Source organism: Pseudothermotoga sp. (genome assembly GCA_025060105.1).
GTDB lineage: Bacteria > Thermotogota > Thermotogae > Thermotogales > DSM-5069 > Pseudothermotoga_A.
Genome location: JANXCS010000005.1, coordinates 1 through 57,671 on the forward strand (window position 1 = coordinate 1; position 57,671 = coordinate 57,671).

A 57,671-nucleotide genomic window follows, 5' to 3' on the forward strand; every position below is an offset into this window, starting at 1 on the left:
AGTTGAGTTCGATAGCTGAGAGTTTGGTGGAACAGGTGAGAAAGTTCAAGTTTTGATGTGTGAATCGAATGTGAAAAAGGGCGCAAGCGCGCCCTTTTTGTGTTTAAATTTTGCTATTTTCTCTTCACCCATACACACCTCAAACCACGATCAAAAAAGAATTCCTTGATCACATCGTAACCAAGCTCAGAAAGCTCTCTTTTCATTCGAGCACTTGAGCGCAGGATCCTGAAGGCTGGATAATACCAAACGGGATCGTTTCCATCTGAAAGGTTGGGAAAATGATGAAAAATCAAGGCTTCTTCGGCGTTGGAAAGAATTTTGTTAAGTTCAACACTCGTTTCAACACCCTCAACAACGATTCGCTTACCAGATCCGACTGTGAGCTCTATTCCAAGATCTTCGAAGATGTGATGGAAGCTTTCCAAAATGTCTGTTTTTTCAACATTGTCCCAGTGCGTTTCGAGTAATACCTCACGAAGTTGGGCTTCTTTAACCTTCACGTGCGATTCTATACCAAATTCTTTCTCAAGATCTTTGTAAGCTTTTATGGATTCATCCACGGGAAAAGGTATGGCGTAGAGTAAACCGTCTTTAGATCTCTTCCATACTCTCACTGGATGTATAACACCGAGCGTGGAGAATTTCTCAGACACGTTTCCAACCCAGACGATAGGATCTTCCTTGCCGAACCAGTTCAACGTTGTGTTCGGATAAAGTCCACTGTAAGTGAATCTTCCAAAAGCTATGTCTGCAAGCTTTTCATTTTCCTCAACGGCCTTTATGTGGTGAGTGATCGCTTTTTCTTTGTCGAACTTGCTGTAAAATTTTGCGAGCCGATAGTGATACATCGGAAACTTCGAAGGATCTTTGATTTTATTCAAAAGTTCAACGGCTTTTTCTGGTTTTTCAGTATGCACTGCAGATACGTAGAGTGCCACATCGTTACTTGAGATCAAATAAAGCTTGGACAATTCGTTACCAACGTACTTTTTGAAATCTATCATGAACTCCTTTTGGCTGGCGTAGAATTTGTAAAGTTCCTCATAAACACCCTCGATGGTTGGATCGAGTCTAGTTTTGAGATCCTCCACGATGGGTTTTATAAACTGAGAAAGCTCTGGGACGAGCTGTAAGGCGTCTCTATAAGCTCTGACCGCTTCGAGAAACTTTGATTCTTTCAACAGATGATCTGCAAACAACGCCTTCGCAATTCCTTTTATTAAAACGTCGTCATCTTCCACAAATTTTTCCACGAAACGTTTTCTTTCACCCTCTGGAAGGACTGTGTAGACGAACAGCAAACCTCCCACACCGTTTTCCTTGACGAGTTTTTCGAGTTGAGATTGACAAATGAACTCGAGTAAAAGGTCTTCTCCAGTTTGTACACGTTTGAGCAGGTAGTAGGAAAACGGTGTGATCTGTTTCAGAACTATTTCTTCAACCTTCACTGGAATGTTTTTCTCTACGATTTTTTCGTAAAGAGGTTGTGCATTGAGCTGTAGATTCTTTCTCCTTGCGAATTCTATGAGTTTTTTCAGCCCGGTGAAGCTTTTCTCGACATCCTTGCTACTCGCCTTGATGAGCAGATATTGGACTAAGTCTTCTCGAACGTCTTCGTCTCTGTCGAACCTTTCCAAGGCGAGTTGATTAAAACGGTCGTATTCTTCCAACTCGATCGAAGCGATCATAGCTAGAATATCTGCGGTGGGTACATCCTTAAAGCTCATGATAGTCCAGCCGAACTTTTCTATGTTTGCAGAAGCTTGTTCAACAGCCTTCTTGAATTCTTCGTAGTGTTTCAAAAGCGATTTCCAGTCACGCTTTTTGAAATCGACATGTATCAAAGCAAGATACGGATCTGGATATTCTGGAACGGCTTGAACCGCAGTTTTTGCGAGTTGTTGGGCAAGTTCATACAAACCTGCGTTCAAAAGATCTATGGAGAACAAATAGAGGAACTCTAAACCTATGGCGGGTATCGAGGTGAGTCTTTTCAGAACTTGCAGCGCTTCCCATCCCACAGCTGCAGCTTCATGGAGTCTACCGCCTGTTTTTTCCGTCTTGTAAAGTTGTATAAGGTAGTACAATTTTTCTTGATCATTTCTGCATTCTTGGAGATGTTTTCTTATCAAAGTTCCAGTACGTTCATATTTCTGCTTTCTCAACTTTCTGGTCCAAATGTAACCGTAATGGTAGATTAAAAAGTTCGCGTTCACCACCTTCGGTTTGTAGATGGCTTGGTTGTGCACGATATTTTTGTAATAGACTGTTCCGTTTCGGAAGATGCGTGGTGTAGAGGCAGTTTCAGTTCTCTTGAAATCCCAATCCAGATAACTCAAGGTCGGTAGATAAACTGTATTCACATCCTTTGGTAGGCTTTGGAGAAAGGATCTTATGTTCTTCCTGAATTCTTCGGAAACTTCTTCGTCCGCGTCGAAAATGAACACCCATTCACAACTGGGATACTTCAGGGAATTATTCCTCGCTTCAGAAAAATCGTTCTTCCAAGGATGAAAGTAGAGTTTATCTGTATACTCACGCACTATCTGTGGTGTTCTATCCTTAGAACCTGTGTCGACGACGATGATTTCATCGACAACATCCTTGATACTGTCTAAAGCTCGTCTTATGTTGTATTCTTCGTCTTTCACGATCATCGCCACCGAAAGCAAACATCTCCTCTGCAACGAGCACACCTCCAATGAATTGTTCTAGAGGTTGAAAAATTGTTCCTCAACGCTCCGGCAGAACGAACAAAACCTCGTCTTTGGGCCTCACGACACCACCTTTCAACACTCTGAGGAATATCCCTTCACTGGGCATAACACATTTCCCCACCGACTTTGCTATAGCACAACGATCATGACATTCCTTGCCCACTTGTGTCACTTCCAAGATGGCTTCGTTTATGTAAACCTTCGTTCCGATTGGGAGTTTATAAACTTCCACACCATCGACGGTGATATTCTCGGCGAAATCTCCAAAAGAAACTTTTATACCCCAACTTCTAGCTTTGTCGATACTACTTTTAGAGAGCATCGAAACCTGTCTGTGCCAATCTCCAGCGTGTGCATCACCGTGAACACCGTGATTTTCCACTAGGATGATGTATTCTTGCGGTGTTTTCTTTACACCTTTCACTTTCGATAGATTCACAGAGAGAACGACTCCGACCAGTTCACCTTTTCCATTCACCAGACTTTCCACCCGCTTTGTAAAGAAGACAGATCTCTTCTATAACCATCTCCCGATCGATCGACTTGCACATATCATAGACAGTGAGCGCAGCAACAGAGGCAGCAAGCAGTGCTTCCATCTCAACACCCGTTTTTCCAACATTTTTGACCGTGGTTTTTATCATCAAAATTCCATTCTCTTCATTTGCCTCGAACTGAACATCCACATGCGAAAGGTTTATATTGTGACAAAGCGGAATGAGCTCAGAAGCTTTCTTGGCAGCCATTATACCAGCGATCTTCGCAACGGTGAATACATCGCCTTTCTTGATGAAACCTCCTACAACAGCCTTGAGTGTTTCAGGTTTCATCTTCACCCTTGCTTGAGCGATCGCCGTTCTTTCTGTGTCCATCTTTTGAGAGATATCGACCATTTTCGCGTTGCCTTGTTCATCTAAATGTGAAAAACTTTCCATTTTCTAACCTCCAAGTTCTCTCATGTTGCTTTGAACGAAACTTTCGTTCATATTGTGCCTCAAAGGTTTGCTTTCCACAGTGGAGCGGAGAATCATCAACAGTTCTTCTTTTGAACCAGTTCGATTCAAAAGTTCTCTCAAATCTATGCAGAAGCTCGAACCCAAACATGGATACAATTTACCTTCACTGCTCACTCTGATCTTGTTGCACGAACTACAGAAATTCTTGCTGAGAGCAGCGATGATGCCAACGTAATTACCGTTCTTCGTAACATAGTAACTCGCAGGTCCAAAACCAAGCTTCACGTTCACAGGCTTCAATTCGAAAGATTCCAAACGCTTCATGATCTCACTCAAAGGAACACTCTCATTATTTTGACCGATGGGCATCAGCTCAATGAACCTGATGGGAATCTTCAATTTACTTGCAAATCGAACCAAATTTGGAATTTCTTCCACGTTGTATCGATTCACAACGCAATTGAGTTTAATGTTCAGTTTTTCTTTCAAAGCAGCTTTGAGGCCGTCCAGAACGTCACTCAATTTCGCTTTCGTGATTTTGTAAAAGATTTCTTCATCTAGACTGTGAAGCGAGAGATTTATGTTGCGCACATGGAATTTACTGAGAATCTTGACGAATTCCTTCAAGCGAGATCCATTGGTAGTGATGGAAATATGAAAATTCTTTGAGAACAGCTCGAGTATCTGTGGCAAGTCTTGTCTGATTAAAGGCTCTCCACCTGTGATTCGAACGTGTTCTATACCCAACAAGGAGAAGAGCTCAGAAAAGCTTTTCAATTCGTTCAAAGTTAATTCGTGAATAATCGTTCTGTTTGAAGAACAGAAAAAGCAATCGAAGTTGCACTTACTATTGACAGATAAACGTAGGTAATTTATGTTTCTCCCATGTTTGTCGTACATACCAAGAAAGATTATACAATCGAGTTGGACAACAATTTGCAAGATTCTACGTCCACGATGCCAAGGTCAGAGAATTTGAATCTGGGACTCAGGGTGAGGGTGAGAAAAGAAAAGAACAAGAAAGGTTTTCTGTGTCGTACGCCGTTTTCTCTTAGCTTTTCTTCTATACCTTTCAAAATTGATGATACCTCCTCTACAGCTCGATCACTGATGATCCCACCAATTTTTAAAGGCAATCTCATCAAAGTTTGTCCATCATAAAAAACAACACCACCATTCATTTTGAGCATTTCATTGGCAGCAAATTCCATGCATTTAGCACATTTACCGACAACTAAAATATTGTGAGCGTCATGCGCAAAACTCGAGGCGATGGCACCACGTTTCAGGCCAAAACCTTTCAGAAGACCCACGTGTCCCTTCGGTTTAGAAAATTTTCTGTGAAACACAGCGACGTTGACAAAGTCACCATCAACAAAGCCGTTTTGAACAGTGAGTGTTTCTTCGCTCAGCTCAGTGAAATTGTTCTCATCGTTCGCGACAATAACTCTCAGTTTTCGAACACCATCTGAAACGTTTGTCAGTTTGAAATCATCCACATCGAAGTGATCGATGAAGATCGAATTGGGCAAGGAGGTGGAATGCTTTGGAAACTCCAGCTTTTCAATATCAACACCGTTCACATAAACTACACTTGGCTTAAGATTGGTTAGATCTTCACACGTGAAGAAACATGCTCTCTTTCCTGGGGCTATGACTCCAAAATCTTTTAAACCAAGATACATCGCTGGTCTGATCGTGGCTGAGGCTATCGCATCGATGGCGGGCCAGCCGAGCTCGATAGCTTTTGAAACCAAAAGATTCAAATGGCCCTCGACGAGCTTCGAAGCTGGAACATCATCGGTGACGATCAAAATCCTCGAACGATCGTTTAGATTCCTGACGAAGTCAACGTTTTTTTCGTTGAGCGATTTTTCCTGAAGCATCACGCACATGCCTTTACGTAGCTGTTCGGACAGTTTTTTCGGATTCGTGAGTGTGTGATCTGAGCTCACACCGTAGGAAATGTACTTAGAGAGTTCTTCACCAGTGAGCGTTGGGCAATGACCTTCGATCAGTAAATCAAATCTCTTTGCAGTTTCAACGATCTTCAAAAGCTCCTCATCTTCATTCAAAAGTGCACGATAATCCATCAACTCACCGAGTGCTAAAACATCAGGCATTTTCGCGAAAAATTCAACATCTTCATGGGTGATCGAAGCGTTGGGCGTTTCAAGATTGAAACGAGTTGGTGGCACACAACTCGGAATGGCTCCGTAGAATTTCAAAGGTTGTAAAGAGCCTTCTTCGAACATGAAACGAACGCCATCAATTCCAAAAACGTTGGCCATCTCGTGTGGATCTTGAAGCACAGCAACTGTACCATGCTTCAGAGCAATCCTGGCGAACTCGTTACATCTTATCAAACTGCTTTCCACATGCATATGGGCATCTATGAAACCTGGTAGACAGTAAAGTCCTTTCAGATCGATCACTTCAACAGGTTCATTGATGGTTACATCACCTTCTTCGACGAACTCGAACTTGCCGTTTTTCACCGAGAACCAACCATGAAAAACTCTTTGAGTGGTGACATCCACTATCGAACAATTAAAGAATATCTTTCTTTCCACTCCTATCCTCCTCGATCAATATCTCTACAGCCTTGATGGTCACATCGATGGCTCTTTTCTCCGCCACACGGAACAATTTTTCTTTTTCCTCCAAACTTGGCTGAGGTTTGAGCCATATGTTCGAATCCGTTGCCAAGATCGCACCAGTTCGAACGTGTTTCACACTGCCTAGGATGAACGTTATGGCACACTCTTGTTCTGCAGCCACAACACCACATTCCCTCAAGAACTCGTTCAGATTCTGATCTTGAACATAATAAGCATCCCGTGTATAGACAACGCCATGGTAGAAATCGTATCCTAAGTATTTTGCCGCTCTCATCAAAGCCAAAGTCACCCTCAGATCGGCAACGGCAGGGAATGGCGCCGGAGCGTAAGCATGGGATGTACCTTCACCACGATAAGCTGCCGTCGCGATCACGAGTGAGCCTATGGGCATATCGGGCTGTCTGGAACCTGCCGAACCTACACGGATCAAAGTCTTCGCCCCAACCTTTATGAGCTCCTCTATCGCTATCGAAGCCGAAGGACCTCCGATGCCCGTTGAACACACACTCACTTTCACTCCATTCAACGTTCCCGTATAGACATGGTAAGCGCGATTCCTAGCGATCAAGACAACATTTTCCAATCTCTCGGCGATCTTCTCGGCCCGAGCTTCATCTCCCGGTATGAAAACGTATTCTCCCACGTCACCGAACTTACAGCGTATATGCTTTTGAATCTCCATATCTATTCCTCCCTCAACACTAGAAGATCTTCCGGTGGAACGTGCACAAAAATCTTCGAGCTATCCGGAATATTCGACGAAACATCCGATTCGACAGAAAATTGACGTTCCTCCAATTTCAAAATGAGTAGGACGGTTTCACCTTGGTACAACTTGGAAAGTAGTTGGACTTCGAAGGAATTTGGAGATTCCTTTTGAACGATTTTCATTCTTCTTGGTTTTGCGAAAAGCACGACTCTATCTCCAGGCTTGATTTCACTGGTGATGCGTGCCATGAACGATTTGTCGCCACAGATAACTTCCGCGAAGTTTTCGCGAATCGTTCTCACATGACCTGTCGCCAACATTTGAAAACCCATGAAGCTGGCAACAAATTTGGTTTTTGGATTGAGATAGACATCTTGGGGAGTACCGACTTGTTCGATCTTTCCATCTCTCATCACCACTATTCGATCTGACAAAGCCACCGCTTCGGATTGATCGTGAGTAACGTAGATCGTTGTGATCGCAAGTTTTTGTTGAAGTTGTCTCAGCTCACTGCGCATTTCAGCTCTGAGGTTCGCATCGAGGTTCGAAAGCGGCTCATCCATGAGAAGCAGATCTGGTTCAATCACTATAGCTCTGGCTATGGCCACGCGTTGTTGCTGACCTCCTGACAACTCTGAGGGAAGTCTATCTTCAAAACCTGAAAGTCCAACCAGTTCAAGAGCATCCCTGACCTTTCTTTCTATCTCTGCTTTTGGCAATCTCCTCATTCTCAAGCCGAAAGCAACATTTTCAAAAGCGTTCATGTGAGGAAAAAGCGCATAATTTTGAAAGACTATACCGATGTTCCTTCTGTGTGGAGGCACGTTCGTGTAGTCTTTTCCATCCACTATGACCTTGCCCTCGATGGGTTTGAGAAAACCTGCAACTACTCTGAGCGTTGTAGTCTTGCCGCAACCGCTCGGACCGAGGAGAGAAACGAATTCACCTTTCTGCACGGAAAGGTTTAAATTTTTCAGCACTGGCTGATTTTTCTGATAAGCCACCGTCAAATTGATCAATTCCAAGAAAGCCACGGTTCATCCCTCACACGAATTTGGAGATTCCAAGGAGTTTTTGAGCGATCAACACTATCACCAAAGTTAAGCCTATGAGGAGAGTAGAGAGTGCAGCGATGCTGGGATTGTAATAGTATTCCATGTACGTCATCATGACGATGGGTAGAGTGTTCACACCAGGTCCACTGAGAAACAACGACACTGGAACCTCGTTGAAAGAAATGATGAACGTCATTATGAATGCGGATATCATTCCAACCTTGATGTTCGGCAAGACCACAAGAAAGAAGCTTTTGATGGGATTCGCGCCAAGACTTTGAGCGGCTTCTTCGACCGAGATTGGCAGGTTCACCAAGCTGGCGAGAGTTGATCTGATAGCGTATGGAAGAACGATCGCCGTATGGCCTATCAACAGTGTTGTCTCGATCGAAAATATACGCAGCAGCACGAAAAATCTGAGTAACGCCAGCCCAGCCACCATGCCTGGCACTATCGAAGGAGAAGTGCTGATCAGTTCGATCAACCTCTTTCCCTTGAAGTCGTATCTGGAAGTAGCATACGCAGTCGGGACTCCAAGCAGGAGTGATAGAAAAGAAGCTAAAAGTGCGATGCGTAAGCTCAACAACAAGCTCTTTTGGAACATGGACATACCGATGACTTTTTTAAACCATGATAGGGTGAAACCGGTGGGTGGGAATCTGAGCGTCGAGCTGGGTTCGAAAGAAGCGAAAAAGATTATCAAAAAAGGACCAAGCATGATGGAAAGCGCAACAACGAGGGAGAACACCAACCACTTGCTCTGCGTCATTTTTTCACCCCGATCGTGCTGATAGCTCGCGAAAGAGTGTTAACAGCAACCGTGCTGAGAAACATGATCACAGCTATCACGGTTGCCATGGTCCAATCCAGTGTGATTGAAGCTTTCTGATAGAGCAACGTGCTCAACATGAGCACACGACTGCCTCCAAGGACCGCTGGTGTCACATAAGCAGTGATGCAACCTGTGAAAACCAACGTGCAACCGGTCACGATACCCTCACTCGTTAAGGGTAAATAGATTCTCGTGAACAGATTGAAAGCGCTGGCCCCGAGACTTCTCGCAGCTAACGGCACATCCTTAGGTAAATTTTCCAACGCGCTCGTCAAGGATATGACCATGAGAGGCAAAAAAAGCTGCAACAGACCAATGAAAACAGCCCCGCGCGTGTAGAGTAAGCGCACGGGGCTGTCCGTAAATTTCAGAGTGAGCAACAGATTGTTTATCAAACCTTCTCTTCCCAACACGGCGTGCCATGAAAAAGTTCTGGCCACGGGATTAGTCATCAATGGGAATACCAACAGCGTCATGAGTAAACTTCTGAGCGAATCGTTCTTAACACTCACCACAGCCATGGCTGCAGGATAACCTATAAGTAACGCCACGAAAGTTACCGAAAATCCCATCAAAAGACTTCTCACATAAACTGTGCGCGACAATCTCTGTCTAAAGAATTCCAAGTACCTGTGTACGACCCATCCTTTGGTGGGTTGATACACACTCTCAGCGAACATCGCCAGTAATGGTAATAAGAAGAATATCACGAGAAAAGCTAAACACGGTAACAGGAGGAGATACCTTTTCATATCACTGTGCGATCAGTTCATTCCACTTGCTGATCCATTTGTCGTAATTTTCCACGATGAACTTGATGTCGTAAAAGACTAAAGATTTGATGTGTTCTTCACCGTAGGTGAGTTTTTCAGCTATTTCAGGTGGCACTTTCACCTTGACGTTCACAGGTGAATCGACCAGATCCATCGCCTCAGCGAGTTGTACTTCATAGCTGATCAAAAAATCGATGTATTTGTATGCACCATCCAGATTCTTTGCACCTTTCACTATGCACAACACGTTCGTAAAACCGAGCATACCTTCTTCGGGCACCACCCAAGCGAGCGGCAATCCGGTCTCCAAGAATTGACCCCAAGAAAAGCGCGTGACTGGGGCCATCCAAACTTCACCCATCTTGAAGAGGTTGATCAACTCGGAGGAAGTTTTGTAGAAAGTCACCACATTCTTCTTCAGCTCTGCCACTTTCTGGAAGGCAGCTTTCAACTCAGGATCATAAGCGTTCCCAGCAAAGATCTTGTTGAAATGCATCATCATGACGGGACCTTGGGTGGTGGTGATATCTGGCAAACTTATGCGTCCAGCCACATCTTTCGACCAGAAATCTTTCCAAGAAGTGATGGCTCTTTTGATTTTGTCCGTTCTATAGACTATGCCCATGCTGTAAACGGTGTAGCCTATGGCGTAGTTACCACCTATTGGATCCTTCGCGAAGTCGTAGATGTCCTTGTAATTGCTCAACTTAGAAACGTCAATTGGTTGTAACAAACCATTCTTAACAGCGAGCATGGCAAAATAATCCGCAAAATGTACCACATCTATCACGGGATTGTCCTTCTGAGTGATGAGTTTGCTGAGTCTCACAGAGTTGTTGCCTAGTTCTCTTTCGATCTGGATACCGTACTTTTCGAGGAAAGGTTTCGTGATGTTCTTGTCTAAAAGATCCAAGTTGAATCCCCACGTGGACACGTTGAGCTTTTGGACACCGAGTACGAACACTACCATCAATGCAATCAAAAGCACAAAAAACTTTCTCATGAACATCCCTCCCACAGTTTGTTTGGAATTATTTTACCTCCAATGTGTGAAGAGTTTTTGACTGAACATGATCGCAAATGTTGTTCAACTTTACTGACAGGAAATGATCTTAGAATAAAGCATAAAAGTATGAAAAAATGAGAAAAATGGTAAAAGAACAAGCAAAAAGATTTTTCTCAACGACTAGTTCGTCTTTTTAGAGAATATGCGAATCTGTTTGTGTTGATCTTTCTTTGACCGACAGATAAAATAATATTTTGAAACTTAAAACCCATCGCAAGGAGTGATTTTTTGTGAACCAGCATTTCTTCAACATATCATCTTCAAAGCCACACTTTGTCAGCGAACCGCCAATGAATGGGATGAAATACCTTGGTTTCGAAAGGATCGTCCTTGGGTGTGGGAATTCTCACACTGCCAACAGCGGGGATTTTGAGATCTTCCTCGTCGTTCTTTCTGGAAAATGCGATGTAAAGGTCAACGACAAGGATTTTTCCTCGATTGGAGAGAGAAAAAGTGTATTTTTGGGTAAACCATATACGGTGTACATCCCACCGAGATCGGATTACTCGATCAAAGCCATCGGTTTCACTTGCGAATTGGTGCTCGCCAAGGCCTTCGTCGGTGTCAAGAGTGATATACCAGCCTATTTGATCACACCGAACGAAGTCGCAGCTGGCAAATGGGGTATTTCGAACTATTCGAGGACTTATCATCAAATAGCTGTGGATGATAAACATCCCGCGGTTAAGCTCATGGTGGGTGAAACCTTCACGCCCTCTGGAAATTGGTCTACTTACCCTCCGCATCGACACGAAAGACACAATCCTCCAGAGGAGGTTTTCCTTGAAGAGATCTATTACTATCGAGTAGATCATCCAAAAGGATGGGGTATAGCGAGGCACTACAGTGATGATGGAACTATAAACTTCGCAGAGATCATCAAAGACGACACACTGCATCTTATACCCAAAGGCTATCACACAGCGGTTGCCGCACCGGGCTTCACGGTCTACTATCTGTGGTTCTTGGCTGGAGAAGAAAGAGTGCAGATACCTTACGTAGATCCAGACATGAGATTCATCGATCAAGCTACTAAGATGATCAAAAACATCGAAGATAACCTCTCGTTATGAGGTGAAGTTGATGAAAGTTTTGGAAAGCTTTTCTTTGAAGGACAAAGTCGCCATAGTGACCGGTGCTTCCAGAGGTTTAGGACAAGCGATGGCGATCGCTCTAGCCGAAGCTGGAGCGGACGTTTTGGGTGTGAGTAGAACCATCGAGCAACAGCGAGAAACAAGGCAGATCATAGAATCTCTTGGAAGAAGATACGTAGCGGTTGCACTCGATCTTCGCCAGCTTGATAAACTATCAACGATATTCGACATCGCTTTGAAAGAGTTTGGGACGATGGATATTCTCGTGAACAACGCTGGAATCATCAAGCGCGCCCCAGTGACGGAATACAGTGTTGAAGATTGGGATGAAGTGATGGATGTGAATTTGAAATCGGTGTTCTTGCTTTCTCAAATGTTCTCAAAATATTTGATAGAGCACGGCAAAAAAGGAAAGATCATCAATGTTGCCTCCATGCTTTCGTTTCAGGGGGGTATTTACACCACTGCATACACCGTCTCAAAACATGGCATACTTGGTTTGACGAGGGTATTTGCCAACGAACTCGCGAAGTACAACATCAACGTGAATGCGATCGCGCCAGGTTACATGGTCACTGACAACACGGAAGCTTTGAGAAAAGACGAAAAAAGATACACAGAGATTCTCTCAAGGATTCCGATGGGTAGATGGGGACTACCGGAGGATCTGAAAGGTGTGGTGGTGTTTTTGGCGAGCGAAGCTTCAAACTACGTTACTGGTGCGGTGATACCAGTGGATGGAGGTTGGTTGTCCAGATGAGAACGTTCGGACATGCAAACGATGTAACTGCCAAAAAGGTCAAAGAAGGTATAGAGATGCGAGTCTTAGTTTGGTCTGGAAAACTCATGATGACGCATGTGAGTTTCAAAAAAGGAAGTGTTGGAGATTTGCACAGTCATCCCCATGAGCAAATCAGTTACATAGTGGAAGGGGAGTTCCTCTACACCGTTGGGGAGAAAAAATATCACATGGAAGCTGGTGGAGCCATTTATGTGCCTAGCAACGTGAAACACCAAGTCGAGGCCTTGACAGATGGTGTTCTGCTGGATGTCTTTACACCGATAAGAGAAGATTATTTACCACAATGAGTGGGTGAGGAGGTGTTTGTATGAGGAGGTTGCTGGTTGTACTGTTGGCTTCTCTGCTCGTCTTTGTCGGCATAGCTGCACCGATCGTGCTCAAAGCGGCAGACGTTCATCCACATGGTTATCCAACGGTAGAAGGCATCAAAATGATGGGTAAAGTCATCGAACTCATGACGAACGGTAAGTACAAAGTCGAAGTGTACGCGAGTGGACAACTTGGAGACGAAAAAGAAGTGATCGAGCAAACGATCATGAATGCGATTCAAATCGCACGCGTTTCAGTAGCACCGGTTCAAACGTTCTACAACCCAATTGGAGTTTTCACGATGCCTTATCTGTTCAGGGACGAAGATCATTACTGGAAAGTCCTGGAAGGACCGATAGGTGAGGAAATCTTGAAAGGTCTCGAAAAGATAGGCCTAGTTGGTCTATGCTACTACGATGCCGGTGCAAGAAGCTTTTACACCAAAAAACCTGTGCAGAAACCAGAAGATTTGAAGGGTATGAAAATAAGAGTGCAAGCAAACGAAGTCATGATAGCCATGGTGAACGCACTCGGTGCCACAGGCGTTCCGATGGCTTATGCCGAAGTGTACACGGCTTTGCAAACGGGTGTCGTAGATGGTGCCGAAAACAACCCACCATCTTACTACACGGCGAGACATTTCGAAGTCGCACCCTATTATTGTCTGGATAGTCACACGAGAACTCCCGAAATCGTGCTGATACCTAAAGCGCTGTGGGACAAATTGACACCTGAAGAAAAGATAATCTTCAAAACAGCGGCTTGGGCTTCGGCACAATATCAGAAGTATCTGTGGAAGAAGATGGAAGAAGAAGCACTCGCAGCCGTTGAAAAAGGTGGAGCGAAGATATTTAGACCGGACATCACAGCTTTCCAGAAACTCATGCAACCTGTCTACGACAAATTCCCACAGTATAAAGATCTGATCCAAAGGATCCAAGCAGTCAAATGATCTTCAGCTGGGCGCACTCCTGCGCCCAGTCTTTTCAGAGGTGGAACACCATGAGAAGAGCGCTGGAAAGGTTGCTACATTTGGTTGAAAATGTCATCGTATATTTTTCCATCATCGGCTTGATGTTCATGGTTGTCATAGTTTTCTATCAAGTAATAGGAAGGTATCTTTTCAATAGACCACCAAGATGGACCGAGGAAATCGCTTTGATAATGATGATTTGGATCGCCATGCTTGGGGCAGGTGTGGGCTTGAAAAACGATATACACATGCGTGTTGAAGTGTTCATGAACGTTTTTCCAAAGTCAATTCAAAGACTCGTTGAGATCGCCATCATGATCCTCATAGGATATTTTGGAATCCAAATGACTCGATACACTCTGATCATGATTCAAAGACTTCCAAACAGGATGCCTGCGACGGGAATATCCGTGAGGTGGATGTATCTACCAGTGGCCGTATGTGGAGTCTTATTGGTGGTGTGCGTTGCCCTGAAGATTTTAGAACAACTTGCTCTGCTGAAGGGTGAGAGAAAACAATGAAAAAGATTCTCTCGTACGTCTTTGGTGCGATCATGATCGTTCTTCTAGGAATACTACTCGCTTTCATGTTGAGATTACCGATGACACAGAATGTTCCTCGCGAAGAGGGGGGAAGGATTGTTTTATTCAGCTCTTTTGTGCTCTTCATGATGTTCAGAATGCCCATAGCCTTTTGCTTAGGTATTCCCGCTCTACTAACGGCGATATATTTGAGACTCCCTGCCATGGTAGTTTTTCAGAGGATGAGCGCAGGTATAAACGCTTTTTCTCTGATAGCTATCCCGTTCTTCATACTCGCTGGTCAAATCATGGCCGAAGGTGGCATTGCACAAAAAATCGTGGAGTTTTCAAACATACTGATCGGTCGCGTACGCGGTGGCCTTGCGATGGTGAACATACTCGCGAGTATGTTCTTTGGAGGAGTGAGTGGTTCCTCCGTTGCTGATACATCTTCCATCGGTGCTTTCTTGATCCCCATGATGGTCCGTCAAGGGTACGATAGGGACTTCTCGATCGCTGTGACGATAACTTCTTCCACACTCGGGATCATCATCCCCCCGAGCCACAACATGATCATCTATTCGCTCGCGGCAGGTGGTGTTTCGGTCGGCGCACTGTTCATGGCCGGTTACATTCCTGGAATCATGGTCGGATTGGCTCAGATGCTCGTCGCTTACATAATTTCAGTGAAGAGAAATTATCCTATCGCTGGTAAAGTTGGCCTCAAAGAAGCGCTCATCATAACACGAGATTCCATCCTCGGCCTTCTGGTTGGTATCATCATCATAGCGGGCATCATCTTCGGAGTGTTCACAGCCACAGAAGCTTCCGTGGTGGCAGCGGTTTATGCATTGTTCATCACCGCGTTCGTCTACAAAACCATGGATCTCAAGAAGCTGCTCAGAACCTTTCAAAGCACAGCTGTGGTCATCGCAATGGTTCTGTTCATCATAGCGAGTTCTTCCGCTTTCGGTTATCTCTTAGCTTATCTAAAGGTGCCAGCGCTCGTGGCTGGTGCTCTGACGAGCATTACGACGAACAAGTATGTTCTTTTACTGCTCATCAACCTGATGCTTCTGTTCTTAGGCATGATCATGGATATGGCCCCGCTCATTTTGATAACCACTCCCATCCTTCTGCCGTTGGTGCGTTCGCTGGGAATTTCACCGGTACAGTTCGGTATCGTCATGATGATCAACCTTGGTATAGGCTTGTGTACACCTCCCGTTGGGACAACGCTGTTCGTTGGATGCGCTATAGGAAAGAGCACGATGGAGAGAGTGGCGAAAGCATCCATACCCTTCTATTTGGCCATGATAGCCATCCTGTTGCTCGTCACTTACGTTCCTTGGTTCACCATGTTCCTGGGAGGTAGGTTCGCCCGGTGAGTTTTCATAACGAGCTGGCTGAGAAAGTAGCACGAGAGTTCAATGAAAAATTTTTAGCCAACGTTTCTGAGCCAAAAATACCTTCCAGAGAATTTCTGATCGTCGATTTTGGTGCTGTTGCGAACGGTAAAAGCGACTGCACTGAGATTTTCAACAAAACCATCAAAGAAATTTCAAAACGAGGCGGAGGAAGGATCATTATTCCCGAAGGTGTTTACCTAACTGGTCCGATACACCTCGAGAGCAACGTTGAACTACACCTTCAAAACGCTACGATCAAGTTCTACACTGACCCAAAAAAGTACTTACCAGTGGTACTGACAAGATTCGAGGGTATGGAACTGTACAACTACTCTCCCCTCATTTACGCGAATGGCAAAACCAACATAGCGATCACGGGACGGGGCGTTCTGGATGGCCAAGCGAGCGAAGAGAATTGGTGGATCTGGAAGGGTAAAGAAGAGTTCGGCTGGAAGGTTGGTATGCCAAATCAATTGAAAGATGTGGCGAAACTTACAGAGATGGTGAAAAACGGTGTGCCGATCGAAGAAAGAATTTTCGGTGAAGGCCATTTCTTGAGGCCAAACTTCATTCAGTTCTACAACTGCAAGAACGTACTTTTGGAAGGTTTCGAGTTGATCAACTCACCTATGTGGTGCATTCACCCCGTGCTGTGTGAAAACGTGATAGTGAGGAATGTTAAGGTGCGCAGCAGAGGACCAAACAACGATGGGATAAATCCAGAGTCGTGCAAGTATGTCCTCATAGAAAAATGTTTCTTCGACACGGGTGACGATTCGATCGCCGTGAAGTCTGGTCGAAATGAAGATGGGAGACGCATAGCCGCTCCGTGCGAGTACGTTTTAGTACGTGACAACGTTGTGCTGAGCGAGAAAAGTCATGGTGGATTCGTCATTGGCAGTGAAATGTCTGGCGGTGTACGAAAACTCATGGCGTTGAACAATTCTTTCATCAACTTGGAAAGAGTGTTGAGAATAAAAACTAATTCAAGAAGGGGTGGTTTCGTCGAAGATGTGTATTTCTTTGACAATGTGGCAGTGAACGTATCGGAAGAATTCATTGTGATCCACCTTGATTATGACAACGAGGTCGGCGATTTTCCACCCACTGTGCGAAACATCTTTGTGAGAAACTTCAAGGGCATTCGTGGCAAGTACGGAATAAGAATCAAAGGTTTGGAGGAATCGAAGGTACTCAATGTGCATTTGCAAGATTGTTCTTTTGAGGATGTCCAATCAGCAATGGAGCTCAGCAATTGCCAGCTTTTCTTTGAAAATGTTAGGATTGGGAGAAACTTTCTTTCGAAAGCAACGTTGGAAGGAAATGTGAGGATGTTTCAATAACTCCCCGAACACTTCTGCTTGGATTCCCTAGAAAGCCCACTTGAATGGTACAATCCTTTTAAGGAAGCAAGGTGAAATTTTGCTCAAAACGCTTTTGAAGATCGCTTTCAGAAATTTTTCGATGCGTTTTAAAACCACCCTCGTTCTCATACTCGGTATCTGTGTACCTTCGATGTTGCTCGTCGGAGGACTATCCCTCAACGATTCGATCAGCCGTTTCATGCAGAAGAGTTTTTCCACAAATTTCGGTGCGGCGGATGCCTACGTGGAAAATAGGCGAAATAACATATTTTTCAAACTCCCACTCGATCGAGAGATCTTGGACGAACTGAAAAACGAAGAAGAAATCTCAGCCATTCTCCCGGTAGGGGAGACGCTCGGAAGAATCGAGTTCAACGGTCAATTGAAAGACTGCCTCGTTATAATGGTAGATCCAAAGTCGTTGAGTGAGTTCGTTGGAAAATTCGTTGATCTGTCAAAAGGTACTATCGTTTCAAAAGACCTCGCACAAGCTATGAACATCTCTGAAGGCCAACTCATCGATTTGAACGTTGGGAGTGGGGGAAAACAACTGAGGGTACACCAAATAGGCAAAGAAGGCTTTTTGAACTTTCGAGGAGAAAATCTGCACTACGCTGGAACGATTTTCATCGACAAAGATCAATTTCAAGGGATGTTTCCCTTTCCCACGAGAGTTTATCTAAGTCTCAACCTTCCAATCGAGCAACAAGAATCCTTCGTTGAGACGTTGAAAAGCAAATTCAAAGTGAACGCGGTTGCTATGAAAACGCGTTTGTTGAATTCCCCAGCCAGCAAAGCACTGGGATACCTTACGATCGCATTCAGTAGCTTTTCCATAGTTGCTTCATTGGTCTTGGTATACATATTCGCGCAGAGTTTCATCGAAGAACGCAATCCAACTATAGTGACGATGAGAATCCTTGGTATGAAAACAAAGCACATATCTTCAACCCTCATGGTTGAAGGGACTGTGTACATGTTTGTGGCTGGATGTCTTGGAAGCCTTGTGGGCATCTTTTTAGGTAAGTACTTGCTGAACAGGTTACAAAGTTTTACAACCATCTTCATCGACAGTTTTGCCTCGATCTTTTCACAGCTAGAATTTCATGTGTCTCCATCGACGATTTTGATTGGTGTTTTTGCCGGACTTGTCCTTCCTCTATTCATGTTTTCATTGAGGGTAATGAGTTTGACTCGAAAACCTCCGATTCAAACGTTCACAAAGAGAAGTCAAGGTACTCTCCGCATTTCCAGTTCGATCAAGGTTTTAAGTTTCCTTTTGGGTTTATCCGTTATAGTCTTACTCACGTTTGTACCCACAACTCAACCCATAACGGCTTGGAAGTTGTTGCTAAGAGGTGTAGGATTCTTTCTGGCGAGTTGGTTGGTTTGTTTACCCGTGCTCAGTTTTATAAGGAAGGTTTTGTCTCGATTTTTCCATAAGAAATCTGTTTCAATTTTTCTTGCACTTTCTTATGTAGAAAGAAACTTGAGAAGCACTTCTGTGGTGGCTGTAATGTTTGGTTTGATCGTCTTTGTCATGATCATCGTCATCACCATTCCATACAACGTCGAACGATTCATCGAAGATAAGTTCAAAACAGGCTTGTTTGGTTATAACTTCATGGTGATTTACAATCCTTTGAAACTTGTTTTCTTAAAAGAAGAAATCGACATCACAAAAGATCTAAACGAACCCACTAGGGTGTACATCGCTCAATTCGAAGATGATCTCATCGCGTTCGTGGATGAAAATTTTTTGAAGACAGCCACTGTGCCCATAGAGACAAACAAGAAATGGAGAGAACGATTGCTACATCCAAACACGATCGTTTTGGGGTACACCAATGAAGAGAAGAAAAATCTGGCAAAAACGATCAGCGGTACCATCAAATCACCCTTCAGGATCGGTGGAAGTGAGAAGATGAGTTTCGAAGTGATCGATACTTTCGACATGAGAAAATTGATGGTCCCAGTCAAATACATCGCATCGATCAACAGTTTACCCAAAAATGCAAGATCGATCCCGATCGTTCTTGGGAAAGTAGAACCACGAGCCGTCTCAAAAGTCAAGGAATTTTACTCTAAAAGATTCGATTTTCCTGTGCACATAACAGAAGAATTGAACAGACTCTTCTCTGGAGTTGATTTGCTCGTTCGAGTGGGTGTAACACTGCTCTACTTTGGATTGATGAGCGGTTTCAGCGGAATTGCGTTCTATACCTTGAGGAACATAATGGTGCGAAGACGTCTCACGGGAGCATTGAGAGCCATAGGTATGACATCCAAAAGTGTTGCAAATGCTTTCATTTTGGAAAGTTTGACGATAGCTTCTGTGGGTGTAGTAGTTGGCTTGCTTGCTGGTTTCCTCGAATCTAAGGATGTCACCAAGACAATCCTTGGGATGTTTGGATCTGAACATTTTGTTTTTCCTATTTGGCGACTCTTCAGTGTGGTATCGGCGATTTATGTCGTTGTGATCTTGGTGATCTTCCTAGCTGTGAAGTTCTTTCGAGCGAACTTAGCCGAATCGCTCAGAACACCAGAGTGAGGAGGAACGTTGTGATCGAGGTTAAAGATCTTTACAAAGTCTACGGTAAAGGGGAAAACCAAGTAGAAGCGCTCAGAGGTATTAATCTTTCGATAGAGCGTGGAGAATTTTTGGCGATCTTGGGACCGTCTGGATCTGGAAAGACGACACTTTTGAATTGTCTGTCTGGTATAGACTCACCCACGAAAGGTGAAATCTTTTTCAACGGGATCGCTTTTCATTCGCTCGGTGAGGAAGAAAAGACCAAGCTCAGAGCGAAGCATATGGGTTTTGTCTTTCAATTTTTCAATTTGATTCCCGTTCTCACGGTGCTCGAAAACGTGGAACTTCCACTCAAAATACTCGGTGTAAATCACAAACAAGGAAGAGAACGTGCCATCGAAATGCTCAAAAAAGTCGATCTGCTCGAAAAGATAAACAGATTCCCATCACAACTTTCAGGTGGTGAACAGCAGAGAGTGGCGATAGCAAGGGCTTTGGTACACAAACCAAGCATCGTTTGGGCAGATGAACCCACGGGCAATCTCGATTCCGAAACTGGGTTGATGGTGATAGAGTTGTTAGATAAGGTGCGTGCCGAGCACGGAACGACTTTGGTCGTGGTCACCCACGATGAACGCATAGCAAGAAGAGCAGATCGTGTTCTCATCATGAGGGATGGAAAGTTTGTAAAAGAGGAACCGAACCAAAAGAGAATCACAACTTGACTTGAAAAATATTCTTTTGAAGCTGTATCAACAGTTCTACGGTTGTGTGTCTCATGGAATCGAGATGTTCTGCAAATTGAAATAAGCTCGATCGATGACACTCACAGCATCGCTGTGAAGATCGTGAACGTTTACAAAACTTCTACCCCAAGATCGATCAAAATTTAAACCTTGCAGTTTGCAACACGAGCAAAGCTCGCTTCGATCTGAGAGTTTCGAATGATATTGAGCGTAGTTCAAATCGCAATGTTAGGGATTGAACCTCTTTTCTTCGAGAGGAACTGTTCCTTTCAAGCGAATATCCCTCGAGGAAGATCCTATCCTTATTTCGTACTCACCACCCTCGATGATCCATTCTCCGCCATCGAAACTTGCAAGGTCTTTTACAGGTATGCTCAGTGATATTCTCTCAGTTTGTCCGGGAACTAAAAGCTTTGTTTTGTGGAACTCTTTGAGTTCTTGTAATGGTTTGTCTAATCTTCCTTTCGGAGCTTTGATGTAAATTTGTGCAATCTCTTTGCCTGCAAAGTTTCCAACGTTTGTCACCGCGAAAGAAATTTTCAATGCATTTTTTTCCAGAAAGACTTTCAGCTCGCTGTATTCAAATTTAGTATAAGAAAGGCCAAAGCCAAATTCGTAAACTGGTCTCACACCGAACGTGTCGTAGTATCTATAACCAACGTATATATCTTCTTCATAAACAACCCTCTTTGGATCCTGTCTTGGTTCACCTGGAAAGTTCCACGAAGGCACATCATCGTAATCCATTGGGAATGTTGTTGGAAGCTTTCCGGAAGGATTGATCTTGCCAGACAAAACGTCCGCGATTATCCTACCTGTTTCCTGACCCGCTTGCCAAACAAGAACGATCGCATCTACGAGATTTTCCCAACTCGCAATTTCAACGGGGCTACCTATGTTCAAAAGAACGACCACTTTCTTTCCAGATTCATGGAAAATCCTCGACACAGTTTCAACAAGCTTTCGCTCATCGTTGGAAAGATAGAAGTCGCCTTCCACAGGTTTTCGATCGTATCCTTCACCAGAGATCCTGCTGATCACAATGATCGCCGCATCGTTCTTCGAAGCTAATTTTTCTATTTGTTCTTCTTTCAAGAAATCCTCAGGAAGCTTTGGCCTTATGGGTGTGCCCCAAGGATCCCTTCTGACTTTGTAATCCTCTTTGCAACGCATTTGTTCGATGTAATCCTCGTAGATTTTTGCGAGTTTTTCATCAACACAAAACTTTCCTTCTCTCAAGCCTTCAAGGATCGAGACAGTGTAACGTGGATGCGTATCACCGCTACCTGTGCCTCCTTTTATAGTCTCGATTTGTCCAGTTCCAAATAGAGCGATCCTCTCAGCTTCATCCAAAGGAAGGACACCTTTGTTCTTCAACAGAACTACACCCTCGCTACCCGCCTCGTAAGCAATCTTTGCGTGTGCGCTCAAATCTGGACTGTTTGAGTATTGATAATTCTTAAATGAAGGACTGTTCATCAGAGTTTTCAAGATGTTCTTCACGCATTGATCGAGTTTTTCTTCGCTCAATCTTCCTTCTTTTATAGCTTGTAAGATCTCCTCTATTTCGTCTCTCCTTTCCCTGTTCACTTGGTAGGTTTTTCCAGGCATGATGAGATCGTTTCCTGATTTGAGTTGTTCTACAGGATTGTCACCAGCGTACCAATCGGTCATCACGAAACCATCGAAACCCCATTCCCCTTTGAGTACTTTTTTAAGAAGCCATTCGTGTTGGGAACAATATTTTCCGTTGAGCTTGTTGTAGGCACTCATCACGGTCCAAGGCTTCGACTTTTTCACAGCGATTTCAAAAGCTTTGAGATATATCTCTCTCAAAGCTCTCTCTGACACGATCGTATCTACGGACATTCTGTTCGTTTCTTGCTCGTTCGCTACGAAATGCTTCAGACAAGCTCCAACACCTTGGGACTGAACTCCTTTGACGAACGCCGCAGCCATCTCACCAGAAAGTACGGGATCTTCTGAATAATACTCAAAATTTCTCCCACACAAAGGGTTTCTGTGTATGTTCATCGCGGGAGCGAGGAGGATGTCTACGCCGTACTCTCGCACTTCTTCACCCATAGCCTTACCGACGCTTTCAACGATTTCTCTGTTCCAAGTAGAAGCGAGCATCGAGGCGATGGGAAATGCGGTGGCATGATAGGTTCGTTCGTCCCCTTCCCTCGTCGGGCTTATTCTGAGCCCGGCTGGTCCGTCTGCCAAACGCGCCGAAGGGATATTCAATCTGACTATTGAATGCGTCTCACCAGCGACTCCCGTCACTTTAGAGGCAGGATTACCAAATAAACCAGGAATTCCGACTCCAACAACGATTCTCACTTTCTCCTCCAGCGTTAATCGAGGAAGAATCTCACTCAGGTTCATCGTCACGCCCCCTTCTTCGCTTTTCTCGAAAGATCAAAATGATCAAGAAAAGAGCGGTGAGAATCAAAAGCACTACATTCAAATAGAACTCGAACGGTCTAATTCCACGTTGAAGATAATAAATCAGTACAAACAACTCGAGCACCAACGCCCACGCAAACAAACCAAGCAAAGCACGTGTGCTCATCACACGTCTTCCAATTTCCTGTAAAGTTTGGGTATGCTGGCAACCAGCGTCTTGGCATAATTGTGAGTCGGTTCGAGCACGACTTTATCTGTGTGACCATGCTCGACGATGCAACCATCCTTCATGACAAAGATTCTGTCCGAAACGTAGTAAGCGAGTCCAAGATCATGGGTTATAAAAATTATCGATGTGCCCCGTTCTTCTCTCAGTTCCATGAGGAGTTTTATTATCCCCCCTCTGCAGGAAGCATCTATCATCGAAGTCGGTTCATCAGCCACGATGAGTAGGGGTCTTAAAATCCAGCATCTGGCTATCATGATCCTCTGCTTTTGACCACCAGAAATCTGATGTGGATATTTCCCCAGAACGTCTTTCGGATCAATGCCCACCTTGATGAGTGAATCTTTTATGATCGCCATCGCTTCCTTTCTGTTCGAAGGCTTTCTTTCAAGAAGACCGATCGCTTGCCACAGAGTTCTCTCGACAGGATAGAAGGGATTGTAACTCGCAAATGGATCTTGAAAAACTGCATGTACTTTTCTTCGGAAATCTTTCAACTGTTCTTTGTTACTTAAATCTCTCCAAACGTCTTTTCCCTCAAAGAGGATTTCTCCCGATGTTGGTGGGAGCAACCTCAGGATCATCTTGGCGGTGGTCGTTTTGCCAGAACCACTTTCCCCCACGAGCGAGATGATCTCTTTTTCGTTGATTTCGAAAGACACATTCTTCACGGCTTCTATGCGCTTCTTGGAGAAAAAACCTACATTGAACACCTTCGAAAGGTTTCTGACAACGAGTCTATTCATGTTCTCTCCTCCGCGTACAAAAAGCAAGCAACTTTTCTTCCAGGTTCGATCTCTTTCAAGATAGGCTCTTCTTTCTCGCAAATTTTCATCACATGAACACACCTTGGATGGAACCTACAGCCAGAGGGTGGATCTATCAGATTGGGTGGCGTCCCTGGAACAACCACGATACCCCTTTTCTTCACTTCTGGTTCTGGTGTCAAAACAGAATTGAGTAAACCTTGGCTGTATGGATGCAACGGTCTTTCGAGGATCTTCTCGATTGGAGAGATTTCGACAATTTTTCCTGCGTACATGATGATCATCCTGTCTGCAATCTGTCTGACGGTGGCTATGTCGTGCGTTATGAAGAGGATACTTTTTATCACATTGTGTCGTTTCAACTTCATCAAAACTTTGAGAAACACCTTCTGATTCACCACATCGAGTGCTGAAGTTGGTTCATCGGCGATGAGGAGCTTCGGATTCAAGATAGTCGCTATGGCTATCACAGCCCTCTGCTTCATACCCCCGCTCAACTCGAACGGATATCTCTTCAACCACACCGGGTCCAAGCCGACTTCTTGAAATCTCTCCCTAGCTTTCGAAAGTAACTGTTTCTCTGGTATTCGATGAGACTCAGCAAGATGTTTTATGTAACTTTCTATCTTTATCGTAGGCATCAGTGCGTTCATGGCTGACTGAGGTATAATAGAGATTTCTTTACCCCAGAATCTCTTCTTGACTTCATCCCGAGTCAAAGAAGAAATCTCGTTTGGTACTCCATTCACTTTCAAAACGATCCTCCCACCGATCAAAATGAGTGGCTTCAGCACGTTCATGAACAGTACGTTCGAAAGAGTCGTTTTTCCACAACCAGATTCACCCACAACACCGACCACTTCGTCTTCGAAGATTTCCAAAGTCACCCCGTCCACGGCTTTGACGAAAATTCTTCCAAGTTTGTAATAGGCCTTCACATCTTCTGCTTCTAAAAGTATCTGCTTCACCTTCATTCCTCCCTGAGTCTGGGGTTGAAAACTTCGTCCATCGCCGTACTCACGATCATCAAAGATGCAGTGATCGCAACGATCGCAACTCCGGGTGGGACAAACCACCACCAGAGCCCTCTTCTCACAGCTTCCATCAGTACCGCCCACTGAAGCATGATCCCAAGGGAAGTTCCTTTCGTCGGTCCAAGACCTATCAAACTCAACGCCGCTTCACCGAGTATCCCACCGTTTATGAAGAGCACAAAGGACATGAACGCGTAAGTCGCTATCGTGGGGATCAGATCTTCAACTATCAATCTCAAGTCGGAATAACCAGCCAAGATTGAAAGATAGACGTATTCTCTAGACATAACGCTCATGAGCTGAGCCCTTATAGCCCTCGCGAACCAAGGCCATTGGAACAAACCCAGTATGATGGCGATCATTTCAACGCTTCTGACTCTGAAATAACTCGCTATTAAGATGGCTATCAAGATGGATGGCGTTGTCAAAACTATGTTCGTCACCGCCATGAGAAGATCGTCCGTCACACCTCTCTTAACTGCTGACAAGGTACCAACGATGGTTCCAATGGACAGAGAAATTATGGCGGCAAGAAAACCAATGTACAGGGAAGAACGTATGCCATTCAAAAGTTGTGCGAGGATGTCTCTCCCATAGGTGTCCGTACCCAATGGATGTGAAATTGAAGGTGGTTTCTCGTAGTCCCAGCTCATTTCCATAGGATCCACCTTGTACACTGATGGGCCGAAGATGCCTAGGAGCAAGAAAAACAAGAATACGGAAAATCCCACCGTGAATTTTTTGCTCTTGAAAAGAGGCTTGATCATCGTTGCGAACACGTTTCATTCCTCCTGCCCAATTCTTATCCTTGGATCCACAAGGGCATAAATGAAGTCGACTAAGAAGTTGGCCAAATAGATGGATGCTATCAACATCACGAAGATACCTTGTATCAAAGGATAATCGAGTGTCGTTAAAGCCCTGAAAAGGAGATAACCTGTTCCTGGATAGTTGAACACGATCTCCGTGATCAGAGAACCTCCAAGGATACCCCCGAGTTGCAACGCGAGTCCTGTTATCTGTGGAAGCATTGAATTTCTGAAAACGTATTTGAAAACTCTTCTATCTTTCATGCCCAAATACTCTGAAAACATGGCATAATCACTTCCAAGTTCGTAAGTGACCATCAGTCTCATTCCAATGGCCCAACCTCCCATGGCCGATACCACTATCGAAGAAAAGGGGAGTATGTAGTGTTTCAGAACGTTCAATACAAAAGACCAGCTGAGTGTCGGGATGAGCCCTTGAGAGTAAGCACCGTGTGTCGGTAGGATCCTCAACCTCACCGCAAAAAAGAAGATGAAAATCATGCCGAGCCAGTAATAAGGAATCTGTGAGACCACGAGCGAAGAGGTGAGCACTGCCTTATCGATCCAAGTGTTCCTCCTGTAAGCTGCCAAAGCCCCAAGACCGTTTCCTAAAATCCAGGCAACGATCGTTGCCGGGAGCAACAACATCAAGGTCCATGGAATCACTGGAATTATCAGATCCACCACTTTTCTTGGATAAAAGGTTATGGATGTTCCCAAATCCCCTCTGAAAGCCTTACTCACGAATTCAATGTACTGACGATACCAAGGTTTACCGAGTCCGAACTCTTCCATCAAAGTTTTTTCAGCTGCTCTTATCGCTTCAGGTTTCGCCTGAGCGATCTGTGAGAGATTGGCAAGAATTTGAGCAAGTGGATTACCCGGGATGGCACGTGGAAGAATGAAAACGATCGTGGTTGCCACGATGTAAGTAATGAGCAGAAAAACAAAACGTCTAATGAGATACCTGACCATCGACTTGGAGACCATCGGCACCTTCTCCTCACAGCCCAGAAATGGAAGAACCCCGGCCCCTGGGGGAGGCCGGGGAATTTTCTTACTTGCCAGCCGCTTGTAAATCAGCAAAAACTTTGGTAGTAGGTATCAGATAACCACCCTTTTCCGTCGTTTCAAACCAAGAAGGAATAGGTTGTGGTTTGCTCTTCGGAGATATTCCAAACAGTGTTGGCAGAGTGTTGGCATGCCATGGAGATGGTCTGAACCAGTATGGATTCTCTTCGGATGGCCATTTGATCCAGAATCTTTCGGAGTATTCATACCAGTGAGCGGTGTAGAACGCAGGAACACTCGGCATATCCCTGTAGATTATTTCCTGAATCCTGTAGTAAGCTTTCTTTCTGACCGCAGGATCGAGCGTTGAAACTGCCGAATCGAGTAATTTCACGATCTCGTCATTGTCATACCTTTCCCAATCTCCAGCCCAAGTCACTTCACCCACAGGTGCGGAAAGCCTCTTGTCGAGAACAAATCTGTAGATGTTCAGCGGATGATCGAAACCGGGACCGACACTCCAAGAGATTATGAGATCGAACGTTCCCTTGGTCATTCTGTCCGCCCAAACTGAAAAGTCTGGAAATTCTGTCGCAACATCTATCCCTATCTCTCTGAGGTTTTTAGCTATCATTTCACACATCATCATCCAATCAGTCCAACCATATGGAACAGAGATCGTGTAGGGTCCCAGCCTCGTACCATCGGGTGATACTCTTATGCCGTCTCTACCTTTCTTGAAACCCGCGTCATCGAGTATTTTGTTGGCTAGACTGAGGTTTGTCGGAACCCTTCCATCAGCAGTCCCGAACGTTTTTTTCGCAAGCTCGTAATCGATGTACTGCTTGTTCGGTTCGAACAGATCGATGACCATCGATGGATGAGCTTGGCTTCCGTATCCAAAGTAAGCTTTCTTCAACATCTCACTGTATGGAACAGCGTAAGCTATGGCTTTTCTCACCACTGAATTGTTCAAACCAGGTTTGGTGTTGTTGATGTAGACAAAACCGACACCATCTGGCAAATAATAAGGTTCTTTCTTATACCATGTCCCGATCGGAAGTTTTTTCTTCTCCCACAGTTCCCACACGCTGGGTATGAACAAACCAGCCCAGTCGACGTCTCCTTGCTCAACCGCGAGGCTCGCTGCGGGGTTATCTTTGTAAATCACGTGCGCGATGTATTTGGGTCTCGGGAGACCAAATATGTCTTTGCCCCACCAATTGTCGATCCTTTCGTAAATCACTATGTTTGGATCATAGTAGAACAGCTTGTAAGGCCCAGAGACCACCTGCTCTTTGGGATTATCGTTGACCCAGTCTCTTATGTTCACACCTTGAGCTTCAAGTTTTTCGTACACATGCTTCGGCATAGGATCTGTACCTAGAGAGTAAGAGAGGAACTGGAAGTAGTTCAGATTATCTTGCCTCGCTTTGAACTCAACGGTCTTTGTGTCCACCGCTTTCACATACTCGATGTAGTCACTCCAACCGGTCCCAGGGCCTATTCCGAGCTTCTTCGTGAGTTCAAAAGTGTAAACATAATCGTGAGCCGTGATGGGAACACCATCACTCCATTTTGCTTGATCTCTGATCTTGATCCGTATGGTCTTATCGCTCACAAAGCGATAGCTTTCTGCGATCATCGGAAGCCATGCATCTCTTCCAAGATCGTAGATGAACGCTGGCACGAACAGAAATTGGTCAGTTCCCCAAGTGGACTGTGCTGCATACAGATTCCAAGTCGTGGCCGGCCCCCAAAGTGCACCAGCCACGTACACCGTTTCTTCCCTGGGTAGAGACACCTGGGTGAAAGTCAATGCAGTGAGTAAAACTGTTAACAGTAAAACAAAGAACTTCTTCACGAAGCATCCCCCCTTTGTGAGAGTTTTCACCAAACATGTTGGTGTTTATTCACCGTAACAATATAGTTGAACAGAACGTGTTGTTGATACTTTCCAGCAACAAAGTTTACTCTACATCCACGAAAAACAACAAGATTGTTTTTTCAGAAAAATCATCGGATTTGATCCGAATAGCACGTAAAACATGCTCATATCTCTTGAAATTGAAATTAATCTTTCATTTTCTTAGTTTAAAACATGCTTTCGTTTCGAGGCACGGAACAGTTCATGGATTCAAGAAAAGTAATGTCATCACGTAGGAGTAAAATCAGTTAGGAAAGACTGTACACTAGTGAACCATGCTGCTACAGAATCTTCGCGAAGTTTCATAGACACATTTGAATCGAATTACTCAGCAACGTTCAACCAAACGACCATTGGTCCCTGCTCTCTGTTCGCCCAAAGATGGTATGGGACAAGGACGATCTCGCCAGATTTGAGTACCTTTCTTTTAGAATAAGGTTCATAAAGAGAAGATACCTTTTTCCCCTCGGCACCTTTAACTTTTATGAAAAGTGTTCTGCCCAAGATTGAATCGAAAGCAGTGTACACATCGCAGACACCAACTGGATCAACTGCAAACGTCCAGACGTCTATGGATGGATTATCAACTTTCTCCCCGCAGAACAGAATGGGGCCCCTCATAACAGCAACTTTACCAACGTTCTCACGCACGTATGGATGACTCTTCATGAACCTAACGTTGAACGGTATGAACAGTGAAACGACGTTGGCACCGCTCCAAAGTCGAGTTACTCTTGCGTATCCTTTGTTCAAGCTGACATTCTCTGGAGTCCCGTTCACTTCAATAAAAGCTTCGTGAGCCCAAGCAGGTATCCTCAGCATCAAATCAAAATGAACAGGTTCTTCACACTCTAGAGTTATCTCAACATGACCATCGAATGGATAATCCGTCTGCTGAGAAATCTTTACGCGCTTTCCTTTCAAAAAGAACTCACAAGCACTCTGTTCGTAAATGTGCAACCAAACAGAATCGTTAGATACAGTGTAGATATACCCAGGAAGGCTAGGTAAGAAACGAGCGAGGTTCGTCGGACAGCATGCACAATTGAACCAATCTTTCCTTCTATGCCTCCCAAGATCTTCCAATGGATTCACATAAAAATAATGCACACCGTCGGTAGATATACCCGAAAGCAAACCGTTGTAAAGAACCTGCTCCATGGCATCGGCAAACTTGGCTTCACCGGTTGCTAGGAGCATTCTCCAATTCCACATGAAACTGGCGATCGATGCACAAGTCTCAGCATAAGCCCTCCTGTTGGGTAACTCGTATTCTTCTCCAAATGCTTCTCCTTCATAACGTGAACCGACACCACCTGTGATGTACACTTTCTTCGTCATCATGTTTTCCCACAGATTCGTCAAAGTTCTAAGGAAATCTTTGTTCGATGTCTCAAGATAAAAATCTGTAGCACCACAGCAAAGATAAAGCATTCTGACGGCATGTCCTGTAACTTCTGTCAACTCCAAAAATGGCCTGTGGTCTATGGTGTATTCTTTGCCACCTGCGAAACCGTGCCCCCTCTCCGCGATGAAATAATTCGCCAAATTGAGAAATTCAAGATCTCCTGTTTCTCTGAATAACTCTATGAGAGCCATTTCTATCTCTGGATGACCGCAAGTTCCACGCTTTTTTCCAAATCCAAAAACATTCTCTATGTGGTTTGCCAACTTCAACGCGGTATCGAAGAGCTTCCTCTTTCCCGTCACTCTGTGATGTGCTATGGCCGCTTGTATCAAATGGCCTGCACAGTAGAGTTCATGCATATTTGCTAGATCGGTCCATCTATCTTTAGCCCGCTCGAAGGTGAAATAAGTGTTCAAATATCCGTTTTCATCCTGAGCTGCTATGATTTCGTCAATCACATTGTTCAACAACTTTTCAAGTTTCTCTCTGAGGGCTGGCTCTGCATACAAAAGGGCGTAAGAACAACCTTCCACCCACTTGTAAACATCCGAATCGTTGAAGAAATAACCTTGGAAATCTTTCTTCATTTTTCCACTAGCTCTTCTGAAATTGTCTATCCGACCGGTGCTTTCCAAAAGATCATACTGAGCAGGTATAGTGACCTCCAACGCTCTTTTCAAATATCTAGCCAAATAACCTTCAATACGAACCTGCTCAAGGGAAAGTGGTCTGAAAACAGCGGCAGGACTCTTTTCACATCTCGTGATGTATGTATATGTTTTATTCATGATCAACCCCCCAATTTCACATAGGGAAACTCTGTGATTCTCAGTGCCGTACATCCATATGGAACTAGTTCCACTTCGTTAATCCCATTTTCCTTAATATGACTTTCATCAACCTTTGGAGGCTCGGCTGCCGAGCCATTCACTAAAGTCCACTCAGGAACCTTGAATGCTTTGAGCCGGATTTTTATCGGAGTATCCTTGGAATAGAACGGAACACTATTTTCAGGTATGGTCGTTTTGATCAATTTGATATCTTTTGAAAGGATCAAAGCGTAATTCCAATCACTTCTTGGGTATACTTCGTAATCTGCAAACGGCTCTTTACCCTGTATCTTTTTCCATTCTTCCTTTATTTTCAAACTGAAGATCAATGGTCCCCGCTGCAGGTAAACTGTATGGTCCGACCAGGAGACTGGTTCAATTTCAAAGTCAAATTTTAATCTCACTTTACTCTTACCTTTTGGTATCTGAAGCACGACAAGAGGCTGATTTAAAACCTCCTTCCTTTCACCGTTCAATACTATCAACGTTGATTTGGACCAAGATGGTATTCTCACTGCAACACGAATATCTTTGGATGAAGAAATCGATAAGGTGATCTCATCATCGAATGGATAATCTGTTTCCTCAAAGATTTGACAACTATGTCCATCCGGCCAGTTATAGTTCAGCACACATGGAGCGTAAACTACCGCAACAAAACAATCGCTTTGATCAAGCATGAAAAGATTTTTAACCAACTTTGGCCAACCTTGATGCATGTTGGCTGTGCAACAACCAAAGTTTGGTTCTAAACCAAAGATGTTCGAATCATCGTTGTTATTGTACCAATTTCTTTTTTGTACGGTGCACAACACTTGGTTAACTTGTTGATCGTACTGATGTGCATAGAATTCAGGCCTTATAGTGGCAGGTAGTGCATTGTAGGCGACCTTTTCCAGATAGTCTGCAAACCTTGGTTCGCCGAAAACTCTGAACAGATTTTCCAGGCTGAACATGAATTCAACAACAGCACAGAGCTCCGTCCCCTGAGTAGTCTTCCTTCCGTTCAAGTGCTCATCTCCACTGAACATACCGTTTGGCTGACCGTGGTATTTCATAAGATTTTCGATGGCTTTTAACGCAACTTCGCGGTAGCGTTCATCATGTTTAATTTGGTATTTCATCGCTGGTTCTTTCAAAGCCATTGCGACATTCACAACGTGTGTCGTATGGTATATGAAAAACAATCTTTCAACCTCCTGCTTCGCAAGGCCAAACTCTTCAGGATGAGAAAGAACCTTTGGCCAACCACTATAAGATTTGACTTTGGCCATGAGATCTTTCGGAAGGTACTTTTCTGTTCGCTCAACGTAAGGAAAATCGTTGAATATCTCCGACCAGTTGATCGTTTGATTGAGTATTAACTTAGCCAGGTCGATCAAGAAAGGTTCTTTGACCCTGTTGTACAACCAAAAAATGGAAATCAAGTTTTCAAAACCTCTAGCCCAAGCCCAGTGCTCCAACGGTTTAGCTTGCAGCGCTGAAGATTGATATTTAAAGTAATTCGACATGAACTTTATGACTCTAGGATCTTTAGTTGCTTCATGATAACTTATTAAAGCCTTCAACATGACCATTCTCGGCCACCAGTCAGGGTTGGTCCTCGGTCCGAAGAATCCTTCCGGATCTTGTCCGGATAATACCGAATTCATCCATTTTTCAGCTTTCTTGATTAACCAGTCTTCGCCGAGAATGTAGGCGAGAGGAACAAGTCCATCACAATAGTAAGGACCCCTTTCCCAGTCTTCACCATCGCCTCCCAACCAAGCACTGTTTGAAGCTACGCTGGGCCAGATCTCCTCTAAATGACCTGTGAGCCCATGCATCTGTAACTCTAGTTGCTTTTTGAGCCATCCAAGAGGCTTTATGACACCCAAATCGAGCTCTTGGAACCTTGATTTAAGAGTCACACTCAAAGCTCTCACCCCTCAAGATCTACCGCATCGTTATCGAAAACAAATTGTGCCCGTTTCGTTCAACCTTGTTTATCTTGAAGACCACCTTTTCATCATCTATCTTGAGAACACTGGGTAATTCTTTCAGCAGTTCCCCGACGCTGGAGGCCTCTACAAGGATTTCATAGACTTTACCCAGTTTATTCATTGATACTAATCTGAGCTTTCCTGAAGGATTGAAGGGCACAGGGTCTCGTTCGATTGCATAGAGTTCAAAAGGTAATCGATATGTCACAACTGCACTCATCTCACTGCAAAGAATTTCAGGTACATCGATCCTCGTGGCGAATAAACCTTCGAGCGTACTGAAATTCACCTTCGAGCCGTTGACGACAACTTCGATTTGATAGGCCTGCTTGGGAATCCAAAATGAGAGACAACTCCTGATTGGCTTGCTACAATCCAGTCGGTACAGCTCATTCCAGAAACCTTTCGAAACCTCGTGTCGTTCAAACGATAAATTCATTAGGACTTCTCCGACTTTGAGATTTCTTGCAACGAACTTGCTAATATTCCATGGAAACTGTGGAGATAAGCTGACCGAAGAATTTGGGGCATCCGCAACGAAACCAAGCATCCCTTCGACTAAAGGTTGTATCGCCATACTTTCTGACCATGCTTGGTGTGGACATATTCCAGAAGGCTTGTATATTTCTCCATGGTAAACTTCACTTATGTAACCTTTGGCGAAGTATTTCGCATTGGAAAGATTGGAAAGCAAATGACTAAAACCACTCAAACTGCCTCCAACTTTGAACTCTGCAAGACTCACCCAACCTGTGAATAGCGGCCAAACTGTTCCTTCGTGGTAACCGTTTGGATTATATATTCCAGAGCTCTTTCCTATGATTCTCACGCCCCAGTCTGTCGAAAAATCGTTCGTTGCGTATGGTATCACTTGATGCTTCGACCTTTCAAAATCCATTGACCCTAAATATACTGCAACGGCTGTCATCACAGTGAGGTAATTCAATTTCTCTCCGTTATCCCGTATTCCCAGTATGTAGAATCCCGTCTCTTGATCGTAGAACTTGCTCAAAGCTGATTCAACTTTTAAGAACGCTTGCTCAGCTTTCTCCAATGTTCTATAATCTTGGACAGTCTTTGACATCTCGATCATCCCTTTAGTGGCGGCTAACCAGATAGCATTTAAATAAAGTTCTGCACGAGATCCGTACAACTTGCCTCCCTCTATCCAACCGTGCCCTTCGATCTTGTTCTCGATCAAGCCGTCTTGATCTCGATCAGTCGAGAGACAGAATTCGAAAGCCTTCACAACATTGCTCCATATACTTTTCAGAAACTCCACATCGTTAGTGTGTTTCCAGTATCTATGAACGGTCAACAGAAAAAGCGGTGTCGAATCTGCTGCATCATAATGAACAACGCCACTGCTGGTCAATTCGTGGAATATCTTTCCATCCACCCTTTGGTACTTCATTAGCAGCTCCAGATTTCTCTTCACCGTCACCCAATCTCCAATATCGAGCAACGCCAAACTTACCCATTCGCTGTCCCGCCCAAAATACCACGCATAACCTGGCCTAGCTGAGAACCAACCTGGTTTACTGTTTGCATAGCCAGCCATCAAACCTTCACCTAGAGAAGGGACTGCTGTGAAAAATTTTATAGTACCTAACTTGGCACATTCGAACATTTTGTCCAAGATTGCATGGTCCGACTCTATCTGCAAAGTTTTTTCTAGATACTCTTTCACGAAAAGATTGTAATTCCTTAATTCCTGTGTAAAATCTACTACGTCTGGTATTTCCTCAGATTCTATGAAACCTGCCAAGCATATAGATAAACTTCTGTGAGCGCTCACCAGCAACTCTATTTTCAGGCTCTCCCTTGTCGTATCCCAAAGGATTTTTATGGGGGAATTCACCTTGAGAAAACCGGAAAACATACCATCACTTGTTTGAAACAACAAAAGACCGTTTTCTTCATAATAGTTGAACGATCTACCACAGTTGAAGGCTTCATCAAAAGGCCACATGATGCGTGTATCTGACTCAAGTTCGATTTTCACATCGTGTTGGCGGTCATCTTCGAATTCCATTTGGAACATGGCGAGTGGTTTGTCAAGACTGACGAACGATACCAAGCGCAAAGAATCAGCTTCGTGAATAACTCTGTCTGCATAGATCTTATGGTACACATTCAGCTCGCTGAAATTACGACCATCTATGGAGAAGTTAAGCCTTTTCAGAAACCTGAACGGATGAACCCAAATCTCATCGAAGATTCCATTTTCTCTAAGGTTTACAAGAATTCTCCTACCACAAAGATTGGTGTAATCTGTTCCTACACCTTCGTGTATCAATAAACTCGGATTGACGAACTCTTCTTTCAAAGGTTCAATAATCAAATTCAACGATTTCAATGAATGATTCAACATCGTTCTATTCTCACAAATCGGCCAAAAATGGGCTTTTGAACCAACTGTTGTCAGGTATTTGAGCACATTATTTACAAACAGTTTTGCTTCAGCCAAACAGTACTTCATATGAGGACTTTTGAAGTTGAGATAACCTCCCACGCACAAGATTCTCTTTCTATCATTGAATTCATATTCCCATACGACGGGATTATCCCTCATGACAGAAATGTATCTCTTCTCGACAGCAATGATTCTTGCTAGAGAACCATCATAATAGAAAACTGTTTCATGATCACTCGAGGTCAAAAGATAACTGTAAAAACCACCATTGAGATTTTCAAAGAGCGGATGATTCTTATAAGCTTGAAAGCCTCTTTTGTCCCAAGGATCTTCAGATCTCACGATTTGACAACTTCTTGTAACATCTCGATGCTCGAGTAATTCAGTCACAGTTCGCACAGCCTGACCATAAAAGATCATTGGAACTCGGCCCAGCATGTTTTGAATCAATCTAGGGTCAGCTATGTTGTGAAACCATAACACATCAGCTGATTCGGGATCATTCACGAACTCCACTTCATCCATCACTACGTCGTGATTCTCACTTTTCATGAGGAAAATTTTCACTATCGATCCACCTCTTCTTCTGATACTTAGACCAAACATATCTGAAATCATCAAGGTTTTGTTCAATACGAATCGGTAGCTCATATTTCAAAGTGACTATCTCGAATGGTTTAAGGATCAACTCTTTTTCCAACTCTTCTATTTCTTCGCCGAGCAAGTTAGTTTTCTTCACCTTAGTGTATGGAAAATTCGGTAAGATCTCGATCTTTTGATTCTCTTCTTTTGGATTCCAAAGTCTTACAATTATGGAGTTATCCTGAACGTAGAGAGCACTCATCTGTATGTTCCCAAATATCTTGAAAGGTTGAAAACAATTAGTACCTTGTTGCTCACCAACGATGGCTGCGGCGATCATAGGTCTGTTGAACTCCTGTGCCAATTTCAAAGGATCCTTTTGATCGTCGAAGCTGAAACCATACCTTGTCTTGACTTTCCTTGCAAAGTTTTCCTCATCCCAAGGATCATAAAGATAAAGCACACAGTAGACTTTCGAACCATCACGTATGAACCCGTGATTACCTACGTGGAGGAATAAAAGGTTCGTATGATCACTGAGAAGTTGCACAAATCTGAGGCTTGCAAAATGATTCTTTATTTTCTCAAAGAACTTTTCTGAGGTCATCCAACTACCTTTTGGATAGTAACGATAGTGTTCGATAGATGGTAAGGCTTCTTCTACACCGAAGGGATAATCGTATCGAACATTTCGCAGTTCTTCCCCTGTGTGAAGTTCAACCATGAGAGCCCCAACATAACCAGGCTTTGGTTTCTCGAGAAGCTGAATTTCTGCCTCGACTTCTATCCAACTGTTCAACTCCCCAAACTTGATTCTTTGGTCACACAAGTAAGGCCCTATTCTTGTCCTTAAGCAAATTTCGACCAGGTCTGGAAGAAGTCTTCTAAAAATTGCGGGATCGATAATTTGAGGTTCATAACCTGCGCAACACAGCTTGTTTAACTCATAAATGTTGCTTTCCAATTTCGTTCTTATGACTGCCGTTGGGAGAATCTCGTACCTCGTGCCACGCCAAAACACTTCAATGTTTTCTTCACGAATCTGAACGTGTATTTCTGGTTGGTTCGACTTGTTAACAGCGCAAATGCTCAGTGCTGGAATTTCATTTATAGCTGCGATTTCGTTGGTTTCCTGTAGTTTCGCATATCCTTTTCTCTCCCAGGGTAATGGATTAAAAACACAGATTTCATACTTGCTGTTCATTATTTCTGAGAACGTTTTCATGTACCTCTTGAGCACTGATTCAATGAATTCAAGTGCTGTTCTCAAATAAATCTTTCCCACATCACCGCAAAAACCTTCGCACTCGTCTATATCATGAGCCTGAGAGATCATCAAAAGCCTTTGTGCCTCTTCGAATTCCCAACTCGGGTAGTCTAACCACTGCGGTGACAGACCATTCAAGTACGCTATCGTTGCCAAGGCTTGGGCATCTAATAAGCTGTGCTCAACTTTTCTCCTTTCTATTTGTAAAGTGTTTCCGTTTTTTCCAATCGATAAACCATGATACAGATCCGCCAACTTGAATGAAACCGTTTTCTCTGGTCTTCGAAAAGTTATCACGTCACTCGGTTTTACAGGTTCAAATTCGAAAAAATCTTGCAATTTATTCAATTCACTTTCGATCAGCTCTGCTCTACACATCCACTTCGGTGAATTCAATAATTCTAACCATTGAATCAATATCGGCTGTGAGTCACTCTCTAAAGAATCTTTTATTGACTTCTCCAGATCCTCTGGCCACTGGTGTACACACAGATCTGTGAAAGTGATGGCAGCTATTTTTGAGCCGTCCCTTCCTTGCCACAGAACAGTTGGTTGTTGAAACTTTGGAACGTAAGGAGTGTGCCAGGTTTCCTGAAAGAAGAAGCAGTACACTTCGTAGCCTGCTTGAAGCATTATCTGAGGAAGTTGTGGAAAAAAATAGAACTCTTCTTCCCAAAAAAGTTTTGGTCGGACTCCAAAAAGCCTTTCACAAGTCCTGACTCCAAAAACGATTTGCTGAATGTTGCTTTCCTCGCCTATAAAAATCGGATAAGGTTGAGTGTAAGTACCTGCGGCTATTTCAATCTTCCCTTCCTCGATGGCTTTTTTGAGTCGTTGAAACGTTTCTGGGTGTTTCCAAGCTAAATATTCGTAACCGATAGCATCAAAATTGATCGCACCTTTCAAATTATTTTTCTCAACTAATCTGAGCATTTCTATTACAGAATTCTCAAGTGTTCCCAACCCCCACATCCATTCCATATCGATCCAGTGCATGTGGTTCCCAAAGGTATAAAGAATTCTCTTTTTCATTTGAATTCCCTCACTTCGAAACAAATTTCATTATCAGCTCTTCGATATCGTCAATTGTTACTTGAAAAAGATTTTCTTCGACTTTTTGTACGGGTAAATCTGGCTCAACGATCAAAGAGTATATGGGAGGGCAAAACACGTAAATAGTACAGTTAGACACATTGGAAAATTTGATGGTTGCAGAGTGCTTATCACTCAGGAATTCAGCCTGGACTGGTCTCCAAGAACAGGATCCAAATCTCAAGTTCGTATACTCAAAAGAGTAGTCAACACCGCTCAATCTATAATCGATCTTTTTGTTCTCTTCGAGAATGAACTCGAACGCCAATTTGTTTTCACTCTTTGAGTGTTTCTCGTCGGTCAGGATGGAACCAAAGAGGGGTTCTTTTAATTGGAAGATAATCCTGACCGGTTTTTTAGATAGATTTTTGAATAGATATGAACAAACATCGCCTCGTCTTTGGAACTCTATGCTTACTCTGGCTTCTCCGACTCTCACGTTGTCAATGACATACCTTTTCCAATGAATTGGTATCCTTGGGCTGAACTTCAAGACGAGTTGTGTTGCATCTGTTTCTAATCCGAAGAGTCCTTCCAAGATAGCCCACAAAATCGGTCCTACAGAGAAAAGTTGGTGTGGAACTGCCGTCACTACAGGAACAAAAATATCCCCTGAAAAAAGCTCAGATAAATGTGTCGAACCTTCTTCTACAAGGGCCCTGACAGCACTTTTGATGATCTGCCATCCGACGAGATCGTACCCCGTTCGGTAGCAAGACTGTGCAACAAAACCATTTATGAAGTACCAAATACTCCCCAGATTGTAATTTATTGGATCGTAATGTTCACAAACCTCTATCGATCTTGCACCCCATCTCGTCATGACAGTGCTACTGGATATTCTCTCGATGAAAGCTTCCGACCTCTTCGGATCGAGAACAGAAAGAGAGATAGCAAACGATGGCCACGGTGTCAAATGACCAAAGAGTTTTCCATCGCTGTTTATTGACAGATAATAAGCTTTTGATTCTTCTCGCCAGAATGTTCTTTCAATTGAATCTCTAACTCTTTGAATCTTTTTTTCAAGTTTTTCACAAATCTCTGCTTCCTCTATTCTGGCGAAAACATCTCTCAAACGCTCAATCGCAGCCAAATAAACGGCGTTTGTGTACAACTCATATTTTGGTTTTCTAAACTCGCTTATCTCCAACGCACCAAGACCTGCCTTGAGGTTCACAACCAAACCTGTTTCATCACACATCGTATCGTAGAAGTCGCACGCTTTCATTATCTTGTCCTTCATGGATCTGAGAAAATCTGTATCACCAGATCGGGTCACGTAATGCGCACAAGCTAGAAGGAACCAAGCAGTGGTATCAGCATGGAGAAAAGCAAAGCCCTTGTAATTGTTGAACCAATCTATAAGACCATGAGATTGAGAAATCTCATGAGGAATTCGTCCTTCTGGATTTTGATAGGAAGCATAGAATTCAAGGTTTCTTCTGACAGTTTCTATATCACCGTAATCACACATGGCTAACGAGTTTATGGATGCATCTGCCGCGAAGAACCAAGCAAAACCAGGCCTTGTGGATTTACCAGAAGGTCCTATCCCAGCGACCAACGCTTCCCCTAAGTTTGGATTCTTGATCAAGCCTTTCAGCAGAGACAGTTTACCCCAGCTGAAAAATTCATTCAGATCTTGATCTGGTGTTTCTAATCTCACCGTTTTCTCCAGGTAAGATCGATAATACTTTCTCGCTTTTTCTATCTCTTTGTGAACGCTTTTTTCTGAGACGAGTAGGTCCTGAAGAGTTTTTTTGCTCATGTTCCCACCTATTACGCTTACAGGGAACTCCTTTTTTCCTGCTTCGATCCGAACCTTGAAACTATACATTGTTTCAGCGAAGGCATGATCACCCTCTTTTGAAAACTTCTCAGCTCCAGGCGCGCGAATCATGGCTGAAAACGAATCGGTTGGCTCTGATATTACAAATCCTCCAAGCTGATCTGACCAGTGACAATATTGACCACCTATCGCACCTGGCCACATGAGGTTCAATTCCGGTTTGAAATGAAAAATCAACTCCAGATCGACTGAAGAAGTGATACTGTATAAAACGAAACAGCCTGGAAAATCTATGGGGGAGAAAATGGTTTCATCCACACAGAACAAAGGGTGCGCATAGTGGATGGTTACAGACTCGGGTTTGAAGAAAATATCAATGGCAAATCCTTCTAAAGAAACAGTTTCAAGCACTTTTGGCAACCAAACGCTTGTCCTGAAATTACTGAGCAACTTCACCGGCCAGCTCCAAAATTCCAAACCTTGGCCGAACCACCCCATGACACATGATCTCTTTCCAACGCTCTCTAAGTAAAGTCTTGACTTAACTCTTAGAAATCTTGTCACAATCCTTCACTCCTTGTTTTTGGACGTAGTCCTTCACGTCTTCAATATCGAGATCTATGATTTTCTCATAAACTTCCAAAGCCTTTGTTAGGTCTCTCCTTACGATGCTGTCGCACAACTCCTTGTGATAGGGAAGACCACGATCACCAAAATCTTGTAAACCAAGGGGTGAGTGCCAGAGTATGCCAAGTAACGAAAAGAGATTTTCGAAAACCATCTGAAGAATCCTGTTGTTGGCTATTTCGAATATCTTCCTGTGAAACTTTTCGTCCATTTCACTGAGTTTTTCATGACTCTCGATTGATCTTTCCAAATCCGCGAAGGCTGTTTTTAGTTCTTCGAGCTGTTCCTTGCTAGCATTTTGAATGGCAAGTTTTATAGCTCCACTTTCTAAGCACCTTCGAACTTCCAATAGTTCCAAAATGTCTTTAGGGTTATCAGAACATACTTTGAGAGGTATGTTGAAAGAAATACTGAGACCATTTTTCCTCAACACATAAGTTCCACTACCGTGAATAGTTTTCGTAACACCTTCCAATTCTAAGACCCTGAGAGCTTCTCTCACGATGGTTCGACTAACTTGAAACATACTCGCTAATTGATATTCCGCAGGCAATTTTTCCATATCTTGTTCTAATATCAACTTTTTGATGGCTTCTGCAACGAGGAGAGATTTTCTTTCCTTCACGGTGTTGTTGATCTTTACCACCTCTCTTTCATTCTTTCATACCAGTCAATGCTATACCTTCGACAAAGTATTTTTGCGCTATGAGAAACATGACAATTATTGGTAGCATCACAACAACTGCTGCTGCCATTTGGTATGGCCAGTTCACTTCGAACATGGTCTTGAAATACGCGATTCCAACCTCAACTGTGCGCATCTTCTCTGTCCTAGTCACTAACAAAGGCCACATGAAAGCTTTCCATGTGCTCATGAAGGCAAATATTCCGAGTGTGGCAAGTGCTGGTTTAGAGAGAGGAAGAACAATCCTCCAAAATATCATGAGCTCACTAGCCCCATCTATCCTTGCAGCATCCTCTAAGTTCTTAGGTAAAGTGAGGAAGAACTGTCTCAAAAGAAATGTGCCCCAAACACTGAAAAAAGAAGGCACCGTTAAAGCCCAGTAGGTGTCGATCCAGTTCAGTGATTTCACGATCAGAAATGATGGAATTAGAGTTACAATTCCTGGTATCATCATCGTTGAAAGAAAAATCCAGAAGACAATATCTCGCCCTGGAAAACTTAACCGCGCAAAAGCGTATGCTGCCATAGAACAAAACAACAATTGTATGGGTACCACTATCATAACCATAATAGCAGAATTTAGAAAGTATCTACCAAAGGGAACCAACGTCAGAGCGTTTTTGTAGTTTGACCATTTCGGTTGGTCTGGTATAAACTTCGGTGGGAAATGGAAGACTTCCATTTTATCCATTAGAGATGTTGAAACCATCCATAGAAAAGGTATCAACATCGTTAGAGCTACAAACAATAATACAGCATAAGTTATAACACTACTGATCATTTTTTTTATCTTACGATTTTTATCATTCATAATCTCACTCCTCGTAGAAAGTTTTTCCCATCAATCTGAATTGAATAAACGAAGCTATGAAGATTAGCAAGAACAGAAACCAAGATTGTGCGCTGGCATATCCCATCCTAAAACCCTTCCAAGCCGTGTTGTATATATGATAGACAAATACGTTCGTGCTTCCCGCAGGCCCTCCCTCAGTCATGACATAAACCGGAGTGAAAATCTGGAATGAGCCTATAACAGACGTTATGAGAAGAAAAACAGTCGTCGGTTTAAGCATGGGTAAGGTTATATAAACGAATTTATGCCAACTGTTTGCTCCATCAAGATCTGCCACCTCGTACAAATAACTTGGTATACCTTTCAAACCAGCCAGATATATGACCATTTGATAGCCAAGATTCATCCAAATTGTCATGATCATAATGGACATCATCGCGGTTTTCGGGTCCGATAGCCACCTTTGAGGAGGGATTCTGAAGATACCAAGAAGGTAGTTCAGTAATCCAAATTCTGGGTTGTAAATCCATTGCCAGACAATTGATATAGCCACGAAGGAAGATATAGAAGGAAGAAAATAAAGCAATCTGAGCAAGTTTATACCCTTTATCCTCTTGTTCATCAAAAGTGCTACTCCCAATGAGAGGGCCATACCTATCGGCACATTCAGCGTATAGATTGCTGTGTTTTTCAGTGAGCGCATGATATCCTTATCTTTCAAAACGTTCATGAAATTTTCAAAACCAACGAACGGTTTCAATGGATCTACCATGGACCATTCATGAAAACTGAGATACAGTGAAAATGCTATGGGAATCAAGAGCCACATCATGAACATAGAAATTCCAGGTAGCAGGAATGAATAACCTTTCATTGTGTTTCTAAGCACCAATTTATTATCAATGTTTTTTACAAGAAAATCCAAGATGAAGAGCATGAAAGCAAGACAACTCAGAACAACGAAGAAAACAAGAACCAGATTCTTTCCTTGAGTATTGACTCTTAGAGGCAAATATGTTAACTTTGTTTCTCCAAATTTAAACGTGAAGGTCTTCAAACCACGTACGGAATGAAAAATTTCATCTGGAGCCATCTTCGAAAGTCTGTCCATGTCCTTTTTCAAATTGGCCATGATCGTAGTTGAAGAAGCTATCAACTTCTCAGAGCCATCGAAAATAGCCAAGTTGAAAATTTTGGTGAGATCTTCCAAATCTCCCGTCTTTTGAGTGCATTGTTTCATGTAGGTACGTAACGACATAGTAAAATCCCTGACGGCTCTTTCCGAAAATTTATCCAAATTTCCTTTCAAGAAGAAGGTGAGAAGCAAGAAAACAGTCAAAACTATTAAGGAACAAATTCTAGATGAGAACAATGTTTTTTTCGCTAATAAGATAACGAAAGAACAAAGAATCACCAAACCTACCCCAATAGCTAACAAAAAATATATGACCTGTGCAATCTCGGCTTTGACGTTTACCATTTCTGTACCAACAACGATAACACCTTCAGCATGCCAATTCAAATAGTCAAGAAAAGGTGTTGCAGCTATTATATAGTGCTTTTTTCCAGATCTCACTGAGGCAGAGACGGGGTTCCAAGCCGATTGGGCAGCCTTCAGTGTTTTTTCAGGAAAAGGTAAGTTTATGTTAGTGCCGATATTCACCATTTCTTTCGTAATATTAGAAAGGTAAGCGAAGCTGTGATTCACGTGGTTTAATTGATCGGACACATTTTCTTCGTAAACAAAAAAGGAATCAAAGTTCATGTCTTTAGCTTTTACAACGCGCGCGATTAACTTAGAGTTCTCCACAATAATCATTGGAACAGGATCACCTGTCATCAAATTGAACATGAGATCTTCTGTAAAACTGATGGTTTTACCGCCTGAACTCAATGGCTTGCCAGCTTCATTAACCACATACATGAACGAATCTTTCTCATCCATAACAGTATCGACGATCTCACCGTGAAAGAACTTTTCAGCGTTTTTTGAGACTTTTTCTCTTATAGCTTGCAGTGTGGACCGTATAACTTTGGAGATTTCCTCAAGATTTTCAGCTTTCACAACTTGAACGGTTTTGAAGAAGAAATATCCTAAAATAAATGAACAAACAACAATCAAAGTACACAAAAATAGAAGAAAGATGATTTTCACATTCATTGCTTTTTCTCCTCCCAAAAAATACTTCATATTTCAGGAAAAGGTGGTGGCATAAGCCACCACCTTGTTGATATCCGCTAGCGCCCGAAAACCTTTGCTTCGATTTCTTTCACAGCCCAATCTAATGCTTCTTTGACTGGTGTATTCAAGGATAAAATTTTATCTATAGCTTGCGCAAAGATGTCTTCAGCTTTGTACCAATCAACTACCCTGCAACCGATCGGCAATCTCGCAGTTGGTACTATTTCGACAAATTTTTTCTCAACTCCCCATTTGTCTTGAGCCACGAGCAATTCGTTGGTTGGGATGTGTCCTGACAATTCGATTCTAGCCTCAAGTACTTCGCGTTTCTGACCTTCTGCTCCAGACAACCAAGCGACAAATTGCAAAGCTTCCCTCGGATGTTTTGTCGTCGACATTACACTCCAAGCGGTAGCATATATAACAGTTTGACTCGATTTTGCATAAGGTCCCTTTGGTAATCTGACGACACCAATTTCCAGAGTTCCTTCTTCTATGTACTTTCTCATTCCAAAGAGCGACCAATGTCCACTGACATAGAAACCTATTCTGTTAGTGTAAAGCATGTTACCAAGACCACCGAAAGCAGAAATCACGTCTGGTTCAGGCGCCACTTTGTATTTTTTTATCAGATCAACGAAAAACTGCACAGCTTCAATTGTTTGCGGACTGTTGAGGTAACCCGATACCGTCTTGTAATCCGGTGAGATGATCTCTCCACCATAAGACCAAATCATCGGACACAACTGGTAGAAAAGTCTGCCAACATGTGCTCCATATTGATCGATTTTACCATCGCCATCGAAATCCTTTGTCATTGCTTGTGCCATCTTGAGAAAGTCGTTCCATGTCCAGTCATCGCTTGGTTCAGGCAACCCTGCCTGCTTCAAGAGCTTCTTGTTGTAATACACAACCATTGGGGTAAAACCTTTCGGGAGACCAAAGAGCTTTCCATCTGGTGAGGTGAATATCTCGAGCACATTGGGATAATACTCTTCAATGTTGACTCCTAAAATCCTCAAATACGGTCTGATGTTGAGTGGGACACCACGTTCAGTGAATGTAGGCATGTAAGGCGCATCGAGAAGGAAAACATCTGGAGGATTGCCAGCGGCGATGGATGCAAGTAGAGCTTGCGTGTAATTCTCTGGGTAAACCTCTGGAACGATTTTTATATTCGGATACTTCGCTTGGAAAGCCGCCATTTTTGCATTCGCATGTTTGATGTCCTCCTCGCCGCCACCCCAACCAGTCCATCTGAGTTCAATGACTTGCGCGATCATGAGAGCTGCGACCAAAATCATAGCCACCATGAAGAACTTACGCATAGAAACACCTCCCCATATTTTGAAGCATACTTGTCTAATAAGTAGACAAGTATGCAACTTACAATATTTATTGTACTCAGCAAAACCCCTCTCTTTCACAAGTAATGTAACATTCCTGTAAAATTTTCCGAGAAATTCGAATCATCTTGGCCACCTTTTTTCAAGCTCTAAAAGAGCAGGGAAAGTTGTGTGAGGTTCAATCTGGTACCAATAAGCCACAGAAGTGATATCATCTGTCAAAGGTTGAAAAGTTCCATCAGGCCACCATCCGAGAGTCTGAACTGTAACTCTCAGGGTTTTTCTGAAAAAGATTGGATCAAATATGTGCCATCTGTACATGACATGCTTTGGAATTTGTCCTTCCTGCTTTAACCAAAGAGGATATCCCAAAAAAGGCGTTGAATAGGTTTTTCCAAAACCCCAAGCTCCTCCGAAGTAATCCTCGATGCCTGTGTAGCATATGCTCGGATTTTCCTCACCATCTATGAAGAACTTAACTTCACCTTCTCCCCACCAACCGTTTGAAAGTTGTTCCCATGCTATAACGGTTCCAATGTACTTTCCTCTACCTTCGACACCATCTAAAATCACGTGTTGTGGATTATCTCTAGTGGTCATACTTCTACGCCACTGCGAGTGAAAGTAGGTCACGTCATTCCCAAGTTTCTTTTTAACAAAAGATATTTGGTAGAAGAAATATGGTATGTCATTCTCGCTCTGATTTTCGATTGTCATCCTCGCTCTTTTTTTGAAAGGCATGGGCCAGTACGAATTGAATCCACCAGAAGGATTCACAGAGATGGGTAAAGAGTTGACCTCAAATCTCAATCCGAAGCAATTAACAAAGAAATCTCCCAGCGGTACTTCTACAGATGGTACATTTTCATCATCCCAGTACATCCTCAAAATACAACTTCTGTAAGCTTTTTGATCTACTGTCATCCAAATGTAAGTTATGACACCAGGACCTTCAATGTCAGCCAGCAAAGTTTCCTGTTTAACCCTTAGGGAGATACATGGCCTGACTTTCCATCCTCTTCCAAGCCTTCTCGCAGGATTCTCAGGACCAGGAATCTCAAGGGCACCTCTGTTCCTGCCTCCGGTGGGATTCTCAGCTGATACGGAAAATGTCTCCGCATCGGCAAGCTTGTAAAACTCTTCAAGCACTGAACATCACCTCTCATAACCCGAAGATAGTTTTATGCCCTGAAGGAGCCACTTTTGGGCAAGAAAGTAGATCACTATGAGAGGTATAGAAGAAAGAGTAGCTGCAGCGAGTTGAATCGGATAATCAATTGTGTATTGAGTGGTGAACATAGCTATGCCAATTTCTATCATTCTCATCTCCTTGCTCCTTGTAACTATGAGGGGCCAGAGAAAAGATTTCCATGTTCCAAGGAACGTGAAAGTTGCTACTGTGGCAAGAACAGGTTTACACAGAGGGAGCACAATCCTCCAAAATATAGTGAACTCTGAAGCTCCATCTATCCTTGCAGCATCTTCCAAACTGTTTGGGAGTGTGAGCATGTACTGTCTCATCAAAAACATTCCCCATATGTTACCAAGCGAGGGAACTATTAAAGCTAAGTACGTGTCTATCCACCCGAGGTTGCGAAGGATTATGAACCCAGGTATTAAAGTTACAACTCCTGGTAGCATCATGAAGGCTATGAATATTCTGAAGATGAGATCCCTACCGGGAAAATAAAGCCTTGAGAGTGCATATCCTCCCATGGATACCACTACGAGTTGCCCCAGAACGACGGAAACGGCAACAAATACTGTATTGAAAATGTATCTGCCCCATGGTTGAGACTTCCACATCTCTATATAATTTTGAAATCTAGGATTGGAAGGAAACAGTTTCGGTGGAAAACTATATATCTCAAACTGCGCCATGAGAGATGAAGAAACCATGACTATGTATGGCAACAACGTTGAGATGGCTAGAATCATTAGGATGAACATAATGAAAAGTTTCAGCAGGATTCTTACAGATTTCCTTTTTTCCCTCATATCACACCACCACGCACACAACAAAATTAGAAATATTGCTTCCAGCTCTCTTTCCCAAAGAGTTTGAACTCAACATAAGTTAGTACAAGTAGAACTAAAAAAAGCATCCAAGATTGTGCTGCAGCATATCCCATCTTTAGTTCTATCCAAGCAGATTCCCATATGTGATAGAAGACAACATCTGTGCTCCTCAGAGGTCCACCTTGAGTCAAGACGTAAATCGGTGTGAATACTTGGAATGAACCAATCACACTGGTTACGAGCACGAAAACAGTCGTTGGTTTTAAAAGTGGAATAGTTATGAAGCGAAACTTTTGGAAAGCATTGGCTCCATCTATGCTGGCTGCTTCATAGAAAGCTTGAGGTATGCTTTGAAGCCCTGCAAGAAAAATTATCATCTGACTTCCCAAAGATTGCCAGATAGTCATTAACATTATGGCTATTAAAGCCGTGTTTGGGGAAGTTAGCCAAGGAATCTTCGGAATACCGAAGAATCCCAACACATAGTTCAATATACCGAATTCCTTATTCAGTATCCACCTCCAAACTATTGTGGTCGAAACACCCGCAGTTACAGCTGGTAGATAGTATACAGTGCGCAGAAGTGCCATACTTTTGGTTTGTCGGTTAACCGCGATGGCGAGAAAAAGTGAAAGTAGCATACTGATAGGAACTTGGAGTGAGAATATTACTGTGTTTTTCATGGCATTCCAAAAGAGCTTATCTTGAAATAACTCTTTGAAGTTTTCAAACCCAACGAAAGGTTTCGCTGGATCTATCACGTTCCATCTGTGAAACGCCAAGTAAAATGAAAAAGCCACAGGACCAGCTGCCCACCATAGGAGATGAATGAGCGCGGGAGCCAAGAAAATGTATCCGACCAACGTGGCTTTGAGGAATCGAGGATGATCGGTATTCTTTATCGAGAAACCGAGTATCAAAACCAAAATGAAAGATACCATGATCATGACTATCCCCATGAATTTGATGTTCACCACATTGTTCACAAGCGGTGTTTTCTCTTTCAATAGAAACAAAACCTCACTCTCTTGTTTCAAACCCAGGTAAGTGTAACGGACCTTGTTTACATCCAACTCACCTATTTCAACTGTATCGATATTCCTCAGCTTCATCCAGTTTGCTAGCGTGCTGAGCACATTCTTTTTCAGCGTGGATGAAACGATATTTCTATTCTCAATCAACAGGATTTGAACGTTTAACATTTTCTTCATCTCATCAAATTGAGTTGTTTCTAGCCAAATTTTTCCAAACCTCTTTAGAACCTTGGACATTGCTTCTGTACATTCTATGTACTCAGTTTCCAAAACCTTGGGCATTTGAAAGACGAAAACGAACAAGATCGAAAACAACAAAGGTAAGGAATAAAAAAATAAAACACTCATAACTTTTAACTTTTTCCTCACAGTACTCAAAATCCCAAATATCAGGATTACGAAAGAAGCTGAAAATAGAAAAATATCGATGATCAGAAATTTCAGAAAAGCTTTTTGCACCTCTCGAAACTCAATAGAATTGATGAGAAACCCTTTGATTCCCCATTCTTCAAAATCAAAAAATGGTACAGCGATCACTAATTCTCCATCTTTTGTTATCTCCGTCTCAGGCCTTTGACCTCCTGCAGCCTTTTTCAAAAGATCAGCACTCACTTGGAAACCTTCTCCAAAAACTTTTCCATCCTTCGATATGAAAAACACCTTTCTATGAATCAGATGGCCAATCTTGGCAAAATAATCCGCAGGGAGTGTTTTGCCCACAAGGACAATTAGGTCATCACCATTGATGGTTTTGACCACCATTGCGGTTCTGATCTGTACAGCATCATCCAGAAAATAGAGGTCCGAGAGAAAAGCATAACTCTCTTCATAAAGCAATGCTTGGATCAAAGCGTCGTTGTAGAAATCTTCACTCGGTACGTTACCAAACTCTGAAACTGAGTTTCCATCAATATCCATCCATATGGCAAATGAACAATCTTCACACATTTTGCGACCCAAACTTTCAAGATTGGAAATGGAAATGTCCTCGTTCTTTAAAAAATCAGAGATTCTTTTTCCAAAACTATGCAGATCACTCTTTAGATAAAAAAGGCTAATCCTAGCAAGATCACTCTCTACATCTCTTTTGTAATGAACAAATTTCGATCTGAAGTAAAAAGCTGAAAAGACGAAAATCATCACAATGAAGGATGTCGTGACCAAAATTAAGTAAGCTTTTACTCTTTCGCTCAACTTTTAACCCTCCAACCATTTAAAAAGGAGGGGAAAACTCCCCTCCTTCATTGCCATTCGCCTTTCTTTATAGCTTTGTCTATCTCCTCTGCAGCCCAGTCGAAGGCTTCCTTGACTGACACTCCTTTGATCAAGATACGATCAACTGCTTCAGCCCATGTTCTTTCAAACAAGGGCCTGTAGTACTTAGTTTGGGATCCAACAGGAACTCTAGCGAAACTCAACATCTTTATGAAAACTGCATCCACCTTGTTTAAAGTTGCCTGTTCTTCTGCGATCCTCTTGTTGGCAGATATGGCAAGCCCACCTTTTAAACATCTTTCTCTCTGGGCGTACTCACTAGACAACCAAGCTGCCAACTCTACAGCTAACCTCTTGTCTGCCACATTTGCTGGAACAGCCCAACCAGATGCGTAAGTAACTGTCACGTTCTTGAATCCTGGCGCATGCGGTATCGGCGCGATTCCCACATCGATGGGTGCTCCCTGCTCTATCTGTCTTTTCACGCTCAACCAGAACCATCTTCCCGTGATCACCATACCTATTCGACCTGTAAAGAAGAGAGAAGACGCTCCACCGAGAGCAGCTGCTTCTTCTGGCGAGGGTGCGTATTTTTTCTTGAAAAGATCTACGAAGAAACTGTAGGTTTTAACGTTGGTTTCGCTGTTGAGATATCCTGTAGTATAGGTGAAATCCGGCGAGAACACTTCACCACCACCAGCCCAGAGGAGTGGCACGGCGACCCCAACCCAGCTTGGGAAAGAGAATGCCCAAACATCGACCTTTCCGTCTCCGTCTGTGTCCTTAGTCAATTTCGCAGCAGTTTCCTCAAACTCTTTCCAAGTCCAACCACTTTCTGGAGGATAAGGCACTCCAAACCTATCAAAGAGCTTCTTGTTGTAGAACACACCCACAGGGCTCGTATCCTTTGGTAAAGCGTATATGGATCTACCGGCTCTGAATATATCAACTAGCACTTCGAAATACTCGTTCAAGTTCGTTCCAGAAACGCGTTCCTCTGCGAGTCTCGACAGGTATGGAGCCAAGTTCAGCAAAAGTTTTTCTTCAGAATACCTTGGAACCATCTCGGCATCTAAGAGAAACACATCGGGAGGAGTTCCTGCTGCTATGTCTGTCAGGATCTTCTGATAGTAGTTCTGTGGTATCGGCTCGTACACCACTTCAATGTCTGGATGAGTCCTCATGAATTCCGCTAAAATCTTCTGATCCAATTCCGCCTCAAGTGCACCAGCCCAACTGCAAACTCTAAGTTTTGTTTTGCCGAATCCCACTGCGAAGATCAGAGCAACGAGGAAAACGATCAACAACCTCCTCATACCTGCACCTCCTCAATTTTGATGTGATCACACTATCTACAGACGAACTGACAAAAAGATTAGGAAAAACTCAGATGAGAAGAAATAAATTTAAACGAAATGAGTCATTTGATTTGTTGTCTACTTATTATACAAGTATGCAACCGTCAATTTTATTTTACACTGATTACATCATTTACGGCAGCCTCAGAGTAACGATCGCGTGAACATTTCTAATCGAGTTACTCTCAAGAAAGTGCACGCACATGTTCAAGGATTCCTCGATTTCAGCACGTTGCATGTAAAGCTTTTCACCTTGAGGTTAAAACACCCGATCAAGTTACTCGATGTGAAGCTTTTTTGGAGGAAATAGAATCACACATCAACTAAAGCTCCGAGGAACTGACTTTTGTACAATTGTGCATAAAAGCCTCCTTTTTGGAGTAACTCTTTGTGTGTACCTTTCTCTATTATCTTTCCTTCGTTCATTACTAGTATTAGATCGGCACTCTTGATTGTTGAAAGCCTGTGCGCTATGATGAAGCAAGTTCTACCTTTCATCAATTCGTTCATGGCTTTTTGAATGTAGACTTCCGTCAGTGTGTCAACGTTACTGGTAGCCTCGTCCAAGATCAAAATGTCCGGATTAGCTAAGAAAGCTCGTGCAATCGTTATCAGTTGTTTCTCACCGTAGGATATATTCGTGGCTTCCTCATTTATCATGGTGTCATAACCATCTGGAAGAGCCATGATGAAGTGATGCGCTTGTGCCATCTTTGCCGCAAGTTCTATCTCTTCCTGACTGGCGTTCTCTTTCCCGTAGGCGATGTTCTCCCTGATGGTACCGTTGAACAACCATGTATCTTGCAAAACCATACCAAAACATTTTCTCAAATGGCTCTTATGGATATCCCTGATGTCTATTCCATCCAGTTTTATGCTACCTTTCTGTATCTCGTAGAACCTCATTAGAAGGTTCACCAGCGTGGTCTTCCCAGCGCCAGTTGGACCAACTATAGCTACTCTCTGACCACTCTTTATTTCTATGTTCAAATCTTCTATCAAAGGTTTATCTGGGACATAGCTAAAATAAACTCTTTCGAATTTGATCTCGCCCTTGGCTTTCTCAATTTTGAGAGCGGAAGGGCTCTCCGGTTTTTCCTCTTCTTCATCGAGTATCTCAAAGACTCTTTCAGCTGCAGCTATTGTTGATTGAATCAAATTCACTATGTTGGATATCTGCACGATCGGCTGGGTGAATTGCTGAGAATACTGTATGAAAGCTTGAACATCACCTATTGTTATAGTTCTTCTGGTGACCAAGATACCCCCAACTACAGAAACTATCACATAACCGAGGTTTCCTATGAACCGCATCAGGGGCATGATCATACCCGAAAGAAATTGGGCTTTGTAACTCGCATCACAGAGTTGCTCGTTGATCTTTTCGAATTTCTCGATCGCATCCTTCTCTCTGCAGTAAGCTTTGACGACGATATGGCCTGCGTAAATTTCTTCAACGTGACCACTGAGTTCTCCGATTTTTTTCTGCTGGGTTGAAAAATGCTTCTGAGAGAACTTCGCGATGAAAACTGTCGTCAAGATGCTCAAAGGTAACGTGAGCATCGTAACACCAGTGAGCAATGGGCTTATGGTGAGCATCATGATCGTGACACCGATTATGGAAATCACACCAGAAACGAACTGAACAAAACCTTGCTGAAGCGTCCCACTTATCAGGTCAATATCGTTTATCACACGACTCAATATCTCTCCGTGAGTCCGTGAATCATAAAACTTCAGAGGAAGTCTTGCGAGTTTCTCAGAAATTTCCTTCCTCATCTTCATAACGATTTTCTGAGAAACTCCTGCCAAGATGTATTGCTGCACGTAATGTAAAAGTGCGCTCAAAACATACAGAATACTCACTTGAATCAATATTTTCGCGACATATGAGAAGTTTATCCTTGCACCAGGCAACCTCAACATCTTCATCATTACACCACGAAAGATTTCCGTTGTTGCTCGGCCAAGAATTTTTGGAGCTATTATTGTGAGTACAGTTGCGGTGATTGTCAAGGCGAGAACGATCGCTATTGGAAAAAGGTAAGGCCTGAGGTAAGTTATCAACCTTTTCAATGTTCCTTTGAAATCTTTAGCCTTCTCCGCTGGCCCTGTAAAAGCTGGGCCACCAGGTCTTGGGCCTCTAGCTGGAAATGGTCCGAGTCGAGCGGTTTTCCTTTCATCTGTCACTGAATTCACCTCCAACTACTGCTTCTTCCTCCGAAATCTGCGAAAGCACTATGTCACGATATACTTGACAAGTTTGCATGAGCTGACTGTGTGTGCCGATACCCTCAACCCTACCTTCTTTCATGACCACGATTTGATCTGCATGCATTATTGTGGCAACCCTTTGAGCGACAACTATGACGGTGGCATCCTTCGTTTCTTTAAAAAGTCTTGCACGAATTCTCGCATCCGTTCTGAAATCTAAGGCAGAGAAAGTGTCATCAAAAAGATAAATTTTTGGTCTTCCAACGATTGCTCGTGCTATCGATATTCTTTGTTTTTGTCCTCCAGAAAGGTTTGTTCCACCCTGGGCTACAACGCTGTTCAAGCCATCTGGCATTTTTTTAGCAAACTCATTCACTTGAGCAATTTCTGCCGCATTGAAAATGTCTTCGTTCGTGAGCTCGTCCCGACCGAAACGAATATTTTCTGCTATAGTTCCTGAGAATATGATGGGTTTCTGAGGAGCATAACCTATCATCTTTCTGAGTTTTCCGAGGGGAATCTTCTTCACATCGACCCCGTCGATTGTGATGGCTCCCTCAGTTGCATCGTAGAATCTCATGATCAAATTGAGTATAGTTGTCTTACCAGAACCTGTGCCACCGATTATAGCGGTCATCTGACCTGGTCTAGCCGTGAAAGAAACATTCTGAAGGGCTGGCTCTTTCGCACCAGGATAGTAAAAGGTGACGTTCTTGAATTCAACGACACCTTCACCTGATGGTTCTTCAGTATCCTCAGATTCCACAATGGAAGGGAACGCCTGTAGAACTTCCATAACTCTCTGTGCAGAAACAGAAGCACGTGGCAAGAATACAAAAATCATCGAAATCATGATGAAGGAAAAGAGAATCTGCATCACATATTGCATGACTGCGATCATTGAACCAACTTGAAGTTGACCAAGATCTATCTGCTTCGCACCGAACCATATCAAAGCTATGATCGTGAAATTCATCACGATGGTCATTATTGGAAAAACGATCGATCCAATTCTGTTCACTTTGAGAGCTGTCTGAGTCAAATCCACATTGGCCTGTTCGAATCTATTTTTTTCATACTCTTCTTTGTTGAACGCTCTTATGACTCGAATGCCGGTTATCCTTTCCCTCAAAACCAAGTTGAGTTTATCGATTTTCTTCTGCATACTCTTGAAAAGAGGCATAACCTTTGCGAAAATCAAATACATAGCCAATGCAGCTGCAGGAACGGACACCAGCAGTATCATCGTCAATTTCGCGTTCTTTGAAATCGCCATGAATATGCTCCCAATCGCAACAATGGGTGCTCTTATGACCATCCTTTGAACCATCACGAGAGCTTGTTGTATTTGAGTTACGTCGTTCGTGGTTCGTGTGATCAGTGAAGCAGTACTGAATTTATCCATCTCAGTGAGAGAAAAACTTTGAACCCTTTTGAAGAGATCTTCTCTGAGGTCTTTCCCGGCACACATCGCAGCTTTAGAAGAGGTTGCACTCATGATGATTATTGCAACAACTTGAATCAGAGAAACCAGAAGCATTTTTCCACCGGTCTTCCAAATATAATCAACATCGCCTCTGGTTATTCCTTTGTCTATTATTTGAGACATCAAGTCGGGCAGATAGAGTGTCACGTACGAATCAACTATCACAAGTAAAACAGTTATGAAAACCAACCATAGATAAGGTCGAAGGTATCGCAAGATCTTAAGCATTATGATCACTCCCCAGAGAACCTCTAAGGTTCGCAATGATCTTATCCAGGAGTTCTTTGAGTTGTATCCTCTCCTCTTCAGAAAATCCTCGTGTGGCAATTTCCTCAACTTTTTGCGCTTGCTGTTTCAAAAACTTGCAATAATTCTTTCCTTTTTCAGTCAAATAGACACGATGGAGTCTTCTATCATTTTCATCCTGCTTTCGGTATATCAATCCCGCTTTTTCCATCCTTTTAAGAACGATGGCCACAGTTGCAGATCTGAGGTTGAGTTTTTCGGCAATTTGATTTTGAGTTATACCCTCATTTTTTTCAACGATCATGAGGGTAGGCAATTGACCTGGGTGTATGTCGTGTCTTTCTAATTCCTTATGAATTAGATGGAAATGTAGTCTTTGGATGATTAAAAAACGTTTGAAGATACTGTCTTCGTTCATTCTATGTCACCTTCCGTTTGACGTCTAACAATTAGACGTCTATATTTTATCACCGACAGAATTGGACGTCAAGTGTGACTGGCTTTCATGCGGCTTGGTAGGTTCGACCAAACGAAGTTGAAAATGCTTTTGGGTGTGAAAAAGCGTACGAGTTACTACTCAGATTAAGAACACAAAGATATGAACAAGTTTTCTCAGCCAATCGCTTTCATGAAAAACTATTTGATCAATGAAGAGAGTGATAAACAAAGTCTGAGTAATCTGTAAGCTTCAAAATAGCTGAAAGTTTTGAACCACAGAGTTCTTGCATCGATTCTCTGGACATTTGGAAGCAATGAAGCCACTTCGGCGAAAGAGGAATTGTAGAAGACCAATTTCACTTCCACTGGTTCAGATTCAATCGTCGGTTTGAAAGATTTCACCTTCTTCAACGCTTCCTCAACACCAGCTTTGATCTTTTCCTGAACGATCTCGAAAGGATAAAGTTTCGCTGCGTACCTTCCCACTGCTTCTTTGACCACTACCCCGACAAAATCGTTGAGCTCCTGCTTTGCACATTCTATAGTCAATTGATCACCAGTGATGAGTACGACAGGAACGTTGAAGCATCCTGCCACTCTCGCGTTCAAACCGGCCTCACTCAACTGTTTTCCATTCACCTCAACTGTGAAAACTCTACCAGTGTAGGTGTGATCCATTATTGCTGGTGCACTACCTGCTCTCGCATGATAACCAACGAAGAAAACGGCATCGAAGTTTTCATTTATTCCTTCCATCATACTCATAGGTTTTGGGCTGCCACTGATGAGTACGGCTCTGGGATGGAGCTCCTCGATGAGTATGTTATCCATCGTGTTGTGTGAGTCGTTCACCACAACTTCTTTCACTCCGAATCGAACGGCAGCTTCCACTACAGCGTTGACTTCTCTTGTCATGAGTTTTCTGAACCTTTCATATTCTTTGTGTTCGGGCGAAACATGGTTTAATCCCACCACTCCAGAGATACCTTCCATATCTGCAGAAATGAAAACTCTCATTTTTTCACCTCTTTCTCTTTGAACACTCTTTAACAAAACGATCGAACAATTTGAAGTGTTCGATGTGCTTTTCGAACATCCTTTCAGGATGCCACTGGACGCCTAAAACGAAATGGTCCTGATCGAACGATTCGACAGCCTCGATGACACCGTCACTCGCACGTGCGACGACCTTTAAAAAGGGTGAAACCATTTTGATCGCTTGGTGATGGAAGCTGTTAACCAAAAGCTTTTCAGATCCAACGATGGAGAACACCAAACTGTCTCTCTCGATGAACACTGTGTGAGTGGGGGCATAAGCTGGAGCTTCCTGATAGTGTTTTAAGACATCTTTGAGTTCAGATTTTACGTCCTGATGAAGTGTTCCACCTAGAGCCACGTTGATCAATTGAACGCCTCTGCAGATGCCAAAGATAGGTTTCTTCTTTTCAAAAAAAATTTTGCAGAGTTCTATTTCGATCTCGTCCCTATCAGGAGTTATCTGGCCAAGACCCATTCTTGGTTCTTCACCATAGTGGTGTGGATCTATATCCACTCCCCCGGAGAAGAGAATGCCGTCGAGGATTTCAGCCAGCTGGAAAAGATTTTCCGGGTGCTGCAGAATAGGGATCAGAATGGGTAAAACACCAGCTTTCTCCAAAGCTTGATAGTAATTCATATTCAACCTGAGGGCATCTTGATCAACCGAGCACGTTACTCCGATGATCGGACGCACGGTTCTATTTTAACTCAGAGGATCCATTCGAACAAGTGCTTCTCCGTTTTCATTGAACAGCATAAGATTTTTCAATTCAACACACAAAAACAACTTTTGAGATATGAAAAATCTTTCTTCTGAGGGTCTCAGAATTTTGACCATGGCTTGTTCGACGGAAACGGTTATGATTTGTTCTCTACCCATGGACTCTATCTCGTACACTTGCACTTCGATACAAACTGCTTCTTCGACCGCTCGCTCCAAGAGTAAACCTTTCTCTGG

At 43.1% G+C, this 57,671-nt stretch carries 45 protein-coding genes (1 of these 45 running past the window's edge); 9 read left to right on the plus strand and 36 right to left on the minus strand.

All coding sequences use genetic code 11. The features are described from left to right. Window positions 1–113: 113 nt before the first annotated feature. The 10 genes from NZ875_05800 to NZ875_05845 are packed head-to-tail and all read right to left on the minus strand — an operon-like array spanning window position 114 to window position 10,669. The gene (locus NZ875_05800) at window positions 114–2,690 is read right to left on the minus strand and encodes a glycosyltransferase family 2 protein (GenBank protein ID MCS7175248.1); all 2,577 of its coding nucleotides are present in this window, start codon (window positions 2,688–2,690) and stop codon (window positions 114–116) included. Between the two features lie 46 nt (window positions 2,691–2,736). Then, window positions 2,737–3,198 (minus strand): MOSC domain-containing protein, encoded by a 462-nt coding sequence (locus NZ875_05805; protein ID MCS7175249.1) that lies wholly within the window; start codon window positions 3,196–3,198, stop codon window positions 2,737–2,739. Then, on the minus strand, window positions 3,182–3,655 hold the full coding sequence (moaC, locus tag NZ875_05810) for a cyclic pyranopterin monophosphate synthase MoaC (protein ID MCS7175250.1): 474 nt from the start codon (window positions 3,653–3,655) through the stop codon (window positions 3,182–3,184). Before moaC ends, NZ875_05805 begins: the two co-directional genes overlap by 17 nt. A gap of 3 nt (window positions 3,656–3,658) precedes the next feature. Continuing rightward, on the minus strand, window positions 3,659–4,618 hold the full coding sequence (locus NZ875_05815; protein ID MCS7175251.1) for a radical SAM protein: 960 nt from the start codon (window positions 4,616–4,618) through the stop codon (window positions 3,659–3,661). Then, window positions 4,588–6,249 (minus strand): amidohydrolase family protein, encoded by a 1,662-nt coding sequence (locus tag NZ875_05820; GenBank protein MCS7175252.1) that lies wholly within the window; start codon window positions 6,247–6,249, stop codon window positions 4,588–4,590. Before NZ875_05820 ends, NZ875_05815 begins: the two co-directional genes overlap by 31 nt. Then, window positions 6,227–6,979, minus strand: coding sequence for a nucleoside phosphorylase (locus tag NZ875_05825; protein ID MCS7175253.1), 753 nt, complete (start codon window positions 6,977–6,979; stop codon window positions 6,227–6,229). Before NZ875_05825 ends, NZ875_05820 begins: the two co-directional genes overlap by 23 nt. 2 nt (window positions 6,980–6,981) lie before the next feature. Further along, the gene (locus tag NZ875_05830) at window positions 6,982–8,040 is read right to left on the minus strand and encodes an ABC transporter ATP-binding protein (GenBank protein MCS7175254.1); all 1,059 of its coding nucleotides are present in this window, start codon (window positions 8,038–8,040) and stop codon (window positions 6,982–6,984) included. Window positions 8,041–8,050: 10 nt separating this feature from the next. Continuing rightward, the gene (locus NZ875_05835; protein ID MCS7175255.1) at window positions 8,051–8,830 is read right to left on the minus strand and encodes an ABC transporter permease; all 780 of its coding nucleotides are present in this window, start codon (window positions 8,828–8,830) and stop codon (window positions 8,051–8,053) included. Further along, window positions 8,827–9,603 carry an ABC transporter permease gene (locus tag NZ875_05840; protein MCS7175256.1) on the minus strand — a complete coding sequence of 259 codons (777 nt, stop codon included), beginning with the start codon at window positions 9,601–9,603 and terminating at the stop codon, window positions 8,827–8,829. Before NZ875_05840 ends, NZ875_05835 begins: the two co-directional genes overlap by 4 nt. Window positions 9,604–9,646: 43 nt before the next feature. After that, entirely contained in the window at window positions 9,647–10,669 is a 1,023-nt protein-coding gene (locus NZ875_05845; GenBank protein MCS7175257.1) for an ABC transporter substrate-binding protein, read from the minus strand. A gap of 293 nt (window positions 10,670–10,962) precedes the next feature. On the opposite strand from NZ875_05845, the gene iolB reads away from it, so the two are divergent. The 9 genes from iolB to NZ875_05890 all read left to right on the plus strand — a co-directional run bounded on the left by iolB (window position 10,963) and on the right by NZ875_05890 (window position 20,462). Then, window positions 10,963–11,805 carry a 5-deoxy-glucuronate isomerase gene (gene iolB / locus NZ875_05850; protein ID MCS7175258.1) on the plus strand — a complete coding sequence of 281 codons (843 nt, stop codon included), beginning with the start codon at window positions 10,963–10,965 and terminating at the stop codon, window positions 11,803–11,805. Between the two features lie 10 nt (window positions 11,806–11,815). Continuing rightward, entirely contained in the window at window positions 11,816–12,586 is a 771-nt protein-coding gene (gene kduD / locus NZ875_05855; protein ID MCS7175259.1) for a 2-dehydro-3-deoxy-D-gluconate 5-dehydrogenase KduD, read from the plus strand. After that, on the plus strand, window positions 12,583–12,915 hold the full coding sequence (locus NZ875_05860) for a cupin domain-containing protein (GenBank protein MCS7175260.1): 333 nt from the start codon (window positions 12,583–12,585) through the stop codon (window positions 12,913–12,915). The genes kduD and NZ875_05860 overlap by 4 nt, the downstream gene beginning before the upstream one ends. A 20-nt stretch (window positions 12,916–12,935) precedes the next feature. Then, window positions 12,936–13,889: a TRAP transporter substrate-binding protein gene (locus tag NZ875_05865; protein ID MCS7175261.1), complete on the plus strand. Its 954-nt coding sequence runs from the start codon at window positions 12,936–12,938 to the stop codon at window positions 13,887–13,889. Between the two features lie 50 nt (window positions 13,890–13,939). Beyond that, window positions 13,940–14,431: a TRAP transporter small permease gene (locus NZ875_05870; protein MCS7175262.1), complete on the plus strand. Its 492-nt coding sequence runs from the start codon at window positions 13,940–13,942 to the stop codon at window positions 14,429–14,431. Next, window positions 14,428–15,819: a TRAP transporter large permease gene (locus tag NZ875_05875; protein ID MCS7175263.1), complete on the plus strand. Its 1,392-nt coding sequence runs from the start codon at window positions 14,428–14,430 to the stop codon at window positions 15,817–15,819. Before NZ875_05870 ends, NZ875_05875 begins: the two co-directional genes overlap by 4 nt. Window positions 15,820–16,340: 521 nt before the next feature. Next, the gene (locus NZ875_05880) at window positions 16,341–17,183 is read left to right on the plus strand and encodes a glycoside hydrolase family 28 protein (GenBank protein MCS7175264.1); all 843 of its coding nucleotides are present in this window, start codon (window positions 16,341–16,343) and stop codon (window positions 17,181–17,183) included. Window positions 17,184–17,304: 121 nt separating this feature from the next. Continuing rightward, the gene (locus tag NZ875_05885; GenBank protein ID MCS7175265.1) at window positions 17,305–19,755 is read left to right on the plus strand and encodes an ABC transporter permease; all 2,451 of its coding nucleotides are present in this window, start codon (window positions 17,305–17,307) and stop codon (window positions 19,753–19,755) included. 11 nt (window positions 19,756–19,766) lie between these two features. Beyond that, window positions 19,767–20,462 (plus strand): ABC transporter ATP-binding protein, encoded by a 696-nt coding sequence (locus NZ875_05890; protein MCS7175266.1) that lies wholly within the window; start codon window positions 19,767–19,769, stop codon window positions 20,460–20,462. A gap of 249 nt (window positions 20,463–20,711) precedes the next feature. Here NZ875_05890 and NZ875_05895 read toward each other — a convergent pair whose 3' ends face one another. The 26 genes from NZ875_05895 to NZ875_06020 all read right to left on the minus strand — a co-directional run. Further along, window positions 20,712–22,871, minus strand: coding sequence for a beta-glucosidase (locus NZ875_05895; GenBank protein MCS7175267.1), 2,160 nt, complete (start codon window positions 22,869–22,871; stop codon window positions 20,712–20,714). Beyond that, complete coding sequence (locus NZ875_05900) at window positions 22,858–23,058, minus strand: alkaline shock response membrane anchor protein AmaP (GenBank protein MCS7175268.1); 201 nt, start codon at window positions 23,056–23,058, stop codon at window positions 22,858–22,860. The genes NZ875_05895 and NZ875_05900 overlap by 14 nt, the downstream gene beginning before the upstream one ends. Further along, complete coding sequence (locus NZ875_05905) at window positions 23,058–23,864, minus strand: ABC transporter ATP-binding protein (GenBank protein ID MCS7175269.1); 807 nt, start codon at window positions 23,862–23,864, stop codon at window positions 23,058–23,060. Before NZ875_05905 ends, NZ875_05900 begins: the two co-directional genes overlap by 1 nt. After that, a complete protein-coding gene (locus NZ875_05910; GenBank protein ID MCS7175270.1) occupies window positions 23,861–24,859 on the minus strand; it encodes an ABC transporter ATP-binding protein in 999 nt (332 codons plus the stop codon). Before NZ875_05910 ends, NZ875_05905 begins: the two co-directional genes overlap by 4 nt. Next, the gene (locus tag NZ875_05915) at window positions 24,856–25,698 is read right to left on the minus strand and encodes an ABC transporter permease (protein MCS7175271.1); all 843 of its coding nucleotides are present in this window, start codon (window positions 25,696–25,698) and stop codon (window positions 24,856–24,858) included. Before NZ875_05915 ends, NZ875_05910 begins: the two co-directional genes overlap by 4 nt. A 3-nt stretch (window positions 25,699–25,701) precedes the next feature. Beyond that, on the minus strand, window positions 25,702–26,718 hold the full coding sequence (locus tag NZ875_05920; GenBank protein ID MCS7175272.1) for an ABC transporter permease: 1,017 nt from the start codon (window positions 26,716–26,718) through the stop codon (window positions 25,702–25,704). A 67-nt stretch (window positions 26,719–26,785) separates the two neighbouring features. After that, window positions 26,786–28,603 (minus strand): ABC transporter substrate-binding protein, encoded by a 1,818-nt coding sequence (locus NZ875_05925; protein ID MCS7175273.1) that lies wholly within the window; start codon window positions 28,601–28,603, stop codon window positions 26,786–26,788. A gap of 387 nt (window positions 28,604–28,990) precedes the next feature. Beyond that, window positions 28,991–30,862 carry a glycoside hydrolase family 127 protein gene (locus tag NZ875_05930; GenBank protein MCS7175274.1) on the minus strand — a complete coding sequence of 624 codons (1,872 nt, stop codon included), beginning with the start codon at window positions 30,860–30,862 and terminating at the stop codon, window positions 28,991–28,993. Between the two features lie 2 nt (window positions 30,863–30,864). Next, on the minus strand, window positions 30,865–32,814 hold the full coding sequence (locus NZ875_05935) for a glycoside hydrolase family 127 protein (GenBank protein MCS7175275.1): 1,950 nt from the start codon (window positions 32,812–32,814) through the stop codon (window positions 30,865–30,867). Window positions 32,815–32,839: 25 nt separating this feature from the next. After that, entirely contained in the window at window positions 32,840–35,854 is a 3,015-nt protein-coding gene (locus tag NZ875_05940; GenBank protein MCS7175276.1) for a GH116 family glycosyl hydrolase, read from the minus strand. Further along, window positions 35,844–38,183: a glycosyl hydrolase-related protein gene (locus NZ875_05945; protein MCS7175277.1), complete on the minus strand. Its 2,340-nt coding sequence runs from the start codon at window positions 38,181–38,183 to the stop codon at window positions 35,844–35,846. The genes NZ875_05940 and NZ875_05945 overlap by 11 nt, the downstream gene beginning before the upstream one ends. A 10-nt stretch (window positions 38,184–38,193) precedes the next feature. Then, the gene (locus NZ875_05950) at window positions 38,194–40,596 is read right to left on the minus strand and encodes a hypothetical protein (GenBank protein MCS7175278.1); all 2,403 of its coding nucleotides are present in this window, start codon (window positions 40,594–40,596) and stop codon (window positions 38,194–38,196) included. Then, window positions 40,574–41,305 carry a FadR family transcriptional regulator gene (locus NZ875_05955; GenBank protein MCS7175279.1) on the minus strand — a complete coding sequence of 244 codons (732 nt, stop codon included), beginning with the start codon at window positions 41,303–41,305 and terminating at the stop codon, window positions 40,574–40,576. Before NZ875_05955 ends, NZ875_05950 begins: the two co-directional genes overlap by 23 nt. A 7-nt stretch (window positions 41,306–41,312) precedes the next feature. Further along, window positions 41,313–42,035: a carbohydrate ABC transporter permease gene (locus tag NZ875_05960; protein MCS7175280.1), complete on the minus strand. Its 723-nt coding sequence runs from the start codon at window positions 42,033–42,035 to the stop codon at window positions 41,313–41,315. A gap of 124 nt (window positions 42,036–42,159) precedes the next feature. Then, a complete protein-coding gene (locus NZ875_05965) occupies window positions 42,160–44,328 on the minus strand; it encodes a sugar ABC transporter permease (protein ID MCS7175281.1) in 2,169 nt (722 codons plus the stop codon). A 47-nt stretch (window positions 44,329–44,375) separates the two neighbouring features. Then, window positions 44,376–45,647, minus strand: a complete 1,272-nt coding sequence (locus NZ875_05970) for a sugar ABC transporter substrate-binding protein (GenBank protein ID MCS7175282.1) — start codon at window positions 45,645–45,647, stop codon at window positions 44,376–44,378. Between the two features lie 141 nt (window positions 45,648–45,788). After that, window positions 45,789–46,814, minus strand: coding sequence for a DUF2961 domain-containing protein (locus NZ875_05975; protein MCS7175283.1), 1,026 nt, complete (start codon window positions 46,812–46,814; stop codon window positions 45,789–45,791). A gap of 6 nt (window positions 46,815–46,820) precedes the next feature. Then, on the minus strand, window positions 46,821–47,663 hold the full coding sequence (locus NZ875_05980; GenBank protein MCS7175284.1) for a carbohydrate ABC transporter permease: 843 nt from the start codon (window positions 47,661–47,663) through the stop codon (window positions 46,821–46,823). A gap of 26 nt (window positions 47,664–47,689) precedes the next feature. Continuing rightward, a complete protein-coding gene (locus tag NZ875_05985) occupies window positions 47,690–49,912 on the minus strand; it encodes a sugar ABC transporter permease (protein ID MCS7175285.1) in 2,223 nt (740 codons plus the stop codon). Window positions 49,913–49,959: 47 nt separating this feature from the next. Further along, window positions 49,960–51,249 (minus strand): sugar ABC transporter substrate-binding protein, encoded by a 1,290-nt coding sequence (locus tag NZ875_05990; protein ID MCS7175286.1) that lies wholly within the window; start codon window positions 51,247–51,249, stop codon window positions 49,960–49,962. 354 nt (window positions 51,250–51,603) lie between these two features. Further along, complete coding sequence (locus tag NZ875_05995; protein ID MCS7175287.1) at window positions 51,604–53,481, minus strand: ABC transporter ATP-binding protein/permease; 1,878 nt, start codon at window positions 53,479–53,481, stop codon at window positions 51,604–51,606. Further along, complete coding sequence (locus NZ875_06000) at window positions 53,471–55,219, minus strand: ABC transporter ATP-binding protein/permease (GenBank protein ID MCS7175288.1); 1,749 nt, start codon at window positions 55,217–55,219, stop codon at window positions 53,471–53,473. The genes NZ875_05995 and NZ875_06000 overlap by 11 nt, the downstream gene beginning before the upstream one ends. Further along, the gene (locus tag NZ875_06005) at window positions 55,212–55,655 is read right to left on the minus strand and encodes a MarR family transcriptional regulator (GenBank protein MCS7175289.1); all 444 of its coding nucleotides are present in this window, start codon (window positions 55,653–55,655) and stop codon (window positions 55,212–55,214) included. Before NZ875_06005 ends, NZ875_06000 begins: the two co-directional genes overlap by 8 nt. A 218-nt stretch (window positions 55,656–55,873) precedes the next feature. Then, the gene (locus tag NZ875_06010; GenBank protein MCS7175290.1) at window positions 55,874–56,692 is read right to left on the minus strand and encodes a M55 family metallopeptidase; all 819 of its coding nucleotides are present in this window, start codon (window positions 56,690–56,692) and stop codon (window positions 55,874–55,876) included. 4 nt (window positions 56,693–56,696) lie between these two features. Beyond that, a complete protein-coding gene (locus tag NZ875_06015) occupies window positions 56,697–57,407 on the minus strand; it encodes a gamma-glutamyl-gamma-aminobutyrate hydrolase family protein (GenBank protein ID MCS7175291.1) in 711 nt (236 codons plus the stop codon). 9 nt (window positions 57,408–57,416) lie between these two features. Then, a protein-coding gene (locus NZ875_06020) for an ABC transporter ATP-binding protein (GenBank protein ID MCS7175292.1) crosses the window boundary here: on the minus strand, window positions 57,417–57,671 show its end. Its footprint extends 834 nt past the window's final position; only the last 255 of its 1,089 coding nucleotides appear in the window; its start codon lies off the right edge, out of view; its stop codon occupies window positions 57,417–57,419.

Excerpts from the sequence above, each read along its gene's own strand:
- moaC (MCS7175250.1), bottom strand. The coding sequence starts at position 3,655 with ATGGAAAGTTTTTCACATTTAGATGAACAAGGCAACGCGAAAATGGTC.
- NZ875_05825 (MCS7175253.1), bottom strand. The coding sequence starts at position 6,979 with ATGGAGATTCAAAAGCATATACGCTGTAAGTTCGGTGACGTGGGAGAA.
- NZ875_05835 (MCS7175255.1), bottom strand. The coding sequence starts at position 8,830 with ATGACGCAGAGCAAGTGGTTGGTGTTCTCCCTCGTTGTTGCGCTTTCC.
- NZ875_05845 (MCS7175257.1), bottom strand. The coding sequence starts at position 10,669 with ATGAGAAAGTTTTTTGTGCTTTTGATTGCATTGATGGTAGTGTTCGTA.
- kduD (MCS7175259.1), top strand. The coding sequence starts at position 11,816 with ATGAAAGTTTTGGAAAGCTTTTCTTTGAAGGACAAAGTCGCCATAGTG.
- NZ875_05860 (MCS7175260.1), top strand. The coding sequence starts at position 12,583 with ATGAGAACGTTCGGACATGCAAACGATGTAACTGCCAAAAAGGTCAAA.
- NZ875_05865 (MCS7175261.1), top strand. The coding sequence starts at position 12,936 with ATGAGGAGGTTGCTGGTTGTACTGTTGGCTTCTCTGCTCGTCTTTGTC.
- NZ875_05870 (MCS7175262.1), top strand. The coding sequence starts at position 13,940 with ATGAGAAGAGCGCTGGAAAGGTTGCTACATTTGGTTGAAAATGTCATC.
- NZ875_05875 (MCS7175263.1), top strand. The coding sequence starts at position 14,428 with ATGAAAAAGATTCTCTCGTACGTCTTTGGTGCGATCATGATCGTTCTT.
- NZ875_05880 (MCS7175264.1), top strand. The coding sequence starts at position 16,341 with ATGGTGAAAAACGGTGTGCCGATCGAAGAAAGAATTTTCGGTGAAGGC.
- NZ875_05885 (MCS7175265.1), top strand. The coding sequence starts at position 17,305 with ATGCGTTTTAAAACCACCCTCGTTCTCATACTCGGTATCTGTGTACCT.
- NZ875_05895 (MCS7175267.1), bottom strand. The coding sequence starts at position 22,871 with ATGAACCTGAGTGAGATTCTTCCTCGATTAACGCTGGAGGAGAAAGTG.
- NZ875_05900 (MCS7175268.1), bottom strand. The coding sequence starts at position 23,058 with ATGAGCACACGTGCTTTGCTTGGTTTGTTTGCGTGGGCGTTGGTGCTC.
- NZ875_05905 (MCS7175269.1), bottom strand. The coding sequence starts at position 23,864 with ATGAATAGACTCGTTGTCAGAAACCTTTCGAAGGTGTTCAATGTAGGT.
- NZ875_05910 (MCS7175270.1), bottom strand. The coding sequence starts at position 24,859 with ATGAAGGTGAAGCAGATACTTTTAGAAGCAGAAGATGTGAAGGCCTAT.
- NZ875_05920 (MCS7175272.1), bottom strand. The coding sequence starts at position 26,718 with ATGGTCTCCAAGTCGATGGTCAGGTATCTCATTAGACGTTTTGTTTTT.
- NZ875_05930 (MCS7175274.1), bottom strand. The coding sequence starts at position 30,862 with ATGAATAAAACATATACATACATCACGAGATGTGAAAAGAGTCCTGCC.
- NZ875_05940 (MCS7175276.1), bottom strand. The coding sequence starts at position 35,854 with ATGAAAAGTGAGAATCACGACGTAGTGATGGATGAAGTGGAGTTCGTG.
- NZ875_05945 (MCS7175277.1), bottom strand. The coding sequence starts at position 38,183 with ATGAAAAAGAGAATTCTTTATACCTTTGGGAACCACATGCACTGGATC.
- NZ875_05960 (MCS7175280.1), bottom strand. The coding sequence starts at position 42,035 with ATGGATAAAATGGAAGTCTTCCATTTCCCACCGAAGTTTATACCAGAC.
- NZ875_05965 (MCS7175281.1), bottom strand. The coding sequence starts at position 44,328 with ATGAAGTATTTTTTGGGAGGAGAAAAAGCAATGAATGTGAAAATCATC.
- NZ875_05970 (MCS7175282.1), bottom strand. The coding sequence starts at position 45,647 with ATGCGTAAGTTCTTCATGGTGGCTATGATTTTGGTCGCAGCTCTCATG.
- NZ875_05980 (MCS7175284.1), bottom strand. The coding sequence starts at position 47,663 with ATGAGGGAAAAAAGGAAATCTGTAAGAATCCTGCTGAAACTTTTCATT.
- NZ875_05990 (MCS7175286.1), bottom strand. The coding sequence starts at position 51,249 with ATGAGGAGGTTGTTGATCGTTTTCCTCGTTGCTCTGATCTTCGCAGTG.
- NZ875_06000 (MCS7175288.1), bottom strand. The coding sequence starts at position 55,219 with ATGCTTAAGATCTTGCGATACCTTCGACCTTATCTATGGTTGGTTTTC.
- NZ875_06005 (MCS7175289.1), bottom strand. The coding sequence starts at position 55,655 with ATGAACGAAGACAGTATCTTCAAACGTTTTTTAATCATCCAAAGACTA.
- NZ875_06010 (MCS7175290.1), bottom strand. The coding sequence starts at position 56,692 with ATGAGAGTTTTCATTTCTGCAGATATGGAAGGTATCTCTGGAGTGGTG.